Raw genomic sequence first — 57,671 nt, 5'->3', positions numbered from 1 at the left:
CGCCCAGGATGGACTCCGAGTTGGTGCGGGTGAGCACGCCGAGCCGGTCGGACAAGCCGGGCAGAGTTCCGGTGTCCTTCATCTTGTGCAGCAGATTCTGGGTGCCCCACGTGCCGGCGGCCATCACCACGTACTGCGCGGTGTAGGTTCGGCGGTGCTTTCGCAGTATCGCCCCGCTCTGCACCGTCTCCACGTGCCACCCGCCGTCCGGCGCCTGCCGTAGCGACGTGACGGTGGTCAGGGGATGCACTGTGGCACCGGCCCGTTCGGCAAGTCCGAGATAATTTTTCACCAGCGTGTTCTTGGCGCCGTAGCGGCAGCCCACCATGCATTCTCCGCATTCCACGCAGCCGGTGCGTTCGGGCCCGGCGCCCCCGAAGAACGGGTCGGCGACGGTTTTGCCGGGCTCCCCGAAGAACACACCGACCGGTGTCTGGATGAAGGTGTCACCGACACCCATGTCCTCGGCAACCGCTTTGACGATCTCATCGGCCGGGGTCATGTGCGGGTTGCGAACCACGCCGAGCATGCGCTGTCCCTGCTCGTAGTAGGGCGTCAGCTCGTCTTCCCAGTCGGTGATGTGCTTCCACTGGGGGTCGTTGAAGAACGGGGCGGGCGGCTTGTACAGGGTGTTCGCGTAGTTCAGCGACCCGCCGCCGACCCCGGCGACGGCCAGGATCACACAGTCCCGTAGCAGGTGGATTCGCTGGATACCGAAGCAGCCCAGTTTCGGTGCCCACACGAATCTGCGCAGATCCCAACTGGTTTTCGCGAACTGCTCGTCGGTGAAGCGACGCCCCGCCTCCAGCACACCGACCCGGTATCCCTTCTCGGTGAGCCGTAATGCCGTCACGCTGCCGCCGAATCCGGACCCGATCACCAAGACGTCGTAGTCGAACTGCTCAGCCATGGGGCTCCTCCTCATTTGACGCCGGCATGCGCCGTAGCGCCGGTAGTCGGGTAGTCGGGTAGTCACGATCGGCACGTATCGGCCCCGTTCGCTACGGAAACTACGCAGCCCGACTCGACGCGGCGACGTCCTCAGACGACGAAACTTTGAGCGGATCGTCGTCTTCGGGGGACAAGGTTCGGGATGCGCGCACGGGCGCCGAGAAACCACGAATCGCTGCGACGAAACGGCGGGTAGCAACTACCGTCGGGTCATGGGGGACAGCGCCCGTGACCGCGCCGCCGTTGCCGATGCTGCAGCGACGATCGTGGGCCGGCTCTACGACAGGCTCGACGACATCACCCGCGACATCCAACAACTGGTGGTCACCGAGATGTCCGAACTGGGCGGCGACGCACAGTTGCTGCAGCTGCTGCGAGACACCGCCGCCACCAGTGTCGAATCGTTCTTCTCCTCGATTCGTCATGGCATCCCGGTCCGGAACCTGGAGCCGCCGACCCCGGCGCTGGAGTATGCCCGGCGCCTGGCGCAGCGCGACGTGTCGGTGAATGCTCTGACACGGGCCTACCGGCTGGGGCACCGGGCGACGCTGCGAATGGTGATCAACGAGATCCGCGCCGCGAATCGGGATCCGGAACTGAGCCTGGCCGTCTACGACCTGATGGAAGACGTGTCGTTCGAATACATCGACCAGATCTCACAGCAGGTGGTCGCCAGCTATCAGGACGAGCGTGACCGTTGGGTGGCCAATCGAAACAACCTGCGCGTACTGCAGGTTCGTGAGCTGCTCACCGGGGGCGACGTCGACGTGGACGCCGTGACGACCGCGCTGCGCTATCCATTGCGGCGCCACCATCTGGCGGTCGTCGTCTGGTATCCGGAGTCCTTCGAACGCGCCGACCCGCTGTCCATGGAGCGGTTCGTGCAGAAGCTCGGGGAATCGGTTGATGCGCGCAACAATTCGCTGTTCGTTCCGGTCGATCGAGTGACCGGTTGGGGCTGGATTCCGCTGCCGGCGAAGTCCGCGCCCACTGCGCCGGCACGGCTTCGCGCATTCGTCGAGAACGCCACCGGCTGCCCCTGCGTCACCGCGGGCAATCCGCTGCCGGATATCGAAGGCTTTCGCCGTTCGCATCGGCAGGCACGGGACGCATGGACGGTGGTGAGCGCCGCCGGTACCGTCGACCGCCGCGTCACCATTGCCGACGATGCCGGGCTCGCGGTGGCAGCACTGGCAGGTCGCGATGTCGACGCCGTGATCGCCTACGTCGGTGAGGTTCTCGGCCCGTTGGCCTCCGCCACCGACGGTGATGAACGGCTGCGAGAAACGCTGCGGATCTTCCTGGGCGCCGGCTCCAGCTACACGGCCGCCGCCGAGGAACTTCACCTGCACCACAACTCGGTGAAGTACCGCGTCCAGCGTGCGGTCGAACGCCGGGGCCGGCCCATCGCCGGCGACCGGCTGGAAGTGGAAGTCGCGTTGCTGCTGTGCGAATGGCTGGGCGCGGCGGTGCTCAGCTGAGCGTCGCGGGGCCTCTGCCTCAGCCGAGCTGGTGCAGCTGGAACGGCCTGGAGGCCAAGGTACTTCCCGGGCATTCGCCGTTGGAACTGTTCGTGACCACACCGCCGAGCGACACCGGGTCGATCGATACCCGGATGATCGTCGGCGCGTAGCTGCCGTCCGCGCAGATCGCCCCGTCCGGTTTGGTGACGCTGAAGTGCCAGTGCCCATCGATCAGGCTCATGGGACTGGTCCAGCCCTGATTGCTGGTCACGCTCCCGTGGCACTCGGCCGGGCCACAGCTGGTGGCGATCGTCCAGGCGAACTCCTGGTCTGCGCCCTGGTAGACGCCGTTGAGCAGCGGCGGGTCAGCGTATGCCGGTCCGGCGGCGATGACCGCGGCAGTGCACACGGCCACCGCGCGGGCCAGGTTGCGGGCCGAGCGCCGAAAACGGTTCGCAAAGAAGATCATGGTGATCGAGGAAGTTATCAGAAAGTTCCGTGCCGACTCGGCATTGGCAGGTCACGATTTTCACGTGCCGCTACACCGACCGGATGACGTCGACCTTGATGATCAGGCGGGCGGATTACCTGCACCGGAATGCGAAACGGGTCTTCAGGCTGAGCGCCTGGCCGCGGCCGCTGCGGTATCCGGTTCAACTCTCGGGTTGGTCCGGTACCCGACGGGGATCGTAGTAACGGCGCGGCTCGGGCCGGCCCTCCGGCGGCGTGGGGCTGTTGGAGGCCGGTGGTGTTTCCACTGCTTGTGGCGTGTAGCGGTACTCGTCGGGGATATCCGAGACGTGCATCGGGAGTTCCACGTCGTCCGGATTTCCGCTCCACAAGATCGTCGTTGGATCACCTGGGTGCCGGAACGATGCCGACAGTCGATTTTCTTCCAGAGCGAGAAGGTAGTAGTAACGCACCGCCTCGTCCAGCGACAGCCATGGCCCAGGGTCGATGAGCGACTGCCGAGTATCGCTGACCAGACCCCAGGTGATATCTGATGGCGGGGCTTTGTATACGAGGAAGATCCATGCCCCCTCGGTCCAAGCGTGAGAGACGACGTAGGGGTCAGGTCCTCGCAGCTTCCCGGCAAGGATGTACTGCAAGAGACCCTGCAGCACTTCCGTTGCGAACCTGCGCTGTGATTCGCTGACTTCCGAGGTCGACACGTCAAGCGCCATCGGGAACGGGGAAGTGGGTGTTCACCCACTCTGGAACTTTGGTCCAACCGGGCGCCATGTCAATCACCCCGCTGCCTCCTTTGAGCGGGTACATCGTAATGACTCCCTTCTGTCCTCCGCCATACACGTCCGGACGTGGTTCGCCGATGTCAGCGACAATCCTGATAGTCAGAATTTCACCTGTCCTGTGGAATTCCGTCCATCGAATTGGGCCGAGACGACGCACTCGCGCTTCGGTGCGCTCGATCGGGACCTCGTATACGAGGGTATTGCCCTCCTTGATCTTCGGGACGCTGTGCGAGATCAGATCTGTGAGCACGTTCGGGTTGGTTATGCCGTGCTTTCCTGAAACCTTGTCCCATCCCCAGCCTCCGTTCGGCTGATCTGAATTCCAGTAGCCGCGCCGGAGGATGACGTGGTTGCCTGCCAGGTCGGTTGCCTCTGCGATCACATCGTCCCGGGGAGGCCCGGGTGGCCACGGACTCAACGGCCGATCCCAGCCGGCAAGGCGGACGGTGTGGTCCGGTTCGTCGAACACCACCTTGTCGAGGCCTTCGGTGGCGGCGACCTGGGTCGCGATTTCGTGGTCTTTGGCGGCCAGCGCCGCCACCTTGTGTCGAATGAACGAAGCGTGCTGCTGTGCGGCGGTCTGGCGGGCGGCGCGGTACGCAGGAGAGCCGCCCTGGGAGCGGTCGGTGACCGAATAGTCCTCACCGACGTCAAAACCGTCGTCCTCGGCTTCGCGCACTGCGCTGAGCACCGCGCGCTTACAGAACTGCAATGCCTGGTCGCCGCGGCGGGCGATTCCGCTGGCCTGGTGCAATTGATCAGCCGGGGTACGCACCTTCACCATGTCGTCGTAGGCGCGTTGCTGGGCGCCCTCTTGGCCCGGACCCTGCCACGGTGTCCCGGCAGGGTTGGAGACGCGCCGGTGCACATCGGTGAACGTCTCGTCCCATAGGTTTGCGGTGCGTTCCCAATAATCGGCCGCGTCGCGGAGGTACGCGGTGTCCAGAGTTGTCACCTGCGACAACGTCAATATCGGCGCTGCGGCAGGCATTTAACACACCGTGGGCCGGGCAATAGCTTGCATGCGAGCTGCAGCTTCGGTTTCGTGCGCGGCATATGTGCTCGCTGCGTTGGCAAGTTTGGCCGCGGTGGCCTCCATTCGCGCCGTGCAGTTGGCGTTCGCTGCCGCTACTTGAGTGTTGACCGCGGCAACTGCTGCTGCGCTGGACAGCGGCGAGGACGCCATACTGGTCGTTGACACTTTGGAGGCCAGCGTGGCGGCCAACGACTCACACCAGCCGGCCTCAGTCTGCAACGCCGCAGCGGTGACTCGGAGCGTCTCGGCGTTCTGCGGCGACACCATGACCGAACCCTAATTCCCAACGCCCTCCTGGCGCACCTCACCACCGGCCCGGCGGCGGCTGGAGCTTGGAAGAAGCAGTGCAGGCGACGAAAGCGCTCACCGCCTCCGCGGCCGATATCGCATGCTGAAAGTCGCACCGCTGGGCGGTAATTCGGCGCCGCCGAAGATTGCTGACCAGCATCCCGGTGGTGGTCTCCAGTGCGATCGACTCGACGGTCGATATCGCCCGGACCACGCGCCGCGGCCGCACTGTCTGAAGGTCACGATTTTCAGTCAGACGCCGTGCGACTCGGTGGTCGCGACCCAGCTGGCGAGCAGCTGCAGCGCTTCGGCGGAGCGTGAATGCGGTTCGGCGGTATAGCCGATCAACGACAACCCGTCGGTTCCGCTGACGTCAAAAGCGTTGTAGGTCAAGGAGAGTTCTCCCACGGTGGGATGCTGAAATCGCTTGACTCCGTGATAGTGCGCCTTGACATTGTGGGCGGCCCACCGGGTACGGAACGGTTCGCTACGGGTGGCAAGCTCCCCGACGAGTCCGGTGACGGCCGGCGAGTGCGGCGAGCGGGCGCCTTCGGCCCGCAACAGCGCAACCGCGTCGTCGGCCGCGGAATCCCAGTCGGGAAAGACATATCCGGCCGACGAATCGAAGAAGATGAATCTAGCCAGGTTGGGCGTGGCCGTGCCCCGCTCGAATACCGGCGCGTACAGCGCGCGGCCCAGCGCGTTGGCGGCGACGACATCGAGGTGACCGTTGAGGACCACGGCGGGAGCGCCGACCATCGCGTCGAGCAACGCCTGCACCCCGTCGGCGACGGTTGCTCCCCCGCGGCGGGCCGGGCGGGTCCGGCCGGCTCTGGGGGCGGCGGCCCGGGCCAGATCGAACAGGTGGGAGACCTCGGCGTCGGTGAGCCGCAATGCCCGGGCGATCGCGTCGAGGACCTCTTCGGAGACGCCCGCGACGTTGCCGCGTTCGATCTGCGTGTAGTACTCGATGCTGACTCCGGCCAGCTGGGCCACCTCCTCGCGCCGCAGCCCGGGGACCCGACGTCGTCGCCCGGGTGGCAACCCCACCTGCTCGGGCGTTATCCGTGCGCGCCGGGTCATCAGGAAGCCCTTGATGTCCTGGCCGATGTCCATGTGTCTCACAGTAGAGAAACGCCGTGCGGTCCAGACAGGAACTGCCAGTACCCCCTATAGGCGCCAACTCCCTACCCCGAATGAACCTGCCTAACGTTGGCGGCATGACAAGCAACGAACAACAGCAGGCATTCGACGGCTTTGTGGACATGTGGGTGACCGGCACGACAGCGGGCCGGCGCGCCCCGCTACTGCGCGACCCCGGCGAGGTGGGGCTGGCGTTCGAGGAGGTTTCGTTTCCCTCCACGGACGGGGTCGAACTGCGCGGCTGGTTCATTCCGGCCGACTCGCAGAAGCTGATCATCCACAATCACTTCCTGCCCGGGAACCGGTACGGCTACCCCGGCCACCTGCCGGAATTCGGCGGGCTGGGCGGCTTCGAGGTGAACTTCCTCCCCGAATACAAGGCGCTGCACGACGCCGGCTACAACATCCTGTGCTACGACCTGAGCAATCACGGCGAAAGCGGATCCCGAGCCAGCACCGGGATCGGCCTGGTGGAGTACCAGGACGTCATCGGCTCGGTGCGCTACGCCAGATCACGGCCGGACACCGCGGCCATGGAGACGTTCCTGCTCAGCGTCTGCCTGGGTGGCGACTCGACCTGCGTCGCCATGGCCAAGCACCCCGAGGAGTTCGAGCACATCAAATCGCTGATCCTGCTGCAGCCGGTGTCGGCGGACCCGATCATCGAGAATTTCGTGCGGGACAACGACATTCCCGACGGCTACGCGCGCTTCGACCAAGAGGTGTTCGCCCGTACCGGCTTCCACCTCGCGGAGCAGTCACCGATCGAGTACGCCAAGTCGATTCGGATTCCGACCCTGGTCGCCCAGGTGCACCACGACACCATGACCCGCCCGGAAGACGTGCAGGCGATCTACGACGCCATCCCCGCGACCGAGAAGAAGCTGCACTGGATCGAGGGCACCACCCGGCGCTTCGACGGCTACAACTACTTCGGCGAGCATCCCGAGGTGGCCCTCGACTGGTTCGACAGTCACGCCTCCTAGCCCGGCTTCTGTCGCGGTGCCAAGATGGTGGCCATGGCTTCCGCCAACGAATCGGGCACGCGCTCCTACGGCGGGGTGGACGCCGTCGACCGCCAGGCCTCCCGGCGGGCCCGGTTACTGGAAGCGGGGCTCGACCTGCTCGGGGCCGACGTGCCGCAGTTCGCCGAGTTGACCATCCGCAGCGTCTGCCGGCAGGCCGGGCTGACCGCTCGCTACTTCTACGAGAGCTTCGCCGACAAGGACGAGTTCGTCAGCGCGGTGTTCGACTCGGTGATCGGTGACCTGGCAGCCAAGACCCAGTCGATCGTGAGGTCGGCGCCGTCCGATCAGCAGACCCGGGCCGGTATCGCCAACATCGTGCGGACCATCGCCGGTGACGCCCGGATCGGACGTCTGCTGTTCGGTGTACATCTGAGCAACGCGGTCGTGGTGCGCAAGCGGGTGGAATCCAGCGCCCTGCTGGCGATGCTGTCCGGTCAGCACGCCGGCGCCGCGTTGCGCCTGCCGGAGAACGACCGGATCAGGGCCGCCGGACACTTTGTCGTCGGCGGGGTCGCCCAGACGATCAGCGCCTGGCTGGCCGGCGAAGTGCGGTTCAAACCGGAACGATTGGTCGAGCACCTGACCGCGCTGCTGGACAGGCTCACCGACCCCGCACTGTACCGGGACTAAGTACTGGCCGGGACTCGCCTGTCGGCTGCGGTCTTCGGCGTGACGTGCTTTTCGTCGCCGGTGAATTCCTTGGTCCAGCAGGCGAATTCCAGCGTGATTCCGTCTGGGTCCTGGAAGTAGAACGAGCGAACATATACACCCGGATGCAACGTCGGACTCGCCTGCCACTCGGACTCGTCGTGGTTGAGGACCGGGCCGACCCGGACACCCTTCTCCTTCAGCCGCTTCCGGTAGGCGTCGAACTTGTCGGCCGGCACATGGAAGGCCAGGTGGTTGAGCGTGCTCACCGCGCTGGTGATCTCACCGATGCCGGGTATGGCGGCCGGCGCGGAGATACCGGGCACGCCGTCCGGAGCGTCGCGGAACCAGAAGAAGGCCACGCAGTCGCCGTTGCCGGCATCGAAGAAGAAGTGCTGACCGATACCCGCGGGCAGGTCGAGCGACTTGATCAGGGGCATGCCCAGGATGTTGCTGTAGAAGTCGACGGTGCGTTCCATGTCCGAGCACACCATCGCCACGTGGTTGATCCCGCTGATCTCGAATTCGGTGTTGACACCGTGCGGCTTGATCATTTCGGCGGCTCCTCTGGTCAAGATCCGAAACTGAATCTAACATCAGATTCAGCTTTGATCCAGACCACCGCGACAGGAAGTCAGATTCGTTGTCGACTGCCCCCGAGCAACCCGGTCACCGCGACCCGTTGCCCACGCACCGGGGCCGGCGCACCCAGGCGGCGATCGACGCGGCCGCGCGCGCGGTGATAGCCCGCAAGGGTGTCCTGGCCACCACCATCGCCGACATCACGGCCGAGGCCGGCCGATCGGCGGCGTCGTTCTACAACTATTACGACTCCAAGGAAGCGATGGTCCGACAGTGGGCGCTGCGCTTCCGCGACGAGGCCGGGCAGCGGGCATCCAGTGTGGTGCGGCACGGCCTGTCCAACCGGGAGCGAATCGAGCAGGCCACCGCCGCGCACTGGCACACCTATCGCAATCGGCTGGCCGAGATGGTCGGCGTCTCGCAGCTGGCGATGGTCAACGAGGACTTCGCCCGGTATTGGGCGGACATCTGCGCGGTCCCGGTCGGGCACATCACCGAGACGGTGAAGCGCGCCCAGGCCGAGGGCTACTGCGCCGACGATGACCCGGAGCTGCTCGCGGTGGCGATCGTGTCGATGCTCAACCAGTTCTGCTACGTCCAGCTCGCCACGCCCCGCGACGGCGCCGGCCCGGATGACGAGGCCTGTATCCGCACGCTGGCCAACGTGTTCTATCGGGCCATCTACACCGAGGAGCGGTGACCGTGCGGGTCCTGGCGCACTTCGTTCCCGGCCCCAAGGTCGAGGAATTCGTTGCGCCCGAGTCCGATTGGCTGGACATCCGATGGTGCGCCGCCGACGATGACGCCACCTTCCGCCGCCAGCTCGCCGAGGCCGAGGTGATCTGGCACGTGCTGCGACCGCTCTCGGGCGACGATCTGCGCAGCGGCCCGCGGCTGCGGCTGGTGCACAAGCTCGGCGTCGGCATCAACACCATCGACGTCGACGTCGCGACCCAGCGCGGCATCGCGGTCGCCAATATGCCCGGCGCCAATGCCGCCTCGGTGGCCGAGGGCACCGTGTTGCTGATGCTCGCCGTGCTGCGCCGGCTGCTGCCGCTGGATCGCGCGACCCGTGAGGTACGCGGTTGGCCGACCGATCCCACGCTCGGTGAGCACTGCCGCGACATCGGCGGCTGCACAGTCGGCCTGGTCGGTTTCGGCAGCATCGCGCAGCGGGTGGCCGGGATCGTGGCCGCCATGGGTGCGCAGGTACTGCACACCAGCACCCGCGACGACGGCACCCCCGGATGGCGGCCACTGCCGGAACTGCTGGCCGCAGTCGACATCGTCTCGCTGCACGTGCCCCTCACCAACGCCACCGAGGGTCTGATCGACCGGGCCGCGTTGGCGCGCATGAAACCCGAGGCGGTGCTGGTCAACACCGCGCGCGGACCCATCGTCGACGAGGCCGCACTGGCCGACGCGCTGCGCAGCGGCAGGCTGGCCGGAGCGGGGCTGGACGTGTTCGCCGTCGAGCCGGTCACCGCGGACAATCCGCTGATCGGGTTGGAGAACGTGGTGCTGACGCCGCATGTCAGCTGGTACACCGCCGACACCATGCGGCGCTATCTGGCTGCGGCCGTCGACAACTGCCGTCGGCTGCGCGACGGGCAGCCCCTGACCAACGTAGTCAACCAACCGACTGGTTGTTAGATTCACTTTCACGTACCCACCGAAAGGCCGTATCAATGCCGATAGCGATCACTTCTGAGCATCAGGACCTCGCCGATTCCGTGCGGTCCTTCGTGACCCGGGCCGTGCCGTCCGAGCTGCTGCACGCCGCGATGGACTCCCCGATCGAGAACCCGCCGCCGTACTGGCGGGCCGCCGCCGAGCAGGGCCTGGCGGGTGTGCACCTGGCCGAGCAGGTCGGCGGGCAGGGCTTCGGCATCCTGGAGCTGGCGGTGGTGCTGGCTGAGTTCGGCTACGGCGCGGTGCCCGGCCCGTTTGTGCCGTCCGCGATCGCCAGCGCGCTGATCTCCGCGCACGATCCGGACGAGGCCCAGCTGGCCGGCCTGGCCAGCGGCGAGGTGATCGCCAGCTACACGCTGAACCCGGGGCTGACGGCCACCGCCGGAGGCGCCGGACTGGTGGTCCGCGGCGAAGCCCGCGCCGTCGCGGCCGCCGCCCAGGCGTCGTTGCTGGTGGCCCCCGTGGCGATCGACGGCGGCGAGGCATGGGTGCTGCTGCGCGCCGACCAGCTCGAGATCGAGCCGGTGGCCAGCGTGGACCCCCTGCGCCCGATCGCGCACGTACGGGCCGACGGGGTCGAGGTCGACGACGCGGCGGTGCTGCGCAACCTCAGCGGAGTCCGGGCGCACGCGCTGATCTCGACACTGCTGTCCGCGGAGGCGGTCGGGGTGGCCCGGTGGGCAACCGACACCGCGGCGGAGTACGCCAAGATCCGCGAACAGTTCGGCCGGCCGATCGGACAGTTCCAGGCCATCAAGCACAAGTGCGCGGAGATGATCGCCGACACCGAGCGGGCCACCGCCGCGGTGTGGGATGCCGCCCGGGCGATCGACGAGGCCGACCAAAGCGGCTGGGACGCTGCGGGTTCGACGGTGCAGTTCGCGGTGGCGGTCGCGGCCACCCTGGCTCCGAGTGCCGCGCAGCACTGCACCCAGGACTGCATCCAGGTGCACGGCGGGATCGGCTTCACCTGGGAGCACGACGCGGGTGTGTACTACCGGCGGGCGCTGATACTGGCCGCGTCGTTCGGCCGCCGCGCCGAGTACCCGCAGCAGGTCGTCGACACCGCCACCGCCGGTGGGATGCGCAAGATCGACATCGACCTGGACCCCGACACCGAGAAGCTGCGCGCCGAGATCCGCGCCGAGGTGGCCGCGCTCAAGGCCATGCCGCACGACGAGCGCACGGTGGCGATCGCCGAGGGCGGTTGGGTGCTGCCCTACCTGCCGAAGCCGTGGGGGCGGGCCGCCGAGCCGATCGAGCAGATCATCATCGAGCAGGAATTCTCCACCGGCCGGGTGCGGCGCCAGGCGATGGGCATCGCCGCGTGGCTCATCCCGTCGATCGTGGCGTTCGGCACCGACGAGCAGAAACAGCGCTTCCTGCCGCCGACGTTCCGTGGGGAATTGATCTGGTGCCAACTGTTTTCCGAGCCCGGCGCGGGTTCGGACCTGGCCAGCCTGACCACTAAGGCCACCAAGGTCGACGGCGGCTGGCGGATCAGCGGCCAGAAGATCTGGACCTCAGCCGCGCAGTTCTCCTCGTGGGGAGCGCTGCTGGCGCGAACGGACAGCTCCGCACCGAAACACGACGGCATCACCTACTTCCTGTTGGACATGAAAAGCGAAGGCGTGACGGTCAGTCCGCTGCGCGAACTCACCGGCGGGGCGATGTTCAACACGGTGTACATCGACGACGTGTTCGTCCCGGACGAGTTGGTGCTCGGCGAGGTGAACCGGGGCTGGGAGGTCAGTCGCAACACGCTCACAGCAGAGCGGGTGTCCATCGGCGGTTCCGAGATGCCGTTCCTGGCCAGTCTCGACGGCTTCGTGGAGTTCATCCGAGACGGCCAGTTCGATCACGGCGAACAGCGCCGGGCCGGTCAGTTGATCGCCGAGGGCCACGCCGCCAAGCTGCTCAACCTGCGCTCGACCCTGCTGACCCTGGCGGGGCTTGACCCGATGCCGGCGGCGGCGGTGTCCAAGCTGCTGTCCATGCGCACCGGCCAGGGCTACGCGGAGTTCGCGGTGGGCACGTTCGGCGGTGACGCGGCGATCGGCGACCGTGAGCAGCTGCCCGGCAAGTGGGCCGAGTACCTGTTGATGAGCCGTGCCACCACCATCTACGGCGGAACCTCAGAGGTCCAGCTCAACATCATCGCCGAGCGTCTGCTGGGCCTCCCCCGGGATCCGTAAGGGCCACCTGTTCCCGCGAGACACAGAATCGCACGCAGGCAAGCCTGCGGATGCGATTCTGTGTCTGCTCGGCGCACTGGAGGTCAGCCCGCCAACCGGGCCCGGGCCAGCTGCCGCTTGATCCGCGCAGCCAGCAGTGCGGGATGACGCCGGACGTCATCGGCAATAATGGGAATCGATATCCAGCCGGCATCCTGTATTCCGCCAAGGCGGATCCGGTCACGCAGCATCGCGGGGCCGCCGGCATGCCAGTCAATGCTCTCGTACTCCGCGGCCACCATCAGTTCCGGCCAGGCGAAGTCGGCCAACCAAAGCTCACCGGCCCGCCCGCAGATCGGGTACTGAAGCTCAGGGGTCGGGACGCCGTAATCGATCATCACCAGCCGCGCTTCGCTTTCCATCGCCGAGCCCGAGCGCCCGTCGACGTACGGCAGCAGGTCACGCACCGCAACGATGCCGCGCCGACCACGCTGTTCAAGTACCGCCTGCTCAAGCTCACGCGGCGTACAACAGCCCATACGCAACGCTGTGTCCAGCGTTGCGAGCGCGCGGGGGCGTGGTAGTTCGCGCGCGACCTCGACCGCGGTCCACGCCGGTGAGGTGGCGAGACGTCCTGCAACCGAATGCAATTGGGCTCCGGTCCGCTGATGCACCATGAGGCCCAGCGCCGGTCGCATCCGCACTCCGGGATCGAGAACGTGGACAGCCGTAGTGTTCTGGACGTCGAAGCCGTATAGCCGGGCAGCAGTTCCCATACACGCGACCGCAGGCCGCCTCATCAGCAGATCAAGTGCGCGCAGCCGCCCCAGCAGGTCGGGTTCCGCCGCGGCGTATACGCCGTACCAGACCCGCACCAGGCCACCCTGCTTGACCTGAACGTCGAGTTGCTGGCGAGTCATCACCGTCAACAACTGTTGCGTTGTCGCAACGCCGCCGGCTTGGTGAAGTAGGGCCACGGCATCCACATGCATGCCCGCAGTCTGGGGATGTGCCGCGTCTGCGGCCAGTCACCGCTGGGGATAACCCGCTGAGCAGACAGAGAATCGCACTTGCGGGGCATCCCGCGTGCGATTCTCTGTCTGCTCGCGGCAGAAACGCGCCCTACAGGTCGCGGAGTTCGCGCTTGAGAATCTTGCCGGTGGGGTTACGCGGCAGCTCGTCGAGGAAGACCACCTCGCGCGGCACCTTGTAGCGGGCCAGGTGCTCCTTCACGTACAGCTTGATGGCATCCTCGTCGACGCTGGAGCCTTCCTTGCGCACCACGAAGGCCCGCAGCCGCGCGCCCCACTCCTTGTCGTCGACGCCCAGCGCGGTCGCCTCGATCACGTCGGGGTGTCCGCTGATCAGGTCTTCGACCTCGGCCGGGAAGACGTTCTCGCCGCCGGAGACGATCATCTCGTCGTCGCGCCCGCTGACGTAGAGCAGCCCGCGCTCGTCGAAGTAGCCGACGTCACCGGAGGACAACAGGCCGTCGATGATCTGCTTGCCGCCGCCGCCGGTGTAGCCCTCGAACGGGAAGAAGTTGCCGACGAAGATCCGGCCGACCTGCCCCTGCGGCAACTCATTGCCGTTGTCGTCGAGGATCTTGACCTTGACGCCCTTGACCACGGGACCCACGGTCGCCGGGTTGTGCTGCAGGTCGGCGGGTCCGGCGATGGTGGCGAAGGCGACCTCGGTGGAGCCGTACATGTTGTAGATGACCGGTCCCAGGTCCTTCATCGCCCGGGTCGCCAGTTCGGCACCGAGCTGCGATCCGGAGACGAACACGATCCGCAGGTTGGACAGGTCCGGCTTGGGACTGGTCTTCTCCAGCTGGTCGAGGATCCGCGACAGCATGACCGGGACGACGACCATGCCGGTCACCTTGTGCTTTTCCAGGTCCTCCAGCACGGTGGCCGGCTTGAACCGGCGCCGCAGCACCAACGTCGAGCCGAAGAACATGGCCAGGGTGCCGTGCAGGTAACCCAGGGCGTGGAACATCGGCGACGGCAGGGAGGTCACCTCACCGGCGCGGAACGGGACATGCGACAGGATGCCGCCGATGGGCGCCAGCGTGGGCGGGGTGCTGCGGTTGGCGCCCTTGGGGGTGCCGGTGGTGCCGGAGGTCAAGATGATGATCGAGGCGTGCTTGGTGATCTTCGGCGCCGGCGCCTTGCTGCTGCGGGCGATCAGCTGCGCCAGTGTCTCGTCGGCGCTCCCGGACGGTTCGTCGGTGTCGGGGTTGACACCCAGCGCCCGCAGTTTGCCCAGCGGCGGGTCGGCCTGCGCGACGGCGGCGGTGTACTCGTCGTCGTAGATGATCAGTTTGGCGCCTTCGCGTTCGGAGACGTCCTTGATCTGCGGTCCGGAGAATTCACTGTTGAGCAGGATCAGCCGCGCGCCGACCCGGGCGCAGCCGTAGTTGGCGATCAGGAACCAGCGATGGTTGCGGGCCAGGATCGCCACCCCGTCGCCGCCCCGCACCCCCATCGCGAGCAGCCCGTTGGCCACCGCGTTGGCGGCGTCGTCGAGCTCCTTGAACGTGATGCTGCCGTCGTCGTCGATGACGGCGAGGCCGTTCGGGTTGCGGCGGGCATTGAGCGCCGGAATCATCCCCAGCTCGCCCCAGCGCTTCCCGTCGGTGATCGCGCTGGCAAGGACCCGCGGCGACTCAAGCTTCAGCGCACCCGACTCGAGGATCTTGCGCACATAGTGCAACTCGGCGTTACCGCGTTCGAGGTAGCGACCCAGCTTGGACACGGCCTGGCTGGGCAGTTCAGTGAGCTTAGCCATGGCCCAACCTTATGTGACGCAGGTCGCCGTCGGGCGGCGGATACGACCTCTGGTTAGCATGACGGTCATGGCCGGCGGGTTGTCGCTGGACGTGGCGGGACACCGGGTGGCGGTCACCCACCCGGACAAGGTGGTGTTCCCAGCCGGAAACGGCTCCACGCCGCGTACCAAGTTGGACCTGATCCGCTATTACCTCTCGGTGGCCGACGGTGTGCTGCGCGGAGTGGCCGGGCGGCCGATGATCCTCAAACGCTTCGTCGACGGCATCGAAGCGGAGGCCGTCTTCCAGAAGCGGGCACCGGCCAAACGCCCGGACTGGGTGTCGGTCGCCGAACTGCGCTACGCCTCGGGCCGGTCGGCGCAGGAGGTGGTCATCGACGACGAGGCCGGGCTGGCCTGGGTGATCAACCTGGGCTGTGTGGATCTCAACCCGCACCCGGTGCTCGCCGGCGACCTGGAGCACCCCGACGAGCTGCGTGTCGACCTCGATCCGATGCCCGGCGTCGGCTGGTCCCAGATCGTCGAGGTGACCCTGGTGGCCCGCGAAGTACTCGCCGATCACGGGCTGACCGCCTGGCCGAAGACGTCCGGCTCGCGGGGGATGCACCTCTACGCGCGGATCGCCCCGCAGTGGTCTTTTTCGCAGGTTCGGCTGGCCGCGCAGGCGGTGGCCCGCGAGATCGAAAGGCGCGCCCCGCAATCGGCCACCAGCCGGTGGTGGAAAGAGGAGCGGCACGGGGTCTTCGTCGATTTCAACCAGAACGCCAAGGACCGCACGGTCGCCTCGGCATATTCGGTGCGGGCCACGGCCGACGCCCGGGTCTCGACGCCGCTGCATTGGGACGAGGTCCCCGACGCCGACCCGGCGTCGTTCACCATCGACACCGTGCCGGAGCGGTTCGCGCGGATCGGCGACCCGTGGGCGGGTATGAACGAAACCGTCGGCTCCTTGGCGCGGCTGCTGGAACTGGCCGAACAGCAGGGCCCGGCGGAGAAGGCGCCGCGAGGCGCGCGCAGAAGCGTCGACGGCCGGCGCACCTCACCGCTGCCGTTGATCGACATCGCCCGCACCAAGACCCGGGACGAGGCGATGGCCGCCCTGGACGTCTGGCGGGAACGGCACGCCGCGGCGGCCAAACAGCTTGCGCCGGAAGATGTTCTGCTCGACGGCATGCGCGGGCCGAGTTCGATCTGGTACCGGGTCCGGATCAACCTGCAGCACGTCCCGGCCGGGCAGCGCCCGCCGCAGGAGGAGTTGATCGCCGACTACAGCCCATGGCGGGAAAAGCAAAGCAGGCAGGGCAAGCAGCCCTAGCGATCAGGGCACGGTGATGCCGGCCGCCAGGTTCGCGGCGACTTCCTGCTCCCAGTGACCGAACGCGTGGGTGGTGTCGACCTCCACCTCGAACCGATCCGTCATCTCAGGCGTGACGTCGGCTGCGTCGACGTAGAACTGCTCATACCATCTGCGCAGCTGGTACACCGGACCGTCTTCCTCGGTGAGCAGTGGGTTCTCCACCGGCGCCTTGTGCCGCCAGATCTCGACGTCCTCCAAGAACCCCCCGCCGAATGAGCGGCTCATCGACGCGGCGAGCTTGGTGGCCTTCTCCGGGGGCAGGTTCGGCATCTGCTGGACAGCGACACCCCACTGCAGCATGAACGAGTCCTGGGTGACCGGGTAGTGGCAGTTGATCAGCGCGATCTCGGCAGTGAAGTCCGGCGCGAGGTCGTTGTGCAGCCAGTTGATCATGTAGGCCGGCCCGAAGTAGGTCGCCTCGGAGCGCAGGTAGGTGCCCTCCCACAGTTTGTCGGCGCCCGGGGAGTCCGGCCGGACCCTGCTCTCCATGTACTGGCTGGCGCAGGTGCCCTCGATCACGTTCTTGAAGTACGTCGGATACGAGTGGTGAATGTAGAAGAAGTGCGCCATGTCGACGACGTTGTCGATGATCTCGCGGCAGTTGGCGCCCTCGATCAGGACCGAGTCCCACTGCCACGGCGACCAGATGCCGGCATCCATCCCGTCGATCTGCGGCGGGGTCAGCTCGGCGGGCGGCGAGGAACCCTCCGGGTCGTGCCACATCAGCAGCTGACCGTTGACCTCGCAGGTGGGCCAGCGCCGGGTGCGCGCCATCCGCGGCGCCCGCTTGGCGTAGGGCACCTGGGCACACCGGCCGGTCGAGCCCTGCCAACGCCAGTCGTGGAACGGACACGCCAGCGTGTCGCCCTTGACGGTGCCCCGGGACAGGTCGGCGCCCATGTGCCGGCAGTACGCGTCCAGCACGTGCACGTCACCGCTGGAGTCGGCGAACACCACCAGCCGGGTACCGAAGGCATCGATGGCGTGCGGCTGTCCGTCCCGGAAGGTCTCGGCCAGTCCCAGGCAGTGCCACCCCCGCGCGTACCGGTTCTTGGGGGTGCCGTGGTCCAGCTCGCGGATCGCGCTGTCACTCATGTCTCTACCCTTCGCCTCGCAGGTAGCTCTGCCGGCCGTAGGACGTGAACTCCGCGTCCAGGGACCGCTTGTCGTCGTCGCTCATGCGGGTGTAGACGGGCGTACCCCGCCCAGCCCAGCGGTACACCGGCTCGTCGGTGTGCCAGCGCCCAGCCTGCAGTTCACGCTTGAGCACCTTGTTGGAGCCGGTGACTGGCAGGTGCGCCGAGATCCGCAGAAACCGCGGTGTGCCCTTGCTGCCCAGGTCGGGCTGGGCGGCCAGATACCCGGCGAATTCCGCCACGTCGAAGCCGTCGGGGTCGGCTACCTCGATGGCGCCCATCACCTGGTCACCGGAGCGGGGGTCGGGTACCGCGTACACGCCGGCGCTGATGACCAGCGGATGCCGGCGCAGCACCTGTTCGATGGTCAGCGCGGAGGTGTTCTCACCGTCGACCCGAATCCAGTCGCCGCGCCGGCCGGCAAAGTACAGGAAGCCTGCCTCGTCGCGGTAGCCGAGGTCGCCGGTCCAGTACCAGCCGTCGCGAATCTTCTCGGAGTCCGCGGTGTCGTTCTTGTAGTAGCCCTCGAAGTCGCGGGCCCCGGTCTTGTCGACGATCTCGCCCACCGCGGCGTCGGCGTTGGACACCCGGCCGTGCTCGTCGAGGACCGCGGTGGCGCACTCGGCACGGGTCTGCGGGTCGACGATGGCGATGCCCGCGTGCGCGGGCCGGCCCAGCGCACCCGGTGGCGCGGCCGGGTCCGGCACGGCGGCGTTGCCGCCCTCGCTGGATCCGTAGCCCTCATGCAGCACGGCGCCGAACCGGCGCAGGAACTCGGCCTGATCCTGCGGCGACGCCTCGGTGCCGAAACCCCGGACCAGCGTGTTGTCGGCATCGTCGGGCTGCTCGGCGGTGGCCAGCAGGTAGCCCATGGCCTTGCCCACGTAGGTGAAGAAGGTCGCGCCGAAGTAGCGCACGTCGGGCAGGAACTGCGACGCCGAGAACTTGGGTGTCAGACAGACGGTGGCCCCGTTGGCCAGCGCTGGCGCCCACAGCGCCATGATCGCGTTGCCGTGAAACAGCGGCATGCAGCAGTAGTCGACGTCCGCGCGCACGTGGCCGAACTTGGCGGTGGCCATCTCGGCGATCCGGACCAGGCGGCCCTGGCTGCATTTGACCGCCTTGGAGGCGCCGGTGGTGCCGGAGGTGAACAGCAGCAGCAGCAGCGACGACGGGCCCACCCCCGGTGCGGCGGCCGGTTCCACCCGGTGCGCCCGGATCAGCTCGGCGTAGCGGGGGTCGTCGATCACCAGGAAGCGCTCGCAGTCCAGGCCGTGGCCCAGGTCGCGCAGCCGGTCCATCCCGGCGGTGTCGGTGACGATCAGCTGGCAGTCGGCGTGACGGATCTCGGCGGCCAACTCGGCATCGCCACGGGTGGGGTTGATCCCGACGACGACCGCGCCTGCCAGCGCGCCGGCGCCGAGCCAGAACACGAAATCCGGGACGTTCTCCAGCAGCACCCCGATGTGAAACGGTCCGTCCCGGCGCAACTCAGACGCCAACGCGGCGCGCGCGGCGGACTCACGCACCACTTCGTCCCAGGTCCAATCCTGTTGCCGGGTGCGAAGTCCCAGATGCTGGTCGCCGAGTCGGTCGAGCAGCAGTCCTGCGATGTCAGTACGCATTCGCCGCAGGCGTGTGAACGAGATCGATGTATTGCTGCGGAAGGTCGTCGGCGGCCACCTTCGTCACGCTGCGCACGCCGGCGAAGTAGGAGTCCTCACCGACGATCTTGCCGTGCTCGTCGATCGGCCACAGCAGCACCTGCCGGTACACCACCAGGTAGTCGGCGTCCGCGTCGTCGACTTCGATCCCGAGGATGGCGGTCTGGGGACCCGGGTAGAGCTGCTTCATGTTGCCCTCGGTCACCACGCAGTCGTCGTCGACGACCAGCCGGTCGATCTCGAACTCCAACACATTGGTGCGGGTCCCCATGAAGGCGGTGTAGTAGCCGCGCACCCCGTCGGTCGTCTTCGGACCGACATCCTGACCGCTCATCCAGAAGTGGTAGTCCGGCTCCGCGCTCAGCGTCCCCATCACCTGGTCGAGGTCCGGCGCGGCCTCACCCTTCATGTGGTCGATCACCACTTCGAGATTGGCCCGGTGCCGCTCATCGGTGGTTGCGGCCAACCGCTCCTCCAAGGGTGCCCAGGTCCGGCTGGGGTCGATGACGGCCACGATTCAAACTCCTCGTATCGGTTGAGCGGGTCCAGTGATCATCATCACTCCAACCATTGCCCCGGTCATCCGCCATATGTCTGTTGGATTACCGATATCATCCGACGTTTGTCGGTTCCGTGGCGGAGAGTTCGGCCGACGACAGTGCGATACGGCGCACGAAGAGCACCAGGGTGGCCGTGAACCGATCGATCGGGTCGGCCAGGTCCCAGCCCATCGCCGACTCGACGTGGGCGATGCGCGCCGCCACCGTGCTGTGGTGCAGGTGCAGCTGGGTGGCGGTGCGGCGCAGCGAACCGAGCACGCAGAACGCCTCGGTGGTGTCGACGTCGTGCGCCCCCGCTGGTTTCGACGCGATCGCGTTGATCCGCGCCACATCGCGGTGCCGCAGCACCTGCTCCAACGGCAGGTCCGCGAGTAGCTCCAGGACACTCAGGCGCTCATAGGCGACCGCCCTGCGCCCGTAGTGGGTGGACGACGCGAACCGCAGCCCGCGTTGCGCCTGCCGCCAGGACCCGGCCGCCCCGAACACGGTGGTCTTGGCGCCGATCCCGACCCACGGCCCGCGGCCGGTGGTCGCGGGCAGCGGCGGCGGGAACGCCGCGATGATCGCCGCGTCCAGGCGGTCCGACAAGGTCCGGGCATCCTCCGAGCTGTAGCACAGCAGCGCCGTGTCGCCGCCGATCGTGACCGAGCGGATCGGTTGGTCACCCAGTTCGCGTACGACGACGCGCAGCGCCTCGGCCGGCGATCCGGCCGACACCGCCAGCACTCGGACCTCGCGGGTCTCATCGAGGCCCAAGAGCCGGATCGCGCGGGCCCGTTCGGCGGGTAATTCGTTGTCGGACAACACCAGTTCCAACAGCGCGGGATCGCCCAACTGCACGGTCGATCCCACCCGGGAAGCCGTCATTCGCAGCGCGTGGCGCACCCGGTCGATCAGTACCTCATCGAGCGGATGCGCTGCGCCGCCGGCGCGTTCCAACCGAACCTCGGGGTTCATACGGCGGTCCCAGCTTCGCCTCTCCTTCGTCGAGCCTCGCTGAACCTCCGGTTCGGTCGCCGACACCCACCGCACGGCCACCGGGCATTGGGCGACCGCCTCGGCTGATCGGACCACCGCCTCGGCGTCGGCACTCGACTCGACCAGCGCGTCGAAATGCGCGACGATCCGCAATACCGCGTCGGCACCGGAACCCAGCTCGGACAGCCGGATCGCCTCGGGAAACATCAGCCGAGGCTATCGCTACGTCAGTTGATCGTGAAGCCGCCGTCAACCGCGATGGTCTGTCCGGTGACGTAGCCGCCGGCATCCGAGGCCAGCCACACCGCGGTGGCCGCCAGTTCTTCGGGATCTCCCATGCGGCCCAGCACGATGCGGTGGGAGATGCTGTCCAGGTAGCCCGGACGGTACTGGTCGGTCATCTCCGATTGGAAGAACCCGGGTGCGATCGCGTTGACCCGGATGCCTTTTCGGCTCCCCCACTGCTGAGCCAGATCTCGCGTCAGACCGATCAGCCCGGCCTTGCTGGCGGCGTAGGCGGCCTGCGGCAGCCCGGCCGTGGTCAGGCCCAGGACGCTGGAGATGTTGACGATCGAGGAACCCGGCCCCATCACCCGTCCGCAGGCCTGTGCGGCCCAGTACGCCCCGTTGAGGTTGATGTCGATCACCTCGCGGAACTGCTCGGGGGTCTCCCGGGTGGCGGGGTGCGCCGTTCCGATACCGGCGTTGTTGATCAACACATCGACACGCCCGAACCGCTCGATCGCCGCCTCCACCATTCGGGTGGCCGCCGCCGGGTCGGCGACATCGGTGGCCACCGGCAGGGCTGCGCGTCCGGTGCCGGTGACGAGCTCGGCTGCCTGCGCGAGCTTCTCCACCCGCCGCGCCGCCAGCACGACATCAGCGCCGGCCTCGGCGAAAGCCCGGGCGAAGTAGACGCCCAGGCCCGAGGACGCCCCGGTCACCACGGCGACCTTGCCGTCCATGCGGAACCTGTCCAGTACGCTCACCCGACTCACCTTTCTCGACTTATCACTTTCGCTTCAACGCATTTCGTGCCGCGGCGATGAACTCCGGCGCAGCCTCTGCCGCCGCACCGGCGTTCTGCACGTCACCGGCGCCGTGCAGGGCCCGGTGGGTGATTCCCTCGGCGATCACGCCGATCTTGAAGTTCGCCAGCGCCAAATAGAAGTTCCAGTCACCCAGGTCGCGGCCCGACAGCCGTGCGTATTCCTCGGCGAGAGTATCGGCCGACGGCAGTCGATCACTGGTCCATGCGGCGGGGTGACCGAACACGAGGTCGAAGGCAGGCGATCGGTAGGCGCACATCAGGGCGATGTCGGTGAGCGGATCACCGAGAGTGGAAAGCTCCCAGTCCACGACTGCCCGGACGACATCTGCCTGCTCGGCATCGCAGATGGTGTTGTCGATACGGAAGTCGCCGTGCACCACCGATGACTCCGATGTCTGCGGAATGGCGTCGGCCAGCGCCGCGGCCAGCCCCGCCACGTCGTCGGTCAACGCGTCGTCGCTCGGGCGGGTCTTGACCAGATCCCACTGGCGTGCCCACAGCCGCACCTGGCGCTCCAGGAAACCCGCCGGCCGGCCGAATGCCTCCAGCCCGACGGCGCGGTAGTCGACCGCGTGCAGATCCACCAGCACCCGCACCAACGCCGCGGCGTTGGCGCCCAGCTCCTCATCCGACAGCGCGTCCAGATCGTCCTTGTGCCGGTAGACCCGTCCGGTCACGAACTCGGTCACGGTCAACGGCATACCGCACACCACACCGTCGGCATCCAGTGCAATGGGCCGGGCGATCGGCACGCCGGTGCCGTAGAGCTTTTCGGTGACCACGAATTCGCGCCCCACGTCGTGGGCCGACGGGGTGAGACCGCCGAGCGGGGGCCGGCGAACCACCCACGCCGAGGACTCGTCGCTGACCTTGAAGGTGAGATTCGAGCGGCCACCGGCAATCAGTTCGACGACGAGTTCACCGGCAACCGGAACGTCGTGAGCGACGAGGTACTGCCGCAGGGCAACCGGATCCAGGCCTTCGACCGTCACCGCGGGGCGTCCTTGAGTGCTCGCCGCGCCGCCCCGACCCTCCGCTTGGCGATGGCCCAGCGGTGCACTTCCGACGGCCCGTCGTACACCCGGAACGGCCGCACTTCGCGGGACAGTCGCGCGGGGGGCAGATCCTCGGTGACGCCCAGCGCACCGCACATCTGCACGCTGCGGTCGACGATGCGGAAGATCGCCTCGGCGGCGAAGGTCTTGGCGATCGATGTCGCATCCCCGGCATTGCTGCCCTGATCCAGTTCCCAGCACGCCCGCACCAGCAGCGCTCGAGTGGCCGCGATGTCGATCTCGTTGTCTGCCACCATGTTCTGGATCATGCCCAGATCGCCGAGCGCCGAGCCGAACGCCTGGCGCTGCACGACGTGGGACAGGGCGGTGTCGTGACCCCGACGCGCGGCGCCCAGCCATCGCATCACGTGCGTCATGCGCGCAGGCCCCAGACGGACCTGGGCGTACTCGAAGCCGCGGTCCACCTCGCCGAGCACCGCGTCGGCGGGAACCCGCACATCCTCGAAGAACACCTCACAGTGGCCGCCCACCATCGACCGGTCCAGCGTCGGGATGTGCCGGCCGACGGTCAGGCCGGCGGTGTCGGCGGGGACCAGGAACATGGTGGCGCCGCCGCGTTGTCCGGCGTCCCCGGAGGTTCTGGCCATGACGATGAAGAACGCGGCGCCGTCGGCACCGGTGATGTACCACTTGCGGCCGGTGATGTACCAGTCCCCGGACCGCTGTTCGGCCCTGGTCGTCAGCGCGGCCGGATCCGAGCCCGCACCCGGGGCGGGTTCGGTCATCGCGAAGGCGGACCGAACGTCGCCGGCCGCCAGGGGCGCGAGGTAGCGGGCTTTCTGCTCGGGGCTGGCCACCTCCGCCAGCAGATGCACGTTGCCCTCATCCGGGGCGGCGATGTTGACCGCGGCGGGACCGAACAGCGAGTAGCCGGCGGCCTCGAATACCGGCGCCCGGTCGGACATGTTCAGACCCAGCCCGCCGTATTCGACCGGAGCATGCGGCGCGAACACACCGGCACGGCGCGCCGCCGCCTGCAGTTCCTGCACCGCGGCGTCGCCGCCCGCGGCCGCGATGTCTCCGCCGTAGCGATCCTCGACCGGCAGCACCACTTCATCGACGAATGCCCGCGTCTTTTCGACGAGCTCCGAGACTTCCGGCGAGTAGCTCAACTCGATCGCCATGTCACCCCAATCAGGTTCGCATCTACCCGACCGATCGCTCGGCCCGAACAATACGGACTGTGGCACAGCACGACATTTTCCGTCAAAATAGTTCAGTATTCCTGAACACTACAAGGAGTTGGCCGTGGCCGGACCACCCGAATGCGGCAGTGCGATCCGCGCGGCCCGCCGGGCCCGGGGCCTGACGGTCCGCGATCTCGCGCAGAGCCTGCGGGTCAGCCCGGCGACCGTGAGCGCGATGGAAAACGGCAAGACCGGGGTCTCGGTCACCCGGCTGCAGGCATGCGCCGCGGTGCTGGGCGTGACGGCGGCCCAGATCCTGTCGGGCGCCATCCCCGCACCGGCACCCTCCCCGGGAGATCTCCGAGCCGAAGCCCGGGGATCGGGCCGCGACTGGCGGACCTTTCCGCCACTGGTCCTCGATGGCGTCCTGAGCGCGGCCATCGATGCCTTTGTCGAAACCGGGTACCACGGCAGCACGATGCGGGACCTGGCCGCCCGCGCGGGCATGAGCGTTCCCGGCATCTACCACCACTACCCCGACAAGCAGACGCTGCTGGTGGCGATACTGGATCTGACCATGACCGAACTGCACTGGCGCGTCAACGCCGCACGCAACGACGCTCAAACCGGGCTTGGCGAGGTGCGGCTCATCGTTGAAGCCCTGGCGCTTTTCCACACCCACCGCCAGAAGCTGGCATTCATCGGAGCCAGCGAGATGCGCAGTCTCACCGCGGCGAATCGGCAACGTATCGCCGACTCGCGAAACCAACTGCAGCACATACTCGACGATGCCATCTCCCGCGCATCGCGAGAGGGAGACGTCGATGGCAGCGACGTTCTGGACCGCCGGATCGCCGGACGCGCCATCACCACGATGTGTACATCGTTGCCGCAGTGGTTCAACGCGGCCGGACCGCGAACACCCGAAGAAACGGCGCGCAGCTACGCCGACTTCGCGGTCTCCCTGATTACCAAGCAGAATGTGACCCGTGTCGGCTAAATGGCAGTTCTGGATCGACCGGGGCGGCACGTTCACCGACATCGTGGCGCGCCGCCCGGACGGACACCTGTTCACTCACAAGCTGCTCTCGGAGAACCCGGCGCGCTACCGGGACGCGGCGGTGGCCGGCATCCGGGCCCTGTTGCAGATCACCGATGACGCACCGATTCCGGCCGGGCTCATCGATGCGGTACGGATGGGCACGACGGTGGCCACCAACGCCCTGCTGGAACGCGCCGGCGAGCGCACCCTGCTGGTCATCACCCGTGGTTTCGGCGACGCGCTGCGCATCGCCTACCAGAATCGGCCGCGTATCTTCGACCGGCACATCGTGTTGCCCGAGCAGCTCTACGAACGCACCGTCGAGGTCGACGAACGCATCACCGCCGACGGGACTGTGCTGCGTGCGCCGGATCTGGCGGCCCTGGCCGAACAGCTGCGCGCCGCCCACGCCGACGGCATCCGCGCGTGCGCGGTGGTGTGCCTGCACAGCTATCGCAATCCCGCGCACGAGAAGGCGATCGGTGCCCTGGCCGAACAGGTCGGCTTCACCCAGGTCTCGCTGTCGGGTGAGGTAAGCCCGCTGCCGAAGCTGGTTCCACGCGGCGACACCGCCGTCGTCGACGCCTACCTGTCACCGGTGTTGCGGCGCTATGTGGCACAGGTGGCCGATCAGCTCAGCGGTGTGCGACTGATGTTCATGCAGTCCAACGGCGGGCTCGCGGCGGCCGATCACTTCCGTGGCAAGGACGCGATCCTGTCCGGGCCGGCCGGCGGAATCGTCGGCATGGTGCGGATGTCGGCACTGGCCGGCTTCGACTCGGTGATCGGGTTCGACATGGGCGGAACCTCCACCGACGTTTCGCATTACAGCGCTGCCTCAGGCGGCTACGAGCGGGTTTTCACCACCGAGGTCGCCGGGGTGCGGCTACGGGCCCCGATGCTGCACATCCACACCGTCGCCGCCGGCGGCGGATCGATCCTGCACTTCGACGGCAGCCGGTACCGGGTGGGGCCGGAGTCCGCGGGCGCCGACCCGGGCCCGGCCTGCTACCGGCGCGGCGGGCCGCTGACCGTCACCGATGCCAACGTGATGCTCGGGCGCATCCAGCCGGCGCACTTCCCCTCGGTGTTCGGACCGGCCGGTGACCAGCCGTTGGATGCGACGGCGGTGCGACGGTCCTTCGCCGAGCTCGCCGCCGAAATCTGTTCGGCCACCGGTGATGACCGCGCCCCCGAGCAGGTTGCCGAAGGGTTCCTGCGCATCGCCGTGGCAAACATGGCCAACGCGGTCAAGAAGATCTCGGTGCAGAAGGGCCACGACATCACCCGCTACGCGCTGACCACCTTCGGCGGCGCCGGCGGACAGCACGCGTGCGCGGTCGCTGACGAGCTCGGCATCCGCACGGTGCTGGTGCCGCCGATGGCGGGCGTGCTCTCGGCCCTGGGCATCGGGTTGGCCGACACCACCGTGATACGCGAGCGGGCGACAGAGGTTCAGCTGGAATCGGCCGTTCTCGCCGAGCTGGGCGAGGTTGCCGACGATCTCGAGCATCAGGCTCGCGCCGAGCTTGCCGCCCAGGACATTCCGGCCGACCGAACCCGGGCGGCACGTCGGGTACACCTTCGCTATCAGGGCACCGACACCTCGATTCCAGTCGAGCTTGCCGGCCTCACCGAGATGACGACGGCCTTCGAGAACGTCCACCGGAACATGTACTCGTTCCTGATGGAGCGCCCACTGATCGCCGAAGCGGTCTCGGTCGAGGCGACCGGGCTCACCGAGCAACCCGAGCTGTGCCGCCGGGGCGGTGACGCCGACGTCACTCACCCGAGCGAAGTCGTCCGGCTCTACAGCGGTGGCGCCTGGCGGGAAGCGCTGCTGCACCGGCGGGAGTCCATCACGCCGGACGCCGTCATCACCGGGCCGGCCATCATCGCCGAGGACAACGCCACCACCGTCGTCGACGACGGCTGGCAGGCCGGCCTGACCACCGATGGACAGCTGGTGCTGCGACGCACGACCGCGGCTGCGCCGGACGACGCCGGTACCGCGGCCGACCCGGTGCTGCTGGAGATCTTCAACAATCTGTTCATGGCCATCGCCGAACAGATGGGCACCCGGTTGGAGGCCACTGCCCAGTCGGTGAATATCCGTGAGCGGCTGGACTTCTCCTGCGCGCTGTTCGATGCGGAGGGCAACCTGGTGGCCAACGCGCCGCACATCCCGGTCCACCTGGGTTCGATGGGCGCCACCGTCAAGGAGGTGATCGCCAGGCGGGCCGGACAGCTGCGGCCCGGCCAGGTCTACGCGGTCAACGACCCGTACCACGGCGGCACCCATCTACCGGATATCACCGTTGTCACGCCGGTGTACGCCGAGTCGGCGAGCCCCGGTGACCCGGTCCTGTTCTTTGTGGCATCCCGCGGCCACCACGCCGAAATCGGCGGAACCACACCCGGTTCCATGCCTGCCGACAGCCGGACTGTCGACGAGGAAGGCGTGCTGTTCGACAACTGGCTGCTGGTCGACGACGGCCACTTCCGTGAGGCGCAGACCCGGGAACTGCTCACCGGGGCGCGGTTCCCCTCTCGCAGCCCCGACACCAACCTCGCCGACCTGCGCGCCCAGATCGCGGCCAACCAGAAGGGGATCGACGAGATCCGGGCGATGATCTCCCATTTCGGGCTGGATGTGGTGCAGGCCTACATGCGCCACGTTCAGGACAACGCCGAGGAGGCGGTGCGGCGCGTCATCGACTCCCTCGGCGACGGCGAGTACCGCTACCAGATGGACTCGGGTGCGGTGATCGCGGTACGGGTGACCGTCGACCGCGCAGCGCGGAGTGCCACCATCGATTTCGAAGGAACCTCGCCTCAGTTGGCGACGAACTTCAATGCGCCGTCGGCGGTGGCCACCGCCGCGGCGCTCTACGTGTTCCGCACCCTGGTAGCCGACGACATCCCGATCAACGACGGTTGCCTGCGCCCCCTGCACATCACGATCCCGGACGCGACCATGCTGTCGCCGACCCATCCGGCCGCGGTGGTGGCCGGCAATGTCGAGACCTCCCAGGCGATCACCGGGGCATTGCTGGCCGCGCTGGGTGTGCAGGCCGAGGGAGCGGGAACGATGAACAACGTCACGTTCGGCAACGCCGACCACCAGTACTACGAGACGCTCGGCTCCGGGTCCGGCGCCGGTGACGGTTTCGACGGCGCTTCGGTGGTGCAGACCCACATGACCAACTCGCGGCTCACCGATCCCGAGGTGCTGGAGATGCGTTTCCCGGTGTTGTTACGCGAGTTCACAATCCGGCAAGGCAGTGGCGGGGCCGGCCGCTGGCACGGCGGCGACGGCGGTCTGCGCCGGCTGGAGTTCCGCGAGCCGATGACGGTCAGCGTGCTGACCGGACACCGGCGCGTTGCGCCCTACGGCATGGCCGGGGGCAGCCCCGGGGCGCTCGGGCACAACCGGGTGCAACGCGCTGACGGCACGGTCACCGAACTGGCCGGCTGCGATTCCACCGACGTCGGTCCCGGCGATGTGCTGGTGATCGAAACCCCCGGCGGCGGCGGATACGGCTGACAACACCGTTGGTGTAGGGCAGAGTTGTACACCATGGCGAACCCGAAGGTTCCGAGTCCGGCAGACATCAAGTCCGCCTCCAAGGCAGCCCTGGACACCGCCCAGACCGCCCTGGACACGGCCCAGGCAGCCGCCAACGCCGCGATGCGAGTACCGCCCGCCACGGCGAAGATCGCCGCGGAGCTGCCGAGCCTGGTGGAGAACCTGGCCAGCACGATCGAGCGACTCAACACCACGATCGACCGAACCGAGCGCTACCTGGCGCTCGCCGACCCCATGCTTGCCACGATGGATCGTGTTCTGCCGCAACTGGAGGCACTGGTGGCAACCGGTAACGACGTCTATAAGGCGCTGTCCGGTCTGCCGGGGATCTCCAAACTGGGACGGCGCGTCACCGGCCGCCCCACCGAGCGCCAATAGTGTCGGCGTATGCCTCCCCGGTGGAATCGACGCAGGTTCCTCGGTGCGGCCGGAGCCGCAGCCCTGCTCACGGTCGGCGTCGGCGAGTCGACCACGGCCTGCTCTTCGGGCAGGACAGGCGACGACGCCCCCGCCGCGGGGCCGGTCACCATCACCCACCTCTTCGGTGAGACGACCGTTCCGGAGCCGCCCAGGCGGGTGGTCTGCGCCGGCTACACCGGGCAGGATGATCTGCTCGCCCTCGGGGTCGTCCCGATCGCGGTGACCGACTGGTTCGGCGGTCAGCCGTTCGCGGTATGGCCCTGGGCGCAGCAGCTGCTCGGTGACGCCAAGCCAGCGGTACTGGACCTCAACGACGGGATCGCGGTTCACCAGATCGCCGACCTCAAGCCGGATCTGATCATCGCGACCAACGCCGGGGTGGACGCCGACACCTATCAGAAGTTGTCGGTGATCGCGCCGACCGTGCCGCAGTCCGGTGGTGACGCCTTCTTCGAGCCCTGGAAGGTTCAGGCCACCGCCATCGGCAAGGCGGTCCACCGGGCACAGCAGATGCAGTCCCTCGTCGACGGCGTCGACGCGAAGTTCGCCGAGGTCGCCTCCGCGCACCCCGGCTTCGCCGGCAAGAGGGCTCTGCTCCTGGCGGGCCGCCTCGAGAATGGAATCGTCTCGGCCGACACCGGCTGGCGCACCGACTTCCTGACCCAGCTGGGGCTGACCGTCGCCGAAGCACCCGCGGTGATCGACCACGATCGGATCGGGTCCACGCTCGCCGGCGTCGACGTACTGATCTGGACCACCGAGAGTGACGACGAACGCCGGGCCCTGCTCGATGATCCTGACATCGCCGCGTACGAGTCCCGCAGCGTCTTCACCACCAAGGAGCAGGCCGGTGCGATCGCATTCGCCTCTCCGCTGAGCTACCCGGTGGTGGCCGACCAACTACCGGCATTGATCGCCAAGGTCACCGGGTAGGGCCCAACTCTGCACGTTCGGTAAGACCCCTCTGGCATAGCCCGCAGAACTGTGGCCCACATCACTATTCGGGACTACGGTCGTGGCATGAGCCTGGCAATGGAATTCACGGATCTCACCCAGACCGACACGATCCTGGACTACGGCGACACCGGACTGCTGCTGCAGTTCGACCGCACCGCAGACGTGCTGGCATGGACCGCGGCACTGCGCTCCGCGGCACTCCCCGGGGTCATCGACATCGTCCCGGCCTCGCACACCGTCTTGCTGACCCTGGCCGCACCCGGCTATCAGGCGCGGGTCCGGCGCCGGCTGGCCACCCTGACCGTCGACACCGACGAGGTCCAGACCAGTGCACCGAGCGGCGCGGCGGACGTGGTGATCGACGTCATCTACGACGGGCCCGACCTCGCCGAGGTGGCCGAGCGCACCGGCCTGACCGTCGCCCAGGTGATCAACGCCCACACCGCAACGCCCTGGCTGGTCGGATTCGGCGGATCTACACCGGGTTTCGCCTACCTGATCGGCGGCGACCCGAGGCTGCAGGTACCTCGGCGCGCCGAACTGCGGGCCGCGGTTCCGGCCGGTTCAGTGGCGTTGGCAGGTCAGTTCAGCGGCATCTACCCGCGCCAGTGGCCGGGCGGCTGGCAACTGATCGGCCGCACCGACGCGGTGCTGTGGGATCTGGGCCGCCCCGATCCGTCGCTGCTGACACCGGGCCTGTCGGTGCAGTTCCGGGCCGCGTGAGGCGCGGAACACGAGGAAGGACGACGCACATGGCTACTACCACCACCGGGGCCACGTTGGAGATCCTGCACACCGGTCCGCTGGCCCTGGTCGAGGATCTGGGCCGGGCCGGACTGGGCCACCTCGGCGTCAGCCCGTCCGGGGCCGCCGACCGGCGGTCGCACAAACTGGCCAACCGGCTGCTGGCCAACCCTGACGACCGGGCCACCATCGAGGTGGCATTCGGCGGATTCTCCGCCCGGGTGCACGGCGGCGACGTCGACATCGCGGTCACCGGCGCCGACGCCGACCCGAATGTCGACGGAGTCGCCTTCGGCACCAACAGTATTCAGCATGTCCGCGACGGCCAGGTGGTCTCACTGGGCACGCCGCGATCGGGGCTCCGGACCTACCTCGCGGTGCGGGGTGGCATCGACGTCGCACCGGTGCTGGGCTCGCGCAGCTACGACGTGATGAGCGAGATCGGTCCGTCGCCGCTGCGCGACGGCGACGTGCTGGCGATCGGCGAACGAACCGGCACCTATCCCGAGATCGACCAGGCACCCGTGGCGACGATCCCCGACGACGTGGTCGAGCTGCGGGTGGCACCCGGGCCGCGCGACGACTGGTTCGTCGATCCGGACATCATGGTGCGCACCAACTGGCTGGTGAGCAACCGCAGTGACCGAGTCGGTATGCGGTTGGTCGGGATGCCGCTGGAATACCGTTGGCCGAGGCGGCAATTGCCCGCGGAAGGAGCGGTCCGGGGCGCAATTCAGGTACTGCCGAACGGTTTTCCGATCATCCTGGGCCCCGACCATCCGGTGACGGGCGCCTACCCGGTGGTGGGGGTGGTGGTCGACGAGGACATCGACACCCTGGCGCAGGTACGGCCCGGGCAGACCGTGCGGATGCACTGGTCGCACCCACGGCACCAGCCCTCCTCGCACTCGGCCTGATAGGCCGGTCGGGTGCCCGGCAAGGTTCACACCGCCCGCCTGATCCACACCAGCGATCTGGACGACGAGACCCGCCGCGGAGCCCATCGGCTGGTCACCGAAGCCTTCGGCGGCACCCTCTCCGACGCCGACTGGCAGCACGCGCTCGGCGGGATGCACGCATTGATCTGGCACCACGGCTCCCTGATCGCCCACGGCTCGGTGATCCGGCGCCAACTGCTCTACCGCGGCAGATCCCTGCGCTGCGGCTACGTCGAAGCCGTCACGGTCCAAGCAGACCACCGGGGGAAGGGTCTGGGCACCGCGGTGCTTCAGGCCTGCGAACAGGTGATCCGGGGAGCCTTCGAGCTCGGCGCTCTCAGTTCGGCCGATATCAGCCGTCGCCTCTACACCGCACGAGGCTGGCTCCCCTGGCGGGGGCCTACCTCGGTGCTGGCCCCGACCGGGACGGTCCGCACCCCCGACGCCGACGGCACCGTGTTCGTCATGCCGGTCAGCCTCGACCTGGACACCACCGCCGAATTGGCCTGCGACTGGCGCGACGGCCACGTCTGGTAGCCCCCGGACAGAGCCCGTCAGGGGCCCGGCACGCGAGAAAGCTGGGAAGGTTGTCAGGATCGGCGGCAATCGGCGCGTCCGCCAGATTGATTGTTAACTTGCTGTTACGACAGCCGTAACCAAGGTTCGCCTACTTTCCGGGTTTTTCCGGTCGCCCGCGGCCTCGCCGGGCCGCTGACCAGGGCATGGTGCGTGCGGCGATCGCACCGACCCCGCCGTGTGTTCCACGACGGCACCGCCGATGAGCAACCGGAGTTTCCCGATCCCTGCCACTCTGCTGCCAATCAGCGGCGGGGGGCACTTTCGGCAGGACGACGTCGTGAACCGGTTCTATGGTTTCTCCGGCACGGCCTGCTCAACCTGCACGGACCCCTGGAGAGACGCTCATGCTGTACGAGTTCTGGCACAACTTCACCCACAACTTGTTCAAGCCGCTGTTGCTCTTCTTCTACATGGGGTTCCTCATCCCGCTGCTGAAGATCCAGTTCGAATTCCCCTACGTGCTGTATCAGGGCCTGACGTTGTACCTGCTGCTGGCCATCGGCTGGCGTGGCGGTGAAGAACTCGCCACCATCGACGCATCCAGCATCGCCGGCGTGCTGGGCTTCATCGTGCTGGGCTTCTTCACCAACCTGATCATCGGATTCGTCGCCTACGCGCTGCTGACCCGGATGACGAAGATGAGACGTATCGACCGCGCCACCGTCGCCGGTTACTACGGATCGGACTCCGCGGGCACGTTCGCCACCTGCCTGGGCGTGCTCGTCACGTTGGACATCGCATTCGACGCCTACATGCCGGTGATGCTGGCCGTGATGGAGATCCCGGGCTGCATCGTGGCATTGATCCTGGTGGCGCGATTGCGTGAGCGCGGAATGGACCCGTTGGGCAACATGGCCGACGAGCCCGGGTACAACCCGAGGGTCAGGCGGGAGCTGGTCGGCGCCGCCCAGTTGAGCGGACCACACACCGCGACGCGCCGTGAGCGGGGGATCGAAGAAGAACTCAAGATCTCCCTGGAAAAGCTGGAGCACATCGGGCCGGGCACGGATCCGGTGCCGGGTGCCTCGGTGCCGGCCAGCGGAGTGCTGCTGCGCGAGGTACTGCTCAACCCCGGGCTGTACCTGCTGTTCGGTGGGATCCTGATCGGTTTCACCAGCCGTCTGCAGGGCGCATCGGTCATCGAGGACGGCGACCACGTCTTCGTCACGGCGTTTCAGGGGATGCTGTGCCTGTTCCTGCTCGAGATGGGGATGACGGCGTCCCGCAAACTCAAGGATCTGCGGACCGCGGGACGCGGATTGATCGCATTCGGACTGCTGGCTCCGAATCTCTTTGCCACAGCGGGGATTTTCGTCATCCACACCTATTCCCAGCTCACCGGCATGCATTTCGAGACGGGCAGCTATGTGCTGTTCGCCGTGCTGTGCGGGGCAGCGTCCTACATCGCGGTGCCCGCCGTGCAGCGAATGGCGATCCCCGAGGCCAGCCCGACCGTTCCGCTGGCGTCATCGCTGGGCCTGACGTTCGCCTACAACGTGACCATCGGGATCCCGCTGTATCTCCAGATCGCGAAGGCCGTCAACGCCTGGCTCCCAGTCGGCTGACAGAAAGTTGTAACTCAATACAACGTTTCGGCAGTTCGGCGAAACGCCCAGCGAAATCTGCTGCGGGATAATCGGATACGTGACTTCGCCCACTCACCGGGCCGCTGTTCCAAGGCATTTGCAGGTTCTGCACCGCGACTTGCCAGATCGGATCGGTAGCTTCGCAGATCGTCCACCCGGCACGTGCCCGGTCGCGTGACGGTGGCTCAAAGCGCGAGGAGATCCCATGGCGAACGGCCGCATCAGCAACTTCGACCCTGAGGACGGCGCCGCCTGGGAGGCCGGAAACGCCGCCATCGCCCGGCGGAACCTGTTCTGGTCGACGGCGACCATGCACGTCGCCTTCTCCACCTGGTCACTGTGGTCGGTCGTGGTGCTGTTCATGCCCGAGCCGGTATACGGCATCGGCTCCGGCGACAAGCTGCTGCTGGCGGCCGTCGCCACCCTGGTGGGTGGGTGTGTACGAGTGCCGTACGTACTGGCCACCGCGAGATTCGGCGGGCGGGACTGGGCGGTGCTCTCGTCGCTGATCCTGCTGATCCCGACGGTCGGCACGCTGCTGTTGCTGGTCAACCCCGGGCAGCCGTTCTGGATGTACCTGGTGTGCGCCGCCCTGACCGGCCTGGGCGGCGGTAACTACGCGGCATCGCTGGCCAACGTCGACGCCTTCTACCCGCAGCGCCTCAAGGGCGTCGCGCTGGGGCTGAGCGGCGGTATCGGCAACCTCGGAGTGGCCGCCGTCCAGCTGGTCGGCCTACTGGTGCTGGCCACCGTCGGCAACACCAAGCCGGAACTGGTCTGCTCGATCTACCTGATTCTGCTTGCCCTGGTCGGCATCGGTGCGGCCCTGCGGATGGACAACCTCGACCACGGCATGGAAGAGGTGGGCGGCATCCGCTCGATCCTGTCGATACCGGACAGCTGGGTCATCTCGCTGCTGTACAGCGCGGCCTTCGGTTCATTCATCGGGTTCGCGTTCGCGTTCGCCCAGGTCCTGAACATCACCTTCGAGGAGGCCGGTCACAGCCCCGCCGAGGCATCGTTGTACACCGCGCGAATCGCCTTCCTCGGGCCGCTGCTGGGCGCCTTGTCTCGCATCTACGGCGGCCGGGCGGCCGACCGGCGCGGAGGCGGCCGAGTCACCTTCGCGGTCTTCCTCGGGATGATCCTGGGCGCCGCGGTTCTGGCCGTCACCAGCACCATGGACGACCACAGTTCCGGCGCGGCGCCGTCGACCACCGTCGCGCTCTACATCACCGGATTCATGGTGCTGTTCATCCTGGCCGGGATGGGTAACGGATCGGTGCTGAAGATGATCCCGTCGATCTTCGAGGCCCGCAGCCGGTCGCTGGACGCCGGCGAAGCCGAGCGCCGGCACTGGGCACGTTCACACTCGGGCGCACTGATCGGGTTCGCCACCGCGGTCGGTGCACTCGGCGGGGTGGCCATCAACCTGACGTTGCGGCAGTCTTACGCCGGCTCGGGTACCGAAACACCCGCCTTCTGGGCTTTCCTGGCGACGTATTGCGCCGTCGCGGGATTGACCTGGGTGCGATACGTCCGCCGGCCCCCGCGAATGCCGGCCGCGATCGTCGGGAAAATGGGGCAACCGTTCGGAAATCGGTCGGTAACACAGACGAAATCGGCTGGGGCTAAATCTTATACATGAGAACCGCCGTCATCGCCGCCGGCCACCTTATCGAGATCGAGGAGAATCGGGTCCTCGTGGACGGAATGGTCAAGCCAGTCTCTCCCGCCGGCCTGGCTGCCCTGCGCGTCCTGGCGCACCGTCCGGGCACCGTGGTCGCCAGGGACACGTTGCTGCAGGCGCTGCCGGGGCGTGACAAGAGCATGCACGCAGTGGATTCCGCCGTGCTTCGGCTGCGAACGGCGCTGGGCGACAGTCAGATCGTCGCCACCGTGATCAAACGGGGATACCGGTTGGCGGTCGACAGTCACCAGGGTGCGGCATGATCCCCATCCTGGTCGCGCACGGCACCCGGCAACCCGAGGGGGTCGTCATGATCGGCGAACTCGCCGATCGGGTCGGCACCCTGCTGAGGCAGCCGGTCCGGGTGGCATTCGTCGACGTGCTGGGCCCCAACCCGGGGGAGATCCTTGCCGCGGAGACAGCCAGCGGCCGTCCGGCGATCGTCGTACCGGCCTTTCTGGCCCGCGGTTATCACGTCGGTATCGATGTACCCACACAGGTGGCCGCCAGCGGGCACCCGGACGTCACGATAACTCCGGCCCTGGGACCCGACCTCCGGGTCGCCGCGGTGGTCGCCGCGCGACTGGCCGAATCCGGCTGGCGGACCGGGGACTCGGTGATACTCGCGGCAGCCGGCTCATCCGACCCGGTGGCACGCAATGATCTGAACCAGGCCGCGGAGATGCTGTCCGGGCTGCTCGGCTCGCGTGTCGACGTGGCGTTCGCCGCCATCGGCGACCCCACTGTTCCCGAAATGGTCGCCTCCTTGCGTAGCCGGGGCACCTCCCGGGTGGTGATCGCCTCTTACCTGCTGGCAGACGGCCTGTTTCAGCGGCGACTGCGGGAGGCCGGAGCGGACCTGGTGACCGAACCGCTGGGTACACACCCCGGTATGGCACGAATCGTCGCCGATCGGTTCATCACCGCACAAACGCGGATTCCATTGCCGTCGATGCTTTTTGGCGACAATTAGTAGCGTCGTCGAGTCGTTCACGCATTCGCAGACCCTCGACCACCGTGGTGGCTCTTCGTCCACCATAAGGACGTCCGATTATCGGGACCCAGTGTGAACCCACCGCCGCATTTCGACGTTATTGTGGGCGCCGTCACTGAAATTCGGCCGGACCAGGCGATTCGTCACCCTGCGTCTCACATCTCCAGGGCCGGCCCGTGAGGAGAAGTTCACGGGCGAGTCATCAGCTGCAGCATTGCGGTAACGAAACATTCCTACCGTGACCACATGGCTCGTTCACACGCAATCACCAATTGGGACCCCGAAGACACCGTCGCCTGGGAGGCCGGTAACGACAAGGTCGCGCGGCGCAACCTGATCTGGTCGACGATCGCCGAACACCTCGGCTTCTCGATCTGGTCGATCTGGTCCGTGATGGTGCTGTTCATGCCGGAAGCGGTGTACGGCTTCTCCGCCGGTGACAAGTTCCTCCTCGCGGCCACCGCCACTCTCGCCGGCGGCGTGCTGCGCATCCCGTACTCGCTGGCCACCGCGGCATTCGGCGGCCGGAACTGGACGATGTTCTCCGCGGTGGTCCTGTTGATCCCGACCGTGGCGATCATGGTGCTGCTGGCCCATCCGGGTCTGCCGCTGTGGCCGTATCTGGTGTGCGCGCTGCTGACCGGCCTCGGTGGCGGTAACTTCGCCGCCTCCATGACCAACGTGAACGCCTTCTACCCGCTCCGGCTCAAGGGCTGGGCACTGGCGGTCAATGCCGGCGGTGGCAACCTCGGCGTCCCGCTGATCCAACTGGTCGGATTGCTGGTGTTGGCGACGGCGGGCAACCGCCAGCCGTATTGGGTATGCGCGATTTACCTGGTGATGCTCGCCTTCGCCGCAATCGGCGCGGCGCTGTTCATGGACAATCTCGAGGGTCAGAAGGCCGACCTGAGCGCTATGCGCTCGATCCTTCCCGAGCTCGACACCTGGATCGTCGCGCTGCTTTACATCGGCACCTTCGGATCCTTCATCGGGTTCTCGTTCGCCTTCGGCCAGGTGCTGCAGATAAGTTTCGTCGGCGGCGGCCAGACCCCCGCGCAGGCGTCGCTGCACGCAGCTCAGATCGCCTTCTTGGGACCGCTGTTGGGGTCGATCTCCCGAATTGTCGGTGGCCGGCTGGCTGACCGGATCGACGGTGGCCGGGTCACGTTGGCCGCCTTCGGCGGACTCTTCGCGGCCTCCGGTCTGCTGGTGGCGGTCAGCACTCTCGACAGCAGTCGCAGCGGTCCCGCCACCGGGGCCATCATGGTGGGCTACGTGATCGGCTTCGTCGCGCTGTTCATCGTGTCCGGCATCGGCAACGGCTCGGTCTACAAGATGATCCCGTCGGTCTTCGAGGCCCGCAGCCACACCCTGGGTATGCGCGAAAGCGACCGCCGGAATTGGGCACGGGCCATGTCCGGGGCACTGATCGGGCTCGCCGGCGCCATCGGCGCGTTGGGTGGCGTGGCCATCAACCTGGCGCTGCGCCAGTCGTATATGGCCAATGACTCAGCCACTGCGGCATTCTGGATATTCCTGGTGGGCTACGTCGGCGCGGCAGGGTTGACCTGGATGCGGTACGTGCGTCGTCCGCTCCTCACCCCGCAGCCGGCCGGGGCGGCCTTGGCGCCGGCCTAAGGTGGCCGGGTCGCTAAGCGGTTACCGCATTGCGGTGACGTCGGCGCGCCGCGCAGACGAGCTTTGCACCCTGCTGCGGCGCCACGGCGCCACCGTCAGCGCCGCGCCCGCGATCGCCAAGGTCGACTTGACCGACGACGACGAGTTGCACCGCAGTACCCAGGCATTGATCTCAGATCCGCCCGACATCCTGGTTGTGACGACCGCCATCGGATTCCGCGGCTGGATAGGCGCCGCCGAGGCGTGGGGCCTGGCCGACGAGCTGATCGCCGCCTTGAGCGGCGCCCGGATCGTGGCGCGTGGGCCGAAGGCGGTGGGCGCGTTGCGTGCCGCCGGACTGCCCGAGGAGTGGTCGCCGGAATCCGAGTCGTCGGCCGCCATGATCGGTTATCTGAAATCCAGTGTCGCCGGCCGCCGCATGGCGGTACAGCTGCACGGTGCCACCGGCGATTGGGATCCGGTGCCCGAATTGCTCGACCAGTTTCGGGATGCGGGCGCCGACGTGCTGCCCATCCGGATCTACCGGTGGCGAACAGTTCCACCGGGCGGGGAATTCGACCAGCTGACCACTCAGATCGCCCAGCGACAATTCGACGCCGTCAGCTTCACCTCGGCGGCCGCCGTGATGGCGACACTGACGCGCGCCGGCGAACTCGGCATCTCCGATGCACTCCTTGAGGCGCTGCGCTCCGACGTGCACGCCATGTGCGTAGGTCCGGTGACCGCGCGGCCGCTGACGCTTCTGGGCATCCCCACCTCGTCGCCGCGGCGAATGCGGTTGGGGGCGTTGGCTCGTCACATCATCGATGAACTACCTCGGCTGCGCACGCACACCGTGTACGCCGCCGGCCACCGGATCGAGGTCCGCAGCAGTTGCGTGATAGTCGACGGGGTGGCCAAGCCGGTGTCGCCGGCCGGGATGGCCACCTTGCGGGCGCTGGCCCACCAGCCCGGCAAGGTCGTCTCTCGCGATGCCCTGCTCGAGGCCCTGCCGGGCAACGGGAACAGCACCCACGCGGTGGAAACCGCGGTGCTGCGACTGCGAACGACGCTGGGCGACAAGAACATCATCGCCACCGTCGTCAAACGGGGCTACCGGCTGGCGGTGGACCAGGCAACCGGCTAGCGGCGGTCGCAAGCGCGGCGGAGCCGGGCGCAGCGGGCCGCCGCCATCGGGTCAGGCGGTCGCAAGCGCGGCGGAGCCGGGCGCAGCGGGCCGCCGCCATCGGGTCAGGCGAACCAGGCTAGGCGACAGCCCGGCTGACGTCGCCGCCGATCCGGCCGACCTGCACGTAACCGTCCGCGGTGACCCGGGTGGGGTACACCCGCACCTTGACCCGGGGGTCGTCCAGGCAGCTGCCGTCGTCGAACGCGAAGGCCTGCTTCTTCAGCGGTGAGATGACCGACAGCCGGCCGCCACGGTCACCGACGATGCCCCGGGACAGCACAGCCGCCCGGAAGAACGGGTCGACATTGCACACCGCGTGCACCGAACCGTCGTCAAGCCGGAACAGCGCCGCCTGCTTGCCGTTGTCGAGCAGCACACCCACACCAAGACCGGGGATCAGCTGGTCGTAACGGCAGGCGGTGGTCCAAAACTCAATGTTGTTGGCGGTGATCATGATTCCTCCTCAGTTGAGCGCAGTACCGGAACGGGTAGTGGGACTTTGCGACCGTCGCGCACGGTGAACGCGACGGTGGGGTCTTCGGCGTCGGGGGCGTTGACGAACGACACGAAGCGCGACAGCTTCTCCGGGTCGTCGAGCACGCCCTTCCATTCGTCGGTGTAGTTGTCGACGTGGCGGGCCATCTCCGATTCGAACTCCTCGGCCAGCCCGAGGGAGTCCTCGCAGACGACGGCGCGGATGTGGTCGAGGCCACCCTCGATCGACTCCATCCACGGTGCGGTGCGCTGCAGCCGATCGGCGGTGCGGATGTAGAACATCAGGAACCGGTCGATGTAGCGGAACACGGTCTCGGTGTCGAGGTCGCTGGCCAGCAGTTGGGCGTGCTTGGGCGACATGCCACCGTTGCCGCCGACGTAGAGGTTCCAGCCGATCTCGGTGGCGATCACACCGACATCCTTGGAGCGGGCCTCGGCGCACTCCCGAGCGCAGCCCGAGACGCCCATCTTGATCTTGTGCGGCGCACGCAGGCCCCGGTAGCGCAGCTCCAAGTCGATCGCCATCTTCACGGAGTCCTGCTGCCCGTAGCGGCACCAGTCACTGCCCACGCAGCTCTTCACGGTGCGCAGTGACTTGCCGTATGCCTGACCGGATTCCATGCCGGCATCGACCAGCTTGCGCCAGATGTCCGGCAGTTGATCCACCCGCGCGCCGAACATGTCGATCCGCTGCCCACCGGTGATCTTGGTGTAGAGACCGAACTCCTGGGCGATCTGGCCGATCAGGATCAGGTGCTCGGGTTTGATCTCGCCGCCGGGAACCCGCGGAACCACCGAGTAGCTGCCGTTGCGCTGAATGTTGGCCAGGAAGTGGTCGTTGGAGTCCTGCAGGGCGGCCTGCTCGCCCTCCAGGATGTGCTCGGATCCGGTGGACGCCAGGATGGAGGCGACGGTCGGTTTGCAGATATCGCAGCCGTGCCCCGTGCCGAACCGGTCCAGCAGTTCGGAGAAGGTGCGGATCCCGGTGACCTGGACGATCTGGAAGAGCTCCGCGCGCGACTGGGTGAAGTGCTCGCACAACGCTTTCGACTGCTCCACGCCCTCGGCGACCAGCAACTCTTTGAGCAGCGGGATGCAGGACCCGCACGAGGTGCCGGCCTTGGTGCAGCTCTTGAGCGCCTGCACGTCGTGGCAGCCGCCGGCGATCGCATCGCACAGTTGCGTCTTGGTGACGTTGTTGCAGGAACAGATCTGCGCCGCTCCGGGCAGCGCACTGATCCCGAGCGAGGTCTTGCCGCCGCCGCCACTGCCCGGGGCGAGCAGGTCCAGCGGATCGCCGGGCAGCTCGGCCCCGACCATCGGGCGCAGCACGCCGTAGGAGGAGGCGTCGCCGACGAGAATGCCCCCGAGCAGGGTCTTGGCGTCGTCGGAGAGCACCAGTTTGGCGTAGGTCCGCTTCACCGGGTCGTTGACCACGACCGACAGCGAGTTCTCGGTCGCTCCCATGGCGTCACCGAAGCTGGCCACGTCGACACCGAGCAGCTTGAGCTTGGTGGACATGTCGGCCTCACCGAACTCCGCGGCGCCCTCCAGCAGTCGGTCGGCGACCACCTCGGCGCTGGTGTAACCGGGTCCGACCAGCCCGTAGCAGACACCTTCGATGGCGGCGACCTCGCCGATCGCGTACACGTCGGAATCGCTGGTCTTGCAGCACAGATCGGTCAGCACACCGCCGCGCTCGGCGATCGCCAGGCCGGCATCGCGGGCCAGCTCGTCGCGCGGGCGCACCCCGGCGGCGAAGATCACCAGCCCGGCCTCGATCATGGTGCCGTCGGAGAGTTTCACCCGCAGGGTCGGCGAGCCGTACTGGTGGGTGAGCTGCTCGATCGACTCGGTGCCGACTCCGACGTGCACCGAGATGCCCAGGTCGGAGATCATCCGGCTGAGCAGTACGCCGCCGGCGTCGTCGAGCTGCTGCGGCATCAGGCGGGGCGCCATCTCGACGATGTGCGGCTCGATCCCGGATCCGCGAAGCGCGTTCGCGGCTTCCAGACCGAGCAGCCCGCCGCCGATCACCACTCCGGCGCGGGTGTGGCCGGCTTCCAGCATGCACTCGATGTCGGCCCGGATCCCGTCCAGGTCGTCCAGGGTCCGGTAGACGTGGCAACCGGGCAGGTCGTGGCCGGGGACCGGGGGAACGAAGGCGCGCGACCCGGTGGCCAGCACCAAGGTGTCGTACTCGAAGTGCTGCCCGTCCGCCGCGAGCACCGTCTTGTTGTCCAGGTCCAGTTTGTCGACCCGGGTGCTGAGCATCAGGCGCACGTGTTCGTCGCCGGCGTAGTCATTGCCCGGCAGCGCCAGCCTGGAGCGGTCCCAGCTGTCGGTGTAGGAAGTCAGCCCGACCCGGTCGTAGGCGGGGTCGGATTCTTCGGCGAGCACCGTGATCCGCCAGCTTGCACTGTCGGACCTGCTGCGCAGGGCCTCCACGAAGCGGTGGCCCACCATGCCGTGTCCGACCACGACGATCTCGCGGACGGCGCGGGGCGTTTCGATCTGGGCCATGGAAAAGACGTTAGAAACCCGATATTGCGGGAATATCGCCAAGCGTTACAAGCGTGTGACGGTGTGCTCACGCCGGTGTGAGGCCGTTCACCGGGAGCTCGAAACTGTGCGGGCGTTCACCGAGGGTGAACATGGAACTTTAGCGTGGTCGACTCAAGTTCTACCCGGTGACGGACCGGTACCCGACCGGCACGCAGCAAGCCTTGAGGAGGCACCGATGAGCACACTGACCCTGTGGCCGCAACCGTTCAAGGGCCCGTTCGACACCGACCGCTGGGTACGCGACTTCTTTGGCCCGGCCACCGCCGGCGACTGGCGCACACCCACGCCGTCGCCGAGCGGATTTCGCCCCGCCGCCGAGATCACCAAGGACGGCGACGACGCGGTGGTCCGCCTGGAGCTCCCCGGCATCGACGTCGACAAGGACGTGACGGTCGAACTCGACGGCGGGCGCCTGGTCGTTCGGGGCGAACGCCGCGATGAGCACGCCGAGACCGACGCCGAGACCAACCGCACACTGCGCGAAGTGCGTTACGGCGCCTTCCACCGCTCGTTCGCGGTGCCGGCGCACGTGACCGGTGACGCGGTGTCGGCGTCCTACGACGCCGGCGTGCTGACGGTTCGGGTGGCCGGCGTCTACGCGGGCACCCAGCCGCAACAGATCGCCATCACCAGGTAGGCCCCACCGGGCAAGGCCCGAAAACCCCCGCACACCCCCTTGTGCGGGGGTTTTCGCTGTCCAACCCGACTAGGGCACAACGTGATCTGTCTCACGTTCCGTTCCCGATATGACTAGCATCGGGTGAACGTACTGTGAGCCGTACCACCCGAGGAGGTCTGGTGTCGAGCACAACCGAACTCGCCGAACTGCACACCCTGATTGGGGACCTGCGGCGCTGCGTGCTGGGTATCAAGACCCGGTTCGGCGACATCCCCGGAATGCGCCGCATCGAGATGGACGCCGAGCGCATCCTCACCGACGTCCAACTCCTCGAGTCCGATGCCGGCGAACTCGACCTGGAACGCTGGGCCGCCGAGCGCGCCCAGGAGAAGATCGTGATCCCCGACACCGAGTACGACAGCGAATTCTGGCGTGACGTCGACGACGAGGGCGTCGGCGGCCAGGGCAGGTACTGAACCCAACCGGGTGCTGCTTGCTCGATAAGGGGCGCCCTGCGACGAACTAGAGCCGAAGGGAACCCCACCAGATGAGCGCACCCGCCGTGAACCGTCCCGGCACCGGCGTCTTCTCGGCGACTCGCGCCCAGATCGCGAATCGCACCCTGCGCACCGACCGCTGGTGGATGTCTCCGCTGCGGATCGACTTGGGCTTCGCCGCTTTTCTCATCTACGCGACGGCGCGCGGATTCCAGCAGAATCACTACTTCGTCGAGAAGTACCACTACCTGACGCCGTTCTACTCACCGTGCGTGAACCAGGGCTGCATCGCCGAGGCCAGCGAGTTCTGGCCGCGGTTCCTTCCCGATGTGTGGTGGCTGCCGTACGCGGCGGTGTCCCTGCCGTTCCTGTTGCTGTTCCGGCTGACCTGCTATTACTACCGCGGCGCCTACTACCGGACGGTGTGGCAGTCGCCGACGGCGTGCGCGGTTCCCGAGCCACGGGCCGGCTACACCGGTGAGACCCGGTTCCCGCTGATCATCCAGAACACCCACCGGTACTTCTTCTACATCGCCGGCGCCATCGCGATCATCAACACCATCGACGCGATCAAGGCGTTCCACTCCGAGGACGGTCCGGGCGGCTTCGGATTCGGGCTGGGCAACCTGATTCTGGTCGGCAACGTCATCATGCTGTGGGCCTACAGCCTGTCCTGCCATTCGTGCCGGCACGTGTTCGGCGGGCGACTCAAGCACTTCTCCAAACACCCGGTGCGGTACTGGATGTGGTCTCAGATCAGCAAGATCAACGTGAAGCACAAGCAGTTCGCCTGGATCACCCTGGGCACATTGATGCTGACCGATTTCTACATCATGCTGGTCGCCAGCGGCACCATCAGTGACCTGCGATTCATTGGCTGACCGGCCTTTTCGAAGTATCAACGCATAGACGAGTGAGGATTCATGGTTGAAGTCGAACGGCACTCTTACGACGTGGTCGTGATCGGTGCCGGCGGCGCTGGCCTGCGCGCGGTGATCGAAGCCCGTGAGCAGGGCCTGAGCGTCGCGGTGGTGTGTAAGTCACTGTTCGGCAAGGCGCACACGGTGATGGCCGAGGGCGGTTGCGCCGCGTCGATGGGCAACGCCAACGCCAAAGACAACTGGCAGGTGCACTTCCGCGACACCATGCGTGGCGGGAAGTTCCTCAACAACTGGCGGATGGCCGAACTGCACGCCCGGGAAGCACCCGAGCGGGTCTGGGAATTGGAAACCTACGGCGCACTGTTCGACCGCACCAAAGACGGAAAGATCAGCCAGCGCAACTTCGGTGGTCACACCTACCCACGGCTGGCCCACGTCGGCGACCGCACCGGCCTGGAGTTGATCCGCACCATGCAGCAGAAGGTGGTCTCGCTGCAGCAGGACGACTACGCCGAGTTCGGCGACTACGAGGCCAGGATCAAGATCTTCCACGAGTGCACCATCACCGAACTACTCAAAGACGAAGCCAGCGGTGCTATTTCGGGTGCGTTCGGCTACTGGCGCGAAAGCGGCAACTTCGTGCTGTTCGAGACGCCGGCGGTGGTGCTGGCCACCGGCGGCATCGGCAAGTCGTTCAAGGTCACGTCCAACTCCTGGGAGTACACCGGCGACGGGCATGCCCTGGCGCTGCGAGCCGGCGCCACGCTGATCAACATGGAGTTCGTCCAGTTCCACCCGACCGGGATGGTGTGGCCGCCCAGCGTGAAGGGAATTCTGGTCACCGAGGGCGTGCGCGGCGACGGCGGGGTGCTCAAGAATTCCGACGGGACCCGGTTCATGTTCGACTACATCCCGCCGGTGTTCAAGGGCCAGTACGCCGAGACCGAGCAAGAGGCCGACCAGTGGCTCAAGGACAACGACTCGGCGCGCCGCACCCCGGACCTGCTGCCCCGCGACGAGGTGGCCCGCGCCATCAACTCCGAAGTCAAGGCCGGGCGGGGTTCGCCGCACGGCGGTGTGTTCCTCGACATCGCCTCGCGGCTGACGGCGGAGGAGATCAAACGCCGGCTGCCCTCGATGTACCACCAGTTCATGCAGCTCGCCGAGGTCGACATCACCAAGGACGCAATGGAAGTCGGCCCCACCTGCCACTACGTGATGGGCGGCATCGAGGTCGACCCGGACACCGCCGCCTCGATGGTCCCCGGGTTGTTCGCCGCCGGTGAGTGCTCCGGCGGGATGCACGGCTCCAACCGGCTGGGCGGCAACTCCCTGTCGGACCTGCTGGTTTTCGGCCGCCGCGCCGGCCTGGGTGCCGCGCAATACGTGCAGGGTCTGGACGCTCGGCCCGCGGTGACGCCGACGGCACTGGACGCCGCGGCGAAGCTGGCGTTGGCGCCGTTAGAACGCGGCGGCGCCGGGGAGAACCCCTACACGCTGCACGCCGAGCTGCAGCAGTCGATGAACGACCTGGTCGGCATCATCCGCAACGCCGGCGAGCTGGAGCAGGCCCTGGTCCGGATCGAGGAGTTCAAGGCCCGCTTCGCCCGCGTCGGCGTCGACGGCGGCCGGCACTACAACCCGGGCTGGAACCTGGCCGTCGACCTGCGCAACATGCTGCTGGTCAGCGAGTGTGTGGCCAAGGCCGCGCTGCAGCGCACCGAGAGCCGCGGCGGCCACACCCGCGACGACCACCCGGGCATGGACTCCAACTGGCGCAAAACCCTGCTGGTGTGCCGGGCCACGGAAACGGACAGCCGACAGGCCATTTCCGACATCACCATCACGCCCGAGCCCCAGCCCGGGATGCGCGAGGACCTGCTGGAGCTGTTCGAGATCTCCGAACTGGAGAAGTACTACACCGACGAAGAGCTGGCCCAACATCCGGGACGGAGAGCGTAATGGCACACAACGCCCACCTGCGGGTCTGGCGCGGTGACGACGACGGCGGCGAGCTGCAGGACTTCGAGGTCGAGGTGAACGAGGGCGAGGTGGTGCTCGACGTCATCCACCGGCTGCAGGCGACCCAGACCCCCGACCTGGCGGTGCGCTGGAACTGCAAGGCCGGCAAGTGCGGCTCGTGTTCGGCGGAGATCAACGGATTCCCGCGGCTGCTGTGCATGACGCGGATGTCGATGTTCGAACCGGACGAGACCATCACGGTGACCCCGGTGCGGACGTTCCCGGTGGTGCGCGACCTGGTCACCGACGTCTCGTTCAACTACCAGAAGGCCCGCGAGCTGCCGGCGTTCAGGCCCCCGGCGGATCTCAAGCCCGGCGAGTACCGGATGCAGCAGGTCGACGTGGAGCGCTCCCAGGAGTTCCGCAAGTGCATCGAATGCTTCCTGTGCCAGAACGTCTGCCACGTCATCCGGGACCACGAGGAGAACAAGCCGCAGTTCTCCGGGCCGCGGATGTTCATCCGGCTGGCAGAGCTGGAGATGCACCCGCTGGACACCGCCGACCGGCGCGACTTCGCTCAGGACGACGCCGGTCTGGGGTTGTGCAACATCACCAAGTGCTGCACCGACGTCTGCCCGGAACACATCACGATCACCGACAACGGCATCATCCCGATGAAGGAGCGGGTGGCCGGGGATCGCTATGACCCGGTCGTCTGGCTCGGTCGAAAGATCTTCCGCCGCAAGGGCGACTGACCCCTAAAGAAACTAGGTCCCCAGGAACGTCATCGGGTCGTGCAGCACCCGGGTGCCGTCGTGCAGCCCGTCCAGGACCGCCATGTCGGCCTCGGAGAGCTCGAAGTCAAACACGTCGAGGTTCGCCGCCACCCGCTCCGGATTTCCGGACCGGGAGATGACCGCGTTGCCGCACTGCAGATTCCACCGGATCAGGATCTGCGCCGGCGTACGGTCGTGGGCGGCCGCCAGCGTCGTCACCGCCGGGTCGTCGAGCAGCCGCCCCACACCCAACGGACTGTAGGACTGCGTGACGATGTCACGGTCGGCGTTGACGTCGCGGAGCTCCACCTGGCTCAGCCGGGGATGGAGTTCGATCTGGTTGATCGCCGGGGTCACCCCGGTCTCCTCGATGACCTCGGCCAGGTGCTCCTCGGTGAAGTTGCAGACCCCGATCGACTGCACCAGACCGTCGTCACGGGCCTCGACCATGGCTTCGAAACTCTCCACGTACCTGCCCAGCTGCGGCGCCGGCCAGTGGATCAGGTACATGTCGATGTAGTCCAGGCCGAGCTGCTCCAGGCTGCGTTGGCAGGCCTGCTTGGCGGCGGTGTAACCCTGGTTGGACGTGCCCAGCTTGGTGCTGACGAACAGCTCTGAACGCGGCACCCCGGACGCCTCGATCGCCCGTCCCACCACGGCTTCGTTGCCGTAGGAGGCGGCGGTGTCGATCAGCCGGCAGCCGCTTTCCAGGGCGGCCAGCACCGAGGCTTCGGTCTGCTCGTCGGACAGTTTGGCGACCCCGAGGCCCAGCACGGGCATGGCCACCTGGTCATTGAGTGGGATATGAGGAATCGGATTCGAATTATCCGCGGTGGATTCCAGCTCGAGTGAAATCGTCATCTTTTCGACCTACACATTCCGTTACGTTGCCATCACTGGTTACATTTCGATCAGCCGGTAAACCCGCTGCTTGCAACGGTTTACGCCTATCCGGGGATTGCCGCGCCAGTGCGGCCGCGAAAAGCGTCAGCGCTTCCGCACGTCCCGTTCTACCGACGCGGCCGAACGGCGGTCAACAGGTGATATGCAATAAATCGGCCGCGAAGTGAGGCCGCTCACAATTCCGCCTGGGCGATACGACTACTGCGGAATCGGCGCCAAACCGCCCTCTCGCTGCAGCGTTGCAATGAGTTCGTCGGCGATACCCGGCGCCGCCGCGATGATCACCTCGCCGCTGTCGATCGCCGGTCCGGGCAGCATCACCCGCGCGCCCGCCTCGGCCGCGATCAGCGACCCCGCCGCGTAATCCCACGGCTTGATCCCGTGCTCGTAGTAGGCGTCCAGCCGGCCGGCGGCAACCATGCACAGATCCAGTGCCGCCGAACCGATCCGGCGCACGTCGCGCACCGTCGGCAACAGCCTGGCCAGCAACGCCGCCTGGGCGGCCCGGCGCCGCGGCGAATAGCCGAACCCGGTGCCCAGCAGGGCCACTGACAGCTCGGCGACCTCAGCGCAGCGCAGCGCAGTCGTGCCCTGCCGGTCGCTGACCTGCGCACCCCGCCCGGCTCCGGCAGAGTAGATCCGCTCACCGACGACGTCGGCAACCGCGCCGGCGACCGACACCCCGCCGACCGTGGCCGCCACCGACACGGCATAAGCCGGGACGTCGTACATGAAGTTGACGGTGCCGTCGATCGGGTCGACGACCCAGGTGACGGCGCCGGGCTCGGAGCCATCGCCGGAACCGCCACCCTCCTCGCCCAGCACCGCATCGCCGGGGCGCAGCTGTGTCAACCGATCTCGGATGAAGCGCTCGGTCTCGGTGTCGACGACGGTCACCGGATCGGTCGGGCTGCTTTTGGTCTGGACCAGATCCGGGGCTGAGTCGGCGGCATCCGCGCCGAACACCTCTGCACGCCGCCGCCGTACGAATGCCGCGGCCTCGGCCACCAGCGTCTCGGCCGTGAACCTCAGCTGCCGGGGGTCACTGTTGGGGGGCGCCATCCGCCCATCGCAACACATCTGCGGTGGTCATCGCACCTTCGGCGCGGCCGCGGTGAAGCGCGCCTAACCCCCGAGCCGGCGAAAGCCGCTGCGGTGAAAGACGATCGGTGTGATCTCGGCGTCAACCGTCAACTCGCAGACCCGCAGCACCACAATGGTGTGGTCACCGGCGGGCACCAACTGCTCGATTGCGCTGCCCAGCCACACCCCGGTGCCCTTGATGAACACCGCCCCGTCGTTGGTCACCGTCTCCAGCCCGGCGAACCGGTCACCGGTCTTGGCGGCCAAGGTGCGCGCCGCCACGTCGTGAGCCTCGCCCAGCACGCTGATGCCCAACCGGGGCGCGTCCTTGAGCTTCGGCCACGTCGTCGAGGTGTTCTGCACGCAGAACGACACCAGGGGCGGCTCCAGCGAGACCGGCACGAAGGTGCTGGCCGCCAGGCCGACCCGGACACCATCGACCTCGGCGGCGACGGCCACCACCCCGGACGGGAAGTGCCCAAAGGCTTCTCTCAGCGACGCCGGGGTCAGCGAGGTCAGATTGCTCGCGGAACTCATCTGGGGATTCACCGGGGACTCATTCGGCTCGTCTGGTCTGGTCGCTGAAAACCCTACCCGCCGCGCTACGGCGCTGATGGAGCGGCTGCGGCCCCGCGGCTCAACCCGGGTGAGACCAACCGGTTGGTCAGCCAGACGGGGACATAGCTCACACCAGCTTGCACTATGGCCCCCACGGAGTATATTTCAGGGCACGTTACTGGTGGGTAACTTAATCCTGAGTACCCAACCACAAGTGGCATTCCATGAGGAGGAAGTAGTGAGCCACTACAAGAGCAATGTCCGTGACCAGGTATTCAACCTGTTCGAGGTGTTCGGCCTGGACCAGGCCTTCGGCCAGGGCGAATACGCCGACCTGGACGTCGACACAGCTCAAGAGATGCTGGGCGAGATGGTCCGGCTGGCCGAGGGGCCCATTGCTGACTCATTCGTCGACGGCGACCGCAACCCGCCGGTGTTCGACCCGGCCACCCACTCGGTGACCCTGCCCGAGTCCTTCAAGAAGTCGGTGCGGGCGACCCTGGAGGGCGGCTGGGACCGGGTCGGCATCGCCGACGAGCTCGGCGGCATGCCGATGCCCAAGGCGCTGATGTGGGCGCTGCACGAGCACATCCTGGGCGCCAATCCGGCGGTGTGGATGTACGCCGGCGGGGCCGGGTTCGCCAACATCTTCTACCACGTCGCCACCGAAGAGCAGAAGAAGTGGGCCATCATCGCCGCCGAGCGCGGCTGGGGCTCCACCATGGTGCTCACCGAGCCCGACGCCGGTTCGGATGTCGGCGCCGGCCGTACCAAGGCTGTCCAGCAGGATGACGGCTCCTGGCACATCGACGGTGTGAAGCGGTTCATCACCTCCGCTGACTCCGATGACCTGTTCGAGAACATCTTCCACCTGGTGCTGGCCCGCCCCGAGGGCGCCAAGCCGGGCACCAAGGGCCTGTCGCTGTTCTTCGTGCCGAAGTTCTTGTTCGACTTCGAAACCGGCGAACTCGGTGAGCGCAACGGCGTGTTCGTCACCAACGTCGAGCACAAGATGGGCCTGAAGGTCTCGGCCACCTGTGAGCTCACCTTCGGCCAGCACGGGGTGCCGGCCAAGGGCTGGCTGGTCGGCGAGGTGCACAACGGCATCGCCCAGATGTTCGACGTGATCGAGCAGGCCCGGATGATGGTCGGCACCAAGGCCATCGCCACGCTGTCCACCGGCTACCTCAACGCACTCGAGTACGCCAAGGAGCGGGTGCAGGGCGCCGACCTGACCCAGATGACCGACAAGACCGCGCCGCGGGTGACCATCACCCACCACCCGGACGTCCGTCGGTCGCTGATGACCCAGAAGGCTTACGCCGAAGGACTGCGGGCGCTGTACATCTACACCGCCACCTACCAGGACGCCGCGGTGGCCGAGGCTCTGCACGGGGTGGACGCCGACCTGGCGGTGCGGATCAACGACCTGATGCTGCCGATCGTCAAGGGTGTCGGCTCCGAGCAGGCCTACGCCAAGCTCACCGAGAGCCTGCAGACCCTCGGCGGCTCGGGCTTCCTGCAGGACTACCCGATCGAGCAGTACATCCGTGACGCCAAGATCGACTCGCTCTACGAGGGCACCACGGCGATTCAGGCGCAGGACTTCTTCTTCCGCAAGATCATTCGCGACAAGGGTGCCGCGCTGGCCCACGTCGCCGGGGAGATCGAGTCGTTCATCTCCAACGAAACCGGCAACGGCCGGTTGAAGGCGGAGCGCGCCCTGCTGGCCACCGCACTGGCCGACGTGCAGGGCATGGCGGCGACGCTGACCGGCTACCTGATGGCCGCGCAGGAGGACATCTCCAGCATCTACAAGGTGGGCCTGGGTTCGGTGCGCTTCCTGATGAGCGTCGGCGACCTGATGATCGGCTGGCTGCTGACCCGCCAGGCCGCGGTGGCCGTGGAGAAGCTCGATGCCGGTGCTGAGGGCCCCGACCGGTCCTTCTACGAGGGCAAGATCGCGGTGGCCTCGTTCTTCACCAAGAACTTCCTGCCGCTGCTGACCAGCACCCGCTCGGTGATCGACGGGATCGACAACGAGATCATGGAGCTCGACGAAGCGGCGTTCTAAAGGCGGCGTTCTGAACGCTGCGCACAGACTGCGCAGGCCCCCGGGGTGATCCTCTGGGGGCCTGTTGCATTGGCGGGCCAGGCCGGCGAGCAGACAGAGAATCCCATGATCTCGCGCCAGATTGGGCGATTCTCTGTCTGCTCGCGCTTGGGGGCGTGTCCTGATTTGTGGGATGTATGGCGTAGACGCCACCGGGTCGGACGGCCGACACTGATGGCGTGACACGCAAGGTCCTCATCCTCGGCTATCCCGGCATCCAGGCCTTGGATGTGTTCGGGCCGGCGGAGGTGTTCGCCACGGCGTCACTCGTACTGCTCGGTCAGGGGCGCGGTGCGGACGGCTACGACGTTGCGGTGGCCAGCGTCGGCGGCGAACCGATCACCGCCGGCAGCGGAGTGGCCCTGGCCGCCGGCCCACTGCCCGAACCGAACGAGTCCGTCGACACTCTGCTGCTGCCCGGCGGCATCGGCGTCGACGCGGCGCGGTCCGACCCGGAGGTCGTCGACTGGGTCCGCAGCGCGTCGGTCCACGCGCGACGCGTGGTCAGCGTCTGCACCGGCGCGTTCCTGGCGGCCCAGGCCGGTCTGCTCGACGGCCACCGCGCGACGACGCATTGGGCGTTCGCCGAGGCACTGGCGAGCGAGTTCCCCAACATTACCGTCGATCCCGAACCCATCTTCATGCGCAGTTCGGAGTCGGTCTGGACCGCAGCCGGCGTCACCGCCGGTATCGATCTGGCCCTGGCGCTGGTCGAGGAAGACCACGGCACCGAGGTGGCGCAGACGACGGCGCGCTGGCTGGTGCTGTATCTGCGCCGGCCCGGTGGACAGTCCCAGTTCGCCACTCCGGCCTGGCTGCCGCGAGCCCGTCGCGCTCCGATCCGCGACGTGCAGGAACTCATCGAGTCCGAACCCGGTGGCCCGCACCGGATTCCCGAACTGGCGGCCCGGGCCGCGATGAGTCCGCGGCACTTCACCCGGGTGTTCACCGACGAGGTCGGAGTTGCACCAGGCGTCTACGTGGAGCAGGTGCGCACCGAAGCCGCGCGCCGACAGCTCGAGGAGACCGACGACACCGTCGTGGCGATCGCCGGACGCTGCGGGTTCGGCACCGCGGAAACCTTACGGCGCACCTTCATTCGCCGGCTCGGCATCTCACCCGACCATTACCGCAAGACGTTCGCCTGAGAGGAATACCCATGCAGATCGCCATCGTGCTGTACCCCGGTTTCACCGCGCTGGACTTCATCGGACCCTATGAGGTGTTGCGCTGGCTGCCGGATACGCAGGTCCGCTTCGTGTGGCATGAGCCCGGGCCGATCACCGCCGACTCCGGCGTACTGGTCGTCGGCGCAACCCACTCGTTCGACGAAACTCCTTCTCCGGATGTGATTCTGGTGCCGGGCGGGATGACAACCCTGGAGCATGCCCGCGACGAGAGGCTGCTCGACTGGGTGCGGCGCGCCCACCAGGCGGCGACCTGGACGGCGTCGGTGTGCTCGGGATCGGTCGTGCTGGCCGCGGCCGGGCTGCTCACCGGCAAGCGGGCCACCTCGCACTGGATGGCGCTGGCGGCGCTCAAGACGTTCGGCGCCACCCCGGTCGGCGATGAGCGCATCGTGCATGAGGGCGACATCGTCACCTGCGCGGGCGTGTCGGCCGGTATCGACCTCGGGTTGTGGCTGGCCGGGCGAATCGGCGGTGAGAGCCGCGCCAAGGCCATCCAATTGTCGATGGAATACGACCCGCAGCCGCCGTTCGACTCCGGCCACATGTCCAAGGCGTCGGTGAAGACCAAGGCGGCGGCCACCGCGCTGATGGCCAGGGATCTGGCGAAGCCGGCCCAATTGAAGGCCACCACGCTGCTGCTGTGGGACCGGGCGATCAGCGCCGCCCGGAGCCGGCGGTTCAGCGAGGCTCGACGGAGGAGAGGCGAAGCTGGGACCGCCGAATCAACCCGCCGCAACTAGGTTGCCGAACGGCCCGCCGCTGAATCCCCTCAGTTCAGCGGCGGGCCGGAAGCAGGCTGCCCCGCGGTGCCGCCGGGGGCAAACGGCCACGCGGAGCAAACCGTTGTCTGGACTACCCGGCGGCGTCGGGCACGAAACGTCGCCGCGCGCTACCCCTCCAGGATGGCGGCCACGCCCTGACCTCCGGCGGCGCAGATCGAGATCAGCGCGCGCACCGGCTTGTTCTTCGCGGCACCTTTCTTACCAGCCTTCGCCTCGGCGATCTGCTTGGCGGCCTGCGCCACGATCCGGCCGCCGGTGGCCGCGAACGGGTGTCCGGCCGCCAGTGACGAGCCGTTGACGTTGAGCTTGGACCGGTCGATGGCGCCCAGCGCCGAATCCAGCCCCAGCCGCTCCTTGCAGTAGTCCTCGGACTCCCACGCCTGCAGGTGGCACAGCACCGTCGACGCGAACGCCTCGTGGATCTCGTAGAAATCAAAATCCTGCAGGGTCAGCCCGTTGCGGGCCAACAGCCGCGGCACGGCGTAGGTCGGGGCCATCAGCAGGCCGTCGGCGCCATTGACGTAGTCGACCGCGGCGGTCTCGGCGTCGACGAAGTAGGCCAACGGGGTGAGCTTGTGCGCCGCCGCCCACTCCTCGCTGGCCAACAGCGCCACCGAAGCGCCGTCGGTCAGCGGCGTGGAATTGCCCGCGGTCATGGTGGCGTCACCGGCCTTGGCGCCGAAGACCGGCTTGAGCGTGGCCAGCTTCTCCGGGCTGGACTGGGGCCGCAGGTTGTCGTCGCGATAGAGCCCCTGGAACGGCGTGACCAGGTCGTCGAAGAAGCCCCGGTCGTAGGCGGCAGCCATGTTGCGGTGACTGGCGGCGGCCAGCTCGTCCTGGTCGACCCGCTTGATCCCCATCTGCTTGGTGGTGATGGCCTGGTGCTCGCCCATCGACAGGCCGGTCCGCGTCTCCTTGTTGGCCGGGATCTCCACGCCCAGCGCGGCGGGCAGTTTGCCGACCAGCTTCAGCCGCGCCACGTTGGACTTGGACCGGCGCAGCGCGAGCAGCGTGCGGCGCAGCTCGTTGCCGATCGCCAGCGGCGCGTCGGAGGTGGTGTCCACTCCGCCCGCGGCGGCCACCTCGTAGCGGCCGGCGGCGATACCGTCCGCCGCGCAGATCGCCGCCTGCAGCCCGGTGCCGCAGGCCTGCTGCAGGTCGAACGCCTGGGTGTAGGGCGACAGTGCCGAACCCAGCACCGACTCCCGGATCAGGTTGAAGTCACGGCTGTGCTTGAGCACCGCCCCACCGATCACCGCATCCAGCTTCTCGCCGGCCAGGCCGAACCGGTCGACCAGGCCGCCCAATGCCGCGGTGAACATGTCTTGGTTGGACGCACTCGCGTACGCGCCGTCAGAGCGCGCGAACGGAATCCGGTTGCCCCCGAGGACGGCGACTCGGCGTCGTGCGCCGGCCGGCTCCTTGGCGGTTTTAGCTGCAGCTGCAGTTGCCACGATCTCTCCGTCTGGTGGTGGGTGCCCCGGTTGCCGGGGACGGTCGGGGTGATACTACCCAGTATTCTTACTCTGGAGTAAGTTCGTTGTCGACACCGTGGCCTGCACCAGGCACGTCCCCAGACGGAAGGCAGCTCAGTGGCCCCCAAAGTCCCCTCGGACCTGTTGTCCCAGATCATCAACTCCGCCCCCGGATCGTTCCTGTCCAAGCAGCTCGGCGTTCCGCAGGCCGAGAACCTGCGCCGCTACCGGGCTGGTGAGCCGCCGCTGGCCGGACCGCTGCTGATCGGCGGTTCGGGCCGGGTGGCCGAACCGCTGCGCGCCGCCCTGGCCGAGGACTACCAGGTGGTCGGCGACAACCTGGGCGGCCGGTGGGCCGACTCCTTCGGCGGACTGGTCTTCGACGCCACCGGTATCACCTCGCCGTCCGGGCTGACCGAGCTGCACGAGTTCTTCACCCCGCTGCTGCGCAACGTCGGCCGCTGCGGCCGGCTCGTGGTCATCGGCACCACCCCGGATCAGGCCGGCAGCGTCGACGAGCGGATCGCTCAGCGCGCGCTGGAGGGCTTCACCCGTTCTCTGGGCAAGGAGCTGCAGCGCGGCGCCACGATCCAGCTGGTGTACCTGTCACCGGACGCCAAGCCCGGCGCCACCGGCCTCGAATCGACGCTGCGATTCATCCTGTCGGCCCGCTCGGCCTACGTCGACGGACAGGTGTTCTACGTGGGTGCCGACGACGCGACCGCACCCGCAGACTGGGACCGGCCGCTGGACGGCAAGGTCGCGATCATCACCGGCGCGGCGCGCGGTATCGGCGCCACCATCGCCGAGGTGTTCGCCCGTGACGGCGCCAAGGTGGTGGCTATCGACGTGCCGGCGGCCGCCGAGGCCCTCAACGCGACAGCCTCCCGGGTGGGTGGCACCGCGCTGGCGCTGGACGTCACCGCCGACGACGCGGTCGAGGCGATCACCGCGCACCTCAAGGAGCACTACGGCGGTAAGGCCGACGTGTTGGTCAACAACGCCGGCATCACCCGCGACAAGTTGCTGGCCAACATGGACGACGCCCGGTGGAACGCGGTCCTGGCGGTCAATCTGCTGGCGCCGCAACGTCTTACCGAAGGGCTGGTTGCCAATAGCAGCATCGGCAAGGGCGGCCGGGTGATCGGCCTGTCGTCGATGGCCGGGATCGCCGGAAACCGCGGCCAGACCAACTACGCGGCCACCAAGGCCGGCATGATCGGCCTGACCGACGCGCTCGCGCCGGAGCTGGCCAAAAAGGGCATCACCATCAACGCCGTCGCGCCCGGATTCATCGAAACCGAGATGACCGCCGCGATCCCGCTGGCCACCCGCGAGGTCGGCCGCCGGCTCAACTCCCTGTTCCAGGGCGGCCAGCCCGTCGACGTCGCGGAGTTGATCGCCTACTTCGCCAGCCCGGCGTCGAACGCGGTGACCGGCAACACCATCCGGGTCTGCGGCCAGGCCATGTTGGGGGCCTGAGCAGCATGACGCAACCGAGTGGCATGAGGAACATGTTGCGGGCGGTCGCCGGGGCGCTGCCGTTCATTCCGCGCACCGAAACCCTGCCGGACCGGACGCTGCGGGTCGACGAGCTGGCCATCGACCCCGGCCATGTCGCCGCCTACGCGGAGGTCACCGGGCTGCGCTTCGGCGATCAGGTACCGCTGACGTATCCGTTCGCGCTGACGTTTCCCACCGTGATGGCGCTGGCGACCGGGTTCGACTTCCCTTTCGCCGCAATGGGTTCGGTGCACACCGAGAACCGGATCACCCGGTATCGGCCGATCGCGGTCACCGACACCGTCGACGTGACCGTGCACGCCGAGAACCTGCGGGAACACCGCAAGGGCCTGCTGGTCGACATCGTCACCGACATCAACATCGGCAACGACCCGGCCTGGCATCAGGTGACGACGTTCCTGCATCAGCAGCGCACCAGCCTGTCCGACGAGCCCAAGCCGCCGCCGGCCAAGCAGCCCAAGCTGGGCCCGCCGAGCGCGGTGCTGCGGGTCACCCCCGGCCAGATCCGGCGCTACGCGTCGGCCGGCGGCGACCACAATCCGATCCACACCAGCTCGATCGGCGCCAAGCTGTTCGGTTTCCCGACCGCTATCGCGCACGGGATGTTCTCCGCGGCAGCGGTTCTGGCCAACATCGAAGGTGCGCTTCCGGACGCGGTGGACTACTCGGTGCGGTTCGGTAAGCCGATGCTGCTGCCGGCCAGCCCCGGCCTGTACGTCGAGAAGGTCGACGGCGGTTGGGATCTGGCGCTGCGAAACGTCGCCAAGGGCTACCCCTACCTGACCGGTGCCGTGCGAGAGTTGCGCTGACTCTGCGCCCACTAGGCAGAAGTGCGCCTGAATTCAGGCGGTCGCTGCAACGAATGTGGACGGGTCTGACAGTAGTCGGTCGAGTTCTTCGGCG

51 protein-coding genes and 1 pseudogene (1 of these 52 running past the window's edge) are annotated in these 57,671 nt (G+C 67.5%); 30 read left to right on the top strand and 22 right to left on the bottom strand.

Annotation, left to right across the window (positions count from 1 at the left end):
* Positions 1–910 carry the 5' portion of a GMC oxidoreductase gene (locus AWC16_RS00515; RefSeq protein WP_085262886.1) on the bottom strand. The gene continues 800 nt to the left of window position 1, outside the view, so 910 of the gene's 1,710 nt are visible here — the first part of the coding sequence; it begins with the start codon at positions 908–910; the stop codon falls past the left edge of the window.
* Between the two features lie 253 nt (positions 911–1,163).
* Here AWC16_RS00515 and AWC16_RS00510 point away from each other — a divergent pair, with 253 nt between their 5' ends.
* Positions 1,164–2,432 carry a PucR family transcriptional regulator gene (locus AWC16_RS00510; RefSeq protein ID WP_085262885.1) on the top strand — a complete coding sequence of 423 codons (1,269 nt, stop codon included), beginning with the start codon at positions 1,164–1,166 and terminating at the stop codon, positions 2,430–2,432.
* A gap of 19 nt (positions 2,433–2,451) precedes the next feature.
* Here AWC16_RS00510 and AWC16_RS00505 read toward each other — a convergent pair whose 3' ends face one another.
* From AWC16_RS00505 to AWC16_RS00485, 5 genes are all read right to left on the bottom strand, one after another.
* Positions 2,452–2,883, bottom strand: coding sequence for a hypothetical protein (locus AWC16_RS00505; RefSeq protein ID WP_085262884.1), 432 nt, complete (start codon positions 2,881–2,883; stop codon positions 2,452–2,454).
* Positions 2,884–3,067: 184 nt separating this feature from the next.
* Positions 3,068–3,586 carry a hypothetical protein gene (locus AWC16_RS23810; protein ID WP_133055893.1) on the bottom strand — a complete coding sequence of 173 codons (519 nt, stop codon included), beginning with the start codon at positions 3,584–3,586 and terminating at the stop codon, positions 3,068–3,070.
* A 1-nt stretch (position 3,587) separates the two neighbouring features.
* A complete protein-coding gene (locus AWC16_RS00495; RefSeq protein WP_133055892.1) occupies positions 3,588–4,658 on the bottom strand; it encodes a hypothetical protein in 1,071 nt (356 codons plus the stop codon).
* Positions 4,659–4,970 carry a hypothetical protein gene (locus AWC16_RS23805; protein ID WP_133055891.1) on the bottom strand — a complete coding sequence of 104 codons (312 nt, stop codon included), beginning with the start codon at positions 4,968–4,970 and terminating at the stop codon, positions 4,659–4,661.
* A gap of 273 nt (positions 4,971–5,243) precedes the next feature.
* Entirely contained in the window at positions 5,244–6,107 is an 864-nt protein-coding gene (locus AWC16_RS00485) for a helix-turn-helix transcriptional regulator (RefSeq protein ID WP_085262880.1), read from the bottom strand.
* Between the two features lie 104 nt (positions 6,108–6,211).
* Here AWC16_RS00485 and AWC16_RS00480 point away from each other — a divergent pair, with 104 nt between their 5' ends.
* Together AWC16_RS00480 and AWC16_RS00475 are read left to right on the top strand one after the other, a co-directional pair.
* A complete protein-coding gene (locus AWC16_RS00480) occupies positions 6,212–7,120 on the top strand; it encodes an alpha/beta hydrolase family protein (protein ID WP_085262879.1) in 909 nt (302 codons plus the stop codon).
* 24 nt (positions 7,121–7,144) lie between these two features.
* Entirely contained in the window at positions 7,145–7,792 is a 648-nt protein-coding gene (locus tag AWC16_RS00475) for a TetR/AcrR family transcriptional regulator (RefSeq protein ID WP_085262878.1), read from the top strand.
* Here the strand turns inward: AWC16_RS00475 and AWC16_RS00470 are convergent.
* Positions 7,789–8,364, bottom strand: a complete 576-nt coding sequence (locus AWC16_RS00470; RefSeq protein WP_085262877.1) for a VOC family protein — start codon at positions 8,362–8,364, stop codon at positions 7,789–7,791. The genes AWC16_RS00475 and AWC16_RS00470 overlap by 4 nt on opposite strands.
* An 89-nt stretch (positions 8,365–8,453) precedes the next feature.
* On the opposite strand from AWC16_RS00470, the gene AWC16_RS00465 reads away from it, so the two are divergent.
* Genes AWC16_RS00465 through AWC16_RS00455 form a run of 3 tightly spaced genes read left to right on the top strand, consistent with a single transcriptional unit; the run spans position 8,454 to position 12,279 of the window.
* Positions 8,454–9,092 carry a TetR/AcrR family transcriptional regulator gene (locus AWC16_RS00465; RefSeq protein ID WP_085262876.1) on the top strand — a complete coding sequence of 213 codons (639 nt, stop codon included), beginning with the start codon at positions 8,454–8,456 and terminating at the stop codon, positions 9,090–9,092.
* Between the two features lie 2 nt (positions 9,093–9,094).
* Positions 9,095–10,045, top strand: coding sequence for a 2-hydroxyacid dehydrogenase (locus tag AWC16_RS00460; protein ID WP_085262889.1), 951 nt, complete (start codon positions 9,095–9,097; stop codon positions 10,043–10,045).
* Positions 10,046–10,080: 35 nt separating this feature from the next.
* Positions 10,081–12,279 carry an acyl-CoA dehydrogenase family protein gene (locus tag AWC16_RS00455; RefSeq protein ID WP_085262875.1) on the top strand — a complete coding sequence of 733 codons (2,199 nt, stop codon included), beginning with the start codon at positions 10,081–10,083 and terminating at the stop codon, positions 12,277–12,279.
* 83 nt (positions 12,280–12,362) lie between these two features.
* Here the strand turns inward: AWC16_RS00455 and AWC16_RS00450 are convergent, their stop codons facing one another.
* Entirely contained in the window at positions 12,363–13,250 is an 888-nt protein-coding gene (locus AWC16_RS00450; RefSeq protein WP_085262874.1) for a hypothetical protein, read from the bottom strand.
* A gap of 130 nt (positions 13,251–13,380) precedes the next feature.
* Entirely contained in the window at positions 13,381–15,051 is a 1,671-nt protein-coding gene (gene fadD2, locus AWC16_RS00445) for a long-chain-fatty-acid--CoA ligase FadD2 (protein WP_085262873.1), read from the bottom strand.
* Between the two features lie 58 nt (positions 15,052–15,109).
* Between fadD2 and AWC16_RS00440 the strand changes: the two genes are divergently transcribed.
* On the top strand, positions 15,110–16,366 hold the full coding sequence (locus AWC16_RS00440; RefSeq protein ID WP_085262872.1) for a DNA polymerase domain-containing protein: 1,257 nt from the start codon (positions 15,110–15,112) through the stop codon (positions 16,364–16,366).
* Positions 16,367–16,369: 3 nt separating this feature from the next.
* Here the strand turns inward: AWC16_RS00440 and AWC16_RS00435 are convergent, their stop codons facing one another.
* The 7 genes from AWC16_RS00435 to AWC16_RS00405 form a co-directional block, all read right to left on the bottom strand.
* Positions 16,370–17,503 (bottom strand): 3-ketosteroid-9-alpha-monooxygenase, oxygenase component, encoded by a 1,134-nt coding sequence (locus AWC16_RS00435; protein ID WP_085262871.1) that lies wholly within the window; start codon positions 17,501–17,503, stop codon positions 16,370–16,372.
* 4 nt (positions 17,504–17,507) lie between these two features.
* Positions 17,508–19,169, bottom strand: coding sequence for a steroid-22-oyl-CoA synthetase (casI, locus tag AWC16_RS00430; protein ID WP_085262870.1), 1,662 nt, complete (start codon positions 19,167–19,169; stop codon positions 17,508–17,510).
* Complete coding sequence (locus AWC16_RS00425; RefSeq protein WP_109561228.1) at positions 19,159–19,722, bottom strand: nuclear transport factor 2 family protein; 564 nt, start codon at positions 19,720–19,722, stop codon at positions 19,159–19,161. Before AWC16_RS00425 ends, casI begins: the two co-directional genes overlap by 11 nt.
* A gap of 97 nt (positions 19,723–19,819) precedes the next feature.
* The gene (locus tag AWC16_RS00420) at positions 19,820–20,953 is read right to left on the bottom strand and encodes a PucR family transcriptional regulator (RefSeq protein ID WP_085262869.1); all 1,134 of its coding nucleotides are present in this window, start codon (positions 20,951–20,953) and stop codon (positions 19,820–19,822) included.
* Between the two features lie 20 nt (positions 20,954–20,973).
* Positions 20,974–21,735 carry an SDR family NAD(P)-dependent oxidoreductase gene (locus AWC16_RS00415; RefSeq protein ID WP_085262868.1) on the bottom strand — a complete coding sequence of 254 codons (762 nt, stop codon included), beginning with the start codon at positions 21,733–21,735 and terminating at the stop codon, positions 20,974–20,976.
* 22 nt (positions 21,736–21,757) lie between these two features.
* Complete coding sequence (locus AWC16_RS00410) at positions 21,758–22,789, bottom strand: phosphotransferase family protein (RefSeq protein ID WP_085262867.1); 1,032 nt, start codon at positions 22,787–22,789, stop codon at positions 21,758–21,760.
* The gene (locus tag AWC16_RS00405; protein ID WP_085262866.1) at positions 22,786–23,997 is read right to left on the bottom strand and encodes an acyl-CoA dehydrogenase family protein; all 1,212 of its coding nucleotides are present in this window, start codon (positions 23,995–23,997) and stop codon (positions 22,786–22,788) included. Before AWC16_RS00405 ends, AWC16_RS00410 begins: the two co-directional genes overlap by 4 nt.
* Positions 23,998–24,121: 124 nt before the next feature.
* Here AWC16_RS00405 and AWC16_RS00400 point away from each other — a divergent pair, with 124 nt between their 5' ends.
* From AWC16_RS00400 to AWC16_RS00340, 13 genes and pseudogenes are all read left to right on the top strand, one after another.
* The gene (locus AWC16_RS00400; RefSeq protein ID WP_085262865.1) at positions 24,122–25,000 is read left to right on the top strand and encodes a TetR-type transcription factor C-terminal domain-containing protein; all 879 of its coding nucleotides are present in this window, start codon (positions 24,122–24,124) and stop codon (positions 24,998–25,000) included.
* On the top strand, positions 24,990–28,589 hold the full coding sequence (locus tag AWC16_RS00395) for a hydantoinase B/oxoprolinase family protein (protein WP_085262864.1): 3,600 nt from the start codon (positions 24,990–24,992) through the stop codon (positions 28,587–28,589). Before AWC16_RS00400 ends, AWC16_RS00395 begins: the two co-directional genes overlap by 11 nt.
* Before the next feature lie 33 nt (positions 28,590–28,622).
* A complete protein-coding gene (locus AWC16_RS00390) occupies positions 28,623–29,009 on the top strand; it encodes a hypothetical protein (protein ID WP_085262863.1) in 387 nt (128 codons plus the stop codon).
* 9 nt (positions 29,010–29,018) lie between these two features.
* Entirely contained in the window at positions 29,019–29,984 is a 966-nt protein-coding gene (locus AWC16_RS00385; RefSeq protein ID WP_085262862.1) for an ABC transporter substrate-binding protein, read from the top strand.
* Between the two features lie 87 nt (positions 29,985–30,071).
* Positions 30,072–30,731, top strand: a complete 660-nt coding sequence (locus tag AWC16_RS00380; protein ID WP_085262861.1) for a 5-oxoprolinase subunit B family protein — start codon at positions 30,072–30,074, stop codon at positions 30,729–30,731.
* 29 nt (positions 30,732–30,760) lie between these two features.
* Positions 30,761–31,669, top strand: a complete 909-nt coding sequence (locus tag AWC16_RS00375) for a 5-oxoprolinase/urea amidolyase family protein (RefSeq protein WP_085262860.1) — start codon at positions 30,761–30,763, stop codon at positions 31,667–31,669.
* Between the two features lie 12 nt (positions 31,670–31,681).
* Positions 31,682–32,227, top strand: a complete 546-nt coding sequence (locus AWC16_RS00370) for a GNAT family N-acetyltransferase (protein ID WP_085262859.1) — start codon at positions 31,682–31,684, stop codon at positions 32,225–32,227.
* A gap of 386 nt (positions 32,228–32,613) precedes the next feature.
* Positions 32,614–33,834, top strand: coding sequence for a sodium-dependent bicarbonate transport family permease (locus AWC16_RS00365; RefSeq protein WP_085262858.1), 1,221 nt, complete (start codon positions 32,614–32,616; stop codon positions 33,832–33,834).
* Between the two features lie 226 nt (positions 33,835–34,060).
* A complete protein-coding gene (locus AWC16_RS00360; protein WP_085262857.1) occupies positions 34,061–35,503 on the top strand; it encodes an MFS transporter in 1,443 nt (480 codons plus the stop codon).
* A 14-nt stretch (positions 35,504–35,517) separates the two neighbouring features.
* A pseudogene (locus tag AWC16_RS00355) lies at positions 35,518–35,808 on the top strand (winged helix-turn-helix domain-containing protein); the annotation flags it as partial.
* Positions 35,805–36,518, top strand: a complete 714-nt coding sequence (locus tag AWC16_RS00350; RefSeq protein WP_085262855.1) for a sirohydrochlorin chelatase — start codon at positions 35,805–35,807, stop codon at positions 36,516–36,518. The pseudogene AWC16_RS00355 and the gene AWC16_RS00350, both read left to right, overlap by 4 nt.
* A 267-nt stretch (positions 36,519–36,785) precedes the next feature.
* Positions 36,786–38,177 carry a nitrate/nitrite transporter gene (locus AWC16_RS00345; protein ID WP_085262854.1) on the top strand — a complete coding sequence of 464 codons (1,392 nt, stop codon included), beginning with the start codon at positions 36,786–36,788 and terminating at the stop codon, positions 38,175–38,177.
* 1 nt (position 38,178) lies between these two features.
* Complete coding sequence (locus AWC16_RS00340) at positions 38,179–39,303, top strand: uroporphyrinogen-III synthase (protein WP_085262853.1); 1,125 nt, start codon at positions 38,179–38,181, stop codon at positions 39,301–39,303.
* 118 nt (positions 39,304–39,421) lie between these two features.
* On the opposite strand, the gene nirD is transcribed toward AWC16_RS00340, so the two are convergent.
* Together nirD and nirB are read right to left on the bottom strand one after the other, a co-directional pair.
* A complete protein-coding gene (gene nirD / locus AWC16_RS00335; RefSeq protein ID WP_085262852.1) occupies positions 39,422–39,799 on the bottom strand; it encodes a nitrite reductase small subunit NirD in 378 nt (125 codons plus the stop codon).
* Positions 39,796–42,363 (bottom strand): nitrite reductase large subunit NirB, encoded by a 2,568-nt coding sequence (gene nirB, locus AWC16_RS00330; protein WP_085262851.1) that lies wholly within the window; start codon positions 42,361–42,363, stop codon positions 39,796–39,798. The genes nirD and nirB overlap by 4 nt, the downstream gene beginning before the upstream one ends.
* Before the next feature lie 217 nt (positions 42,364–42,580).
* On the opposite strand from nirB, the gene AWC16_RS00325 reads away from it, so the two are divergent.
* The 5 genes from AWC16_RS00325 to AWC16_RS00305 all read left to right on the top strand — a co-directional run bounded on the left by AWC16_RS00325 (position 42,581) and on the right by AWC16_RS00305 (position 47,119).
* Positions 42,581–43,042: an Hsp20/alpha crystallin family protein gene (locus tag AWC16_RS00325; protein ID WP_085262850.1), complete on the top strand. Its 462-nt coding sequence runs from the start codon at positions 42,581–42,583 to the stop codon at positions 43,040–43,042.
* 161 nt (positions 43,043–43,203) lie between these two features.
* A complete protein-coding gene (locus AWC16_RS00320) occupies positions 43,204–43,500 on the top strand; it encodes a hypothetical protein (RefSeq protein WP_085262849.1) in 297 nt (98 codons plus the stop codon).
* A gap of 71 nt (positions 43,501–43,571) precedes the next feature.
* Positions 43,572–44,402, top strand: coding sequence for a hypothetical protein (locus AWC16_RS00315; protein ID WP_085262848.1), 831 nt, complete (start codon positions 43,572–43,574; stop codon positions 44,400–44,402).
* Between the two features lie 42 nt (positions 44,403–44,444).
* Complete coding sequence (locus AWC16_RS00310) at positions 44,445–46,364, top strand: fumarate reductase/succinate dehydrogenase flavoprotein subunit (RefSeq protein ID WP_085262847.1); 1,920 nt, start codon at positions 44,445–44,447, stop codon at positions 46,362–46,364.
* Positions 46,364–47,119 carry a succinate dehydrogenase/fumarate reductase iron-sulfur subunit gene (locus AWC16_RS00305; RefSeq protein ID WP_085262846.1) on the top strand — a complete coding sequence of 252 codons (756 nt, stop codon included), beginning with the start codon at positions 46,364–46,366 and terminating at the stop codon, positions 47,117–47,119. Before AWC16_RS00310 ends, AWC16_RS00305 begins: the two co-directional genes overlap by 1 nt.
* Positions 47,120–47,131: 12 nt before the next feature.
* Here the strand turns inward: AWC16_RS00305 and AWC16_RS00300 are convergent, their stop codons facing one another.
* The 3 genes from AWC16_RS00300 to AWC16_RS00290 all read right to left on the bottom strand — a co-directional run bounded on the left by AWC16_RS00300 (position 47,132) and on the right by AWC16_RS00290 (position 49,663).
* Positions 47,132–48,001, bottom strand: coding sequence for an aldo/keto reductase (locus tag AWC16_RS00300; protein WP_085262845.1), 870 nt, complete (start codon positions 47,999–48,001; stop codon positions 47,132–47,134).
* 240 nt (positions 48,002–48,241) lie between these two features.
* Positions 48,242–49,105 carry an inositol monophosphatase family protein gene (locus AWC16_RS00295; RefSeq protein ID WP_085262844.1) on the bottom strand — a complete coding sequence of 288 codons (864 nt, stop codon included), beginning with the start codon at positions 49,103–49,105 and terminating at the stop codon, positions 48,242–48,244.
* A gap of 63 nt (positions 49,106–49,168) precedes the next feature.
* Positions 49,169–49,663, bottom strand: a complete 495-nt coding sequence (locus tag AWC16_RS00290) for a flavin reductase family protein (protein WP_085262843.1) — start codon at positions 49,661–49,663, stop codon at positions 49,169–49,171.
* Between the two features lie 259 nt (positions 49,664–49,922).
* On the opposite strand from AWC16_RS00290, the gene AWC16_RS00285 reads away from it, so the two are divergent.
* From AWC16_RS00285 to AWC16_RS00275, 3 genes are all read left to right on the top strand, one after another.
* Positions 49,923–51,758: an acyl-CoA dehydrogenase gene (locus AWC16_RS00285; RefSeq protein ID WP_085262888.1), complete on the top strand. Its 1,836-nt coding sequence runs from the start codon at positions 49,923–49,925 to the stop codon at positions 51,756–51,758.
* Positions 51,759–51,976: 218 nt separating this feature from the next.
* A complete protein-coding gene (locus AWC16_RS00280; protein ID WP_085262842.1) occupies positions 51,977–52,945 on the top strand; it encodes a GlxA family transcriptional regulator in 969 nt (322 codons plus the stop codon).
* Positions 52,946–52,956: 11 nt separating this feature from the next.
* The gene (locus AWC16_RS00275; RefSeq protein WP_085262841.1) at positions 52,957–53,727 is read left to right on the top strand and encodes a DJ-1/PfpI family protein; all 771 of its coding nucleotides are present in this window, start codon (positions 52,957–52,959) and stop codon (positions 53,725–53,727) included.
* A 149-nt stretch (positions 53,728–53,876) separates the two neighbouring features.
* Here the strand turns inward: AWC16_RS00275 and AWC16_RS00270 are convergent, their stop codons facing one another.
* Positions 53,877–55,223, bottom strand: a complete 1,347-nt coding sequence (locus AWC16_RS00270) for an acetyl-CoA C-acetyltransferase (RefSeq protein ID WP_085262840.1) — start codon at positions 55,221–55,223, stop codon at positions 53,877–53,879.
* A 138-nt stretch (positions 55,224–55,361) separates the two neighbouring features.
* On the opposite strand from AWC16_RS00270, the gene AWC16_RS00265 reads away from it, so the two are divergent.
* Both AWC16_RS00265 and AWC16_RS00260 read left to right on the top strand, forming a co-directional pair.
* Complete coding sequence (locus AWC16_RS00265) at positions 55,362–56,726, top strand: 3-oxoacyl-ACP reductase (RefSeq protein ID WP_085262839.1); 1,365 nt, start codon at positions 55,362–55,364, stop codon at positions 56,724–56,726.
* A gap of 5 nt (positions 56,727–56,731) precedes the next feature.
* Positions 56,732–57,577 carry a MaoC/PaaZ C-terminal domain-containing protein gene (locus AWC16_RS00260; RefSeq protein ID WP_085262838.1) on the top strand — a complete coding sequence of 282 codons (846 nt, stop codon included), beginning with the start codon at positions 56,732–56,734 and terminating at the stop codon, positions 57,575–57,577.
* Positions 57,578–57,671 lie beyond the last annotated feature (94 nt).

The sequence above is a fragment of the Mycolicibacter longobardus genome (assembly GCF_002102265.1).
Classification (GTDB): Bacteria; Actinomycetota; Actinomycetes; order Mycobacteriales; family Mycobacteriaceae; genus Mycobacterium; species Mycobacterium longobardum.
Note: the sequence above shows the minus strand (reverse complement) of the source record. Positions and strands in the feature narration are given on the sequence as shown.

Bases quoted from the DNA above. Each gene is read 5' to 3' on its own strand.
- AWC16_RS00510 (WP_085262885.1), top strand. From the start codon at position 1,164: ATGGGGGACAGCGCCCGTGACCGCGCCGCCGTTGCCGATGCTGCAGCG.
- AWC16_RS00505 (WP_085262884.1), bottom strand. From the start codon at position 2,883: ATGATCTTCTTTGCGAACCGTTTTCGGCGCTCGGCCCGCAACCTGGCC.
- AWC16_RS00495 (WP_133055892.1), bottom strand. From the start codon at position 4,658: ATGCCTGCCGCAGCGCCGATATTGACGTTGTCGCAGGTGACAACTCTG.
- AWC16_RS23805 (WP_133055891.1), bottom strand. From the start codon at position 4,970: ATGGTGTCGCCGCAGAACGCCGAGACGCTCCGAGTCACCGCTGCGGCG.
- AWC16_RS00485 (WP_085262880.1), bottom strand. From the start codon at position 6,107: ATGGACATCGGCCAGGACATCAAGGGCTTCCTGATGACCCGGCGCGCA.
- AWC16_RS00480 (WP_085262879.1), top strand. From the start codon at position 6,212: ATGACAAGCAACGAACAACAGCAGGCATTCGACGGCTTTGTGGACATG.
- AWC16_RS00475 (WP_085262878.1), top strand. From the start codon at position 7,145: ATGGTGGCCATGGCTTCCGCCAACGAATCGGGCACGCGCTCCTACGGC.
- AWC16_RS00470 (WP_085262877.1), bottom strand. From the start codon at position 8,364: ATGATCAAGCCGCACGGTGTCAACACCGAATTCGAGATCAGCGGGATC.
- AWC16_RS00455 (WP_085262875.1), top strand. From the start codon at position 10,081: ATGCCGATAGCGATCACTTCTGAGCATCAGGACCTCGCCGATTCCGTG.
- AWC16_RS00450 (WP_085262874.1), bottom strand. From the start codon at position 13,250: ATGCATGTGGATGCCGTGGCCCTACTTCACCAAGCCGGCGGCGTTGCG.
- fadD2 (WP_085262873.1), bottom strand. From the start codon at position 15,051: ATGGCTAAGCTCACTGAACTGCCCAGCCAGGCCGTGTCCAAGCTGGGT.
- AWC16_RS00440 (WP_085262872.1), top strand. From the start codon at position 15,110: ATGACGGTCATGGCCGGCGGGTTGTCGCTGGACGTGGCGGGACACCGG.
- AWC16_RS00435 (WP_085262871.1), bottom strand. From the start codon at position 17,503: ATGAGTGACAGCGCGATCCGCGAGCTGGACCACGGCACCCCCAAGAAC.
- casI (WP_085262870.1), bottom strand. From the start codon at position 19,169: ATGCGTACTGACATCGCAGGACTGCTGCTCGACCGACTCGGCGACCAG.
- AWC16_RS00420 (WP_085262869.1), bottom strand. From the start codon at position 20,953: ATGTTTCCCGAGGCGATCCGGCTGTCCGAGCTGGGTTCCGGTGCCGAC.
- AWC16_RS00405 (WP_085262866.1), bottom strand. From the start codon at position 23,997: ATGGCGATCGAGTTGAGCTACTCGCCGGAAGTCTCGGAGCTCGTCGAA.
- AWC16_RS00390 (WP_085262863.1), top strand. From the start codon at position 28,623: ATGGCGAACCCGAAGGTTCCGAGTCCGGCAGACATCAAGTCCGCCTCC.
- AWC16_RS00385 (WP_085262862.1), top strand. From the start codon at position 29,019: ATGCCTCCCCGGTGGAATCGACGCAGGTTCCTCGGTGCGGCCGGAGCC.
- AWC16_RS00380 (WP_085262861.1), top strand. From the start codon at position 30,072: ATGAGCCTGGCAATGGAATTCACGGATCTCACCCAGACCGACACGATC.
- AWC16_RS00375 (WP_085262860.1), top strand. From the start codon at position 30,761: ATGGCTACTACCACCACCGGGGCCACGTTGGAGATCCTGCACACCGGT.
- AWC16_RS00365 (WP_085262858.1), top strand. From the start codon at position 32,614: ATGCTGTACGAGTTCTGGCACAACTTCACCCACAACTTGTTCAAGCCG.
- AWC16_RS00360 (WP_085262857.1), top strand. From the start codon at position 34,061: ATGGCGAACGGCCGCATCAGCAACTTCGACCCTGAGGACGGCGCCGCC.
- AWC16_RS00350 (WP_085262855.1), top strand. From the start codon at position 35,805: ATGATCCCCATCCTGGTCGCGCACGGCACCCGGCAACCCGAGGGGGTC.
- AWC16_RS00345 (WP_085262854.1), top strand. From the start codon at position 36,786: ATGGCTCGTTCACACGCAATCACCAATTGGGACCCCGAAGACACCGTC.
- nirD (WP_085262852.1), bottom strand. From the start codon at position 39,799: ATGATCACCGCCAACAACATTGAGTTTTGGACCACCGCCTGCCGTTAC.
- nirB (WP_085262851.1), bottom strand. From the start codon at position 42,363: ATGGCCCAGATCGAAACGCCCCGCGCCGTCCGCGAGATCGTCGTGGTC.
- AWC16_RS00325 (WP_085262850.1), top strand. From the start codon at position 42,581: ATGAGCACACTGACCCTGTGGCCGCAACCGTTCAAGGGCCCGTTCGAC.
- AWC16_RS00315 (WP_085262848.1), top strand. From the start codon at position 43,572: ATGAGCGCACCCGCCGTGAACCGTCCCGGCACCGGCGTCTTCTCGGCG.
- AWC16_RS00310 (WP_085262847.1), top strand. From the start codon at position 44,445: ATGGTTGAAGTCGAACGGCACTCTTACGACGTGGTCGTGATCGGTGCC.
- AWC16_RS00305 (WP_085262846.1), top strand. From the start codon at position 46,364: ATGGCACACAACGCCCACCTGCGGGTCTGGCGCGGTGACGACGACGGC.
- AWC16_RS00300 (WP_085262845.1), bottom strand. From the start codon at position 48,001: ATGACGATTTCACTCGAGCTGGAATCCACCGCGGATAATTCGAATCCG.
- AWC16_RS00295 (WP_085262844.1), bottom strand. From the start codon at position 49,105: ATGGCGCCCCCCAACAGTGACCCCCGGCAGCTGAGGTTCACGGCCGAG.
- AWC16_RS00290 (WP_085262843.1), bottom strand. From the start codon at position 49,663: ATGAGTTCCGCGAGCAATCTGACCTCGCTGACCCCGGCGTCGCTGAGA.
- AWC16_RS00275 (WP_085262841.1), top strand. From the start codon at position 52,957: ATGCAGATCGCCATCGTGCTGTACCCCGGTTTCACCGCGCTGGACTTC.
- AWC16_RS00260 (WP_085262838.1), top strand. From the start codon at position 56,732: ATGACGCAACCGAGTGGCATGAGGAACATGTTGCGGGCGGTCGCCGGG.